Origin of the sequence: Fischerella sp. (assembly GCF_013388695.1) — a bacterium.
Classification (GTDB): Bacteria; Cyanobacteriota; Cyanobacteriia; order Cyanobacteriales; family Nostocaceae; genus PCC9605.
In genome coordinates, this window is record NZ_JACAEU010000031.1 from 1 (window position 1) to 56,266 (window position 56,266).

Here is a 56,266-nt window from a genome sequence, read left to right on the forward strand (position 1 = left end):
AGGGATTCTGTAAATTCAAAATTCAAAAATAGTTTCTTCACTTTTGACTTTTGACTTTTAACTTTTGACTTTCCTACAGGTTTTCCTGGTGTCAATGGCGCGGTGGAACCACTCTGAACACATCCCGAACTCAGTTGTGAAACGCTGCTGCGGCGACGATAGTTGTCGGGTTGCCGACCGCCAAAATAGCTCGATGCCAGGACTTATACTCCACACAAAAGCTTCCTCTTCATAAATAGAGGGGGCTTTTGGTTTTTATTATTTTTTGTATGCTTCAGCAAAGTTTAGAATTCGTTGTTTGCCAAAAATTACTTAAACAGCAAGACTTAATTCGACTTCATCCATCTAATTCATTCTCATCTAGTTACCAAAATAAAGATGTGATAAATGCGATCGCACCTGCCCATAAAATCAAACTAAAAGGTGCGCCAATTAAAATTCCGGCGATCGCCCAGCCTCTTTGATGCTCTTTGAAGTGTTCCACGCTGCGCCAGCGTCTGCTTTTCCAAGCCCATTCATTACCATTGGCACCAAGTAAGATTGTCATTACCCATCCAACAGATGGAAAAAAACATAACAATCCTATCCAGACTTGATTAGTCCACAACCAAAACCAAGGCATAAAAAATGCACCCCAATTCCAGCCAAGAATTTCATCTGGGACTTCTTCTTTTGAGTTATTGATACCGCAGCCTGAATTGTTAATCGCTATCTCAAACCTGCTGACTGTTTACAATTAAGCTTGTTTTTAAGTCAATATCTCTAGCTTAGCTAGCAATTATGAAAGTGGACTAAGAGATGCGATCGCATTTCCATTTGCAATTACAGATTCTCCTGATTGTGTAGGTGAATCAGTCTATAGGTGTATGCAGTATCATAAATGTTACTACTGTAAATGCTAATGTCAGAAGTTTTGCTATCAGTAACCCTGCAAAAATAGCAAATCTTTAAGAAAGCTTTCTTACCTCCTAGACACATCTAAGAATATTCTCAAGCTGAAATTTTTTCTTAAGTTTCATCTAAATTATGTTGTAATTAGTTGCTTGCACCTGGCTCATCGTGTTAGGAATCCCACAGGGAACAGTTGTATCTAAAATATAGGTTCCGGGGTGAGAACGATGAATGCACTTACTTTACAGTGGCACGATGCAGGTCAAGCCAAAACTCAGAAAATTTACGAACAACAGCCAAGCAAAAATCCTGGAACTGTCCGCATCGGTCGCGATCCACTCCGGTGCGATATTGTTTTGAGTCACCCTACCGTGTCAGGTCTACACGTAGAAATCTTTTTTCACACTCAGCAGCAGTGCTTTTTGATTAGGAATTTGCGAGAACAAAATCCCCCTATTGTGGATGGACAGAAACTATCTCAAGATGAGATGCCTCTAAGCGAAGGCAGTATTATCTATTTGGGTCAACAGCAGCTAAAAGTTACAGCAATCTCCGTCCCTGCTGCTAGCAGCGTTCCACCAACAATTTTGACACCACCGCAACCACACGCCATAAACCCCCAACCAGCAGCGCCTGTAGCACGACCACAACCACAAGTAAATTACACACCGCCTGTACAGCCACAACCACAGCAAGCTGGAGGACATCATTACCATTCACCAAGACCCCCTGCACAACTCCAAGGGCAGGAAGTTTATGGCTTACAGTGTCCTAGATGTAAGAAAATTTCCTCTTATAAAAACTTACTTTTGGGCTGTCAACACTGCGGTCATTCTTTACAGGACGCACCTAGTGTTTTAGTACCACCAAATAGTTAAGCTAGTCGCCATCAAATTTGCTCTTTTAGAAAGATGGGTCGATAAATTGACAGCTTAAATTTTAAAAATCTCATTTATAATTTCAATACCTTTTATATTTGACTTTTTTCTTCCATTATCGACTTCCCTTATAAAAATTCTTATGAATTCAAAGAATTATGAATAGTGGTTCTTTAGAAATTCAATTATCTTGGCAAGATCCAGTCACGGGAGAAAGGCGAGAACCAAGGTTACGGGTACCTATTGCCTTTGGTAGAGAATTTGCCCGTATGCCCGCCGAACTCAGGGGACAGCCCGTAGTCCGAATGGTACTTAACCACGATCAAGTTTCCCGCTTCCATGCCTTAATTGAATGGGAACAAAACCAGTTGGTAGTAACCGATCAAGGTAGTGTCAACGGTATCCACGTCAATGGTCAACGTCAAACACGGGCTGTTGTTAATAGTGGCGATCTTTTGCAAATAGGACCTTACGTAATTTCTGTAACCTTTGCTGCTGCACTTACTCCTCCTAGCCCACCTCCACCAGTCCATAGTGGCAATTCTGTCATCAACTTCAACCCTAGTACCAACCTTCCAGACCCCACTTTACCCCCACAACAACCCGTAATACCGACGGGTAGTAATTTCCCACCACCGCTGTTTCGGCAACAACAAATCCCCGTACAAGCGCTTCATGCTACGGGTTTGCCAGTCGATGAAACTGACTACCTCGCAGTTGGAGCAGGATTGGGTAGTTTTATTTGGGTGGATTTACTGAGAATATCGAGTGTGTCTAGTGACAAAATAGTAGCACTGGGTATAGACAAAGAGCCATATGCTCGTTACAAGCTTCTGTGTTTGAATTCGCAAATTCCTTTACATGAAAGACTGCGCTCCAATTCAGACTCTTGCCCTGATAATATTTGGGGCTGGCCTAGTTATGCTTTGCGGGAAGCTTGGCATGACTTCACTAAAGGCAAATTAAATGATGCCGTTAAATATCTATGGAAAGTTTTTGCTGAACCTACTTTTGCTGAAACTTATACCCCTCGTGCAGGAAATGTGTTTGATTCTATTGATCGAGAGGCAAAGCGCATTGGTTGGGACAAAATCTATCGCTTCGGACGAGTCCTGACAATTCGCAAAACCGATGATGGCAGATATTGTGTAGCCTATTCTCGCGGACGCGGAAATCATGCTTTTTTTGTCAGTCGTTATTTACACATAGCTACTGGCTACCCAGCACTTCAGTTTCTCCCTCATTTACAAGCTTATCGAGAAAGATACAAAGACTTTAAGTCGGTTGTGAATGCCTACGAAGACCATAACCATGTCTACCAACAACTAGAACACCAAGGCGGCAGAGTACTGATTCAAGGGCGAGGAATTGTTGCTTCCCGAATTGTGCAACGCATCTATGAAGCACGACAGAAAAATCCAAATATTTCTATTTTGCATTTAATGCGATCGCCCAAACCGCAAGGTAATAAATATGGCAATTCTCAGCGTTCGGTCAAGCACCATATTGAATTGCAACCGTTTAACTGGCCGAAAGCTTGTTGGGGTGGAGAACTGCGAGAAACATTGGAAAAGGCCCCTCCAGACGTGCGTAAAGAATTATTATCAAACAAAGTTTGGGGAGGAACTACCACCGCCGATCGCCTAGACTGGCAGCGCATTACAGATACTGGTATCAGAGAAGGTTGGTATAAAATTCAATTTGCTGTGGTAACGAAAGTAGAACAAGATGCTCAAAACCACATCATTACCTATATCGAAGACAAAGACTTTGGGGAAATTCAACTTCCTGCTGTTGACTTTATTATTGATGCCACTGGACTTGATGCCAAGGTAAAAGAAAGTCCTTTGCTACAAGATTTGGTGGAACATTACAACCTGCCCCTCAATCCCGTAGGGCGCTTGGCTGTTGCTAACGATTTTGAGTTAGTAGAAATGCGTAACGATAAAGGTAAAATATACGCTGCGGGAGCAATTACTTTTGGTGGATCGTATGCCGCTGTAGATAGTTTTCTAGGGTTGCAATATGCGTGCTTGCGCGCTGTTGATGGTCTTGCTGCTGCCCGTGCGCCTGGAGTGCATAGCTTAAACCCTGTCAGTTCTTTTGGGCAATGGTTAAAGTGGGTGTTTAATCAATCTCCTACGTAATCTTATAAGTGAATTGTGAAATTATTGTAAAGACAGTCAACAGCAGGATACTCGCAAGGTCAATATTAGTGTTTCACAACTCAAATTAGGATAGCTATCTACGATGCGCTTGTGTAAAAAGTGTGTAAAAGCCAATCAACAGCCCGAAAATCGGATACTCTGAAATGGTGTAGAAATGTATAGAATCTTGTAAAGATATAAAATATAGTTTTTTCAAATGCAGGTATTTTTAAAACCTTCCTCAATGCAACTGTCTACTCGATCAACCACAACTCAGCCTTTAAAGATTGTCGCACTGGGGGATAGTTTAGTATACGGATTCGGAGATCCAGATGGGGGTGGCTGGGTTGAACGATTGCGACGGCGGTGGATGTCACCCGATAATGTCGGTCACGTTCTTTATAATCTAGGCGTACGTGGCGATCGCGTCCAACAAGTAGCCCAAAGATTAGAAATTGAATTTCGTCACCGGGGTGAACTACGCAATCAAGTTCCCGACTTGATTATTCTCTCGGTAGGAATCAATGATTCAGCACGATTGGGTCGTCCTAATGGACGGAATTATACAGAATTTGCCGTTTTTGAAGCACAAATCGCTTCTCTACTGGAGATGGCGCAGCAACTCTGTCCTGTATTATTTGTGGGTATGACACCAATCGATGAGGCAAAAATGCCGTTTCTCGATTGCTTGTACTACAATCACGCTGACCAGTATCACTACAAAGAAGCGACTCGCCTTGCTTGCCTCAAACGGAGAATTCCTTATCTTGATATCTTTCAAAAATGGATGGAACGCGGTGAAACATGGTGGTCTAAACGCTTGAGCAATGATGGTCTTCACCCCAACACACTAGGCTATCAAGCGTTATTAGATGATGTCATTAATTGGGAAGCGATCGCAACTTATCAAAGCAATCCTATTCCCATTAAGCATTATCACTAGACACTCAGGAAAAAGTCTGACAACAAAAGCATGAAAATTGCTTAGGCTTCTTCCTTCTGCTTTATATTCAAGATCATGACTCCAACTTTATTTGGTCGCTGGCAAACTCGATTACTATTGCTTGCAACTGTAGGTGTATTAGTTACACTACCCTTTGCAATTGGTGCGATTGGTTCTGGCCCCAGTGCAGTATATTTCTGGATACTTGGCTATGTTGCTGTATTTGGTCTGGTTTGGGATGTTGTCTACGATCAAATTCAGAAATACCGCTGGGACAGAGACTGGCCCGCAGCTTATCAATTGTTCGCTGGCATTTGGGAAATGCTGTTTGTGTGGTGTGGGTTGAAAGTCTTTCGCTTTTTACCAACACCGATTCCCAAGGAGGATTTATTGTGGGGTGTGTTTTTACAACACTACAGCTTGGTGTGGCTAGCGGTTTTTATTGCTTCGCAAAGCTTGATGCGGATTATATTTCCCCGATCGCGTTTCCGTGGAGGTCAATGGTTGTGAAGTTGCGATTTTTGTTGGGCGAACTGCACTTAGTACAAAATTTCATAAATTCGTAGCAAATCAAACTCGGAAAAACTCTGCGTACCTTCGCGCCGACTCTGCGCTCCTCTGCGTTAAAAAAAGCTACTATTTTATACAAAGCTGTAGTAAGTACGGGCATACGCCTACGGGAAGTCACTGCACGTCTACGGTGTAGGGTAGTATTTGAACATATATCTTTACAATCGGCTCAAAAAGTTGTCATAAAAATGCTTTGCTCCTAGCAAATAAAATTTTTACATTTCTTTATAAGTACCGTAAATTCTCTTAGTAAAAATATTAAATTAGTAACATATTAATTTTAATTAGATCGGTCAACTTAAAATAAGTCCAATATCCTCCAAACCCACTTTTTCCAAGAAGCCGGGTTTGTTTGTGGATATAGTTTTACTGTTAATTATTTCTCCTTACTTACTGCAACCATGTTGTAATAACAATTAATACCCAACCCAAGCGCAAATGAGGCTTGTGTAGTCTACAAAGGTTGACATATTCAAGCGATTTACAGAATCATCTTAGGAACACCGGATAGTCGCTTGTGAGGAAACTATGCACACAGTTGTTCTCGTTTTAATTGAGGTGCTGATTGTCATTGGACTGTCTCGGCTAGTAGGATTAGCATTCCGGTGGATTAACCAACCATTAGTAATCGGAGAGATTGTTGCTGGGATAATGCTCGGGCCCTCTCTGTTTGGCTTAGTTACTCCAGGGCTAGCAGCTACCTTATTTCCTCCTGAAACAGTTCCTTTCCTGAATGTTCTGTCTCAGGTAGGACTGATATTTTTCATGTTTCTAATTGGTCTGGAGTTAAACCCAAAATACCTGAGCGGTAATTTAGAAATAGCAGTTTTAACTTCACATGTCAGCATTTTAGTACCTTTTTCCTTGGGAACCCTGCTGGCGGTACTACTTTATCCTTTACTTTCTAATGCTAGTGTATCTTTTACTGCCTTTGCCCTGTTTTTAGGGGCGGCGATGTCGATTACTGCTTTCCCTGTACTGGCGCGAATTATTACTGAGAACAACTTGCAGGGGACACGCTTAGGAACATTAGCCCTGACTTGTGCTGCTGTAGATGATGTGACAGCTTGGTGCTTGTTAGCAGTAGCGATCGCTGTAGCACGCACCGGAAGCATTGCTAGTGCTTTTCCAACCATAGTTGAAAGCTTGGTATACATTGGCGTAATGGTAACGCTGGGACGAAATTTTCTCTCTCGTCTTGCTATCTACTATCGCCGTACCAAACGCCTCAACCAATTGGTTATGGCGCTCATTTACATTGGAGTAGTTGCTTCAGCACTGATTACAGAATTCATTGGCATTCACCTGATCTTTGGAGCATTTTTACTTGGGGCAATCATGCCTAAAAATGCTGGTTTAGTAAGGGAGTTAGCTATCAAAACAGAAGACTTCGTCTTGATTTTTCTCTTGCCAGTGTTTTTTGCCTACAGCGGTCTGCGGACGCAAATTGGCTTGCTCAACAGTCCCCAAGTGTGGCTGTTGTGTGCGTTGGTGCTAGCAGTAGCGATCGCAGGCAAGTATGTTGGTACATATGTAGCAGCTAGAGTCAGTGGTATTGAAAAGCGAGAAGCTTCGGCACTCGGTTGGTTAATGAATACTCGCGGTTTAACTGAACTGATAGTACTCAATATCGGCTTAGAGTTGGGAGTAATTTCGCCCTTGCTCTTTACCATGCTGGTAATCATGGCGTTAGTCACCACATTTATGACTTCGCCATTGCTGGAGTGGACTTATCCGAAAAAGCTGATCAGGCTGGATGTGGTTGAGGCTGAACCCGAAGCAGAAACAGGTACAGAGACCGTAGTCGTTAGTGAGATTACCGATCGTCCCTACCGAGTTTTAGTGCCAGTAGCTAATCCAGATACCCAAAAAGGTCTGGTACAACTAGCAGTGGCGATCGCAATTAATTACCAACAACCCGCTATTGTTAATCCCCTCAGCTTAATTGAACTTCAAGAAGATTATGCCTATGAGAGTACCCCTGTTGAAGCAAATCGACTCATCCAAGAGCGTCACCAACAGTTAGAAGAATTAATTCAACGCCTAGAACCATCAGCTGCACGCTCTTACGTGCATCCCATCGTTCGCATCTCCAACAATGTCGCCCGGGAAACTGCACAAATAGCCGCACTCGAACAGGCAGATTTAATTCTCGTTGGCTGGCACCGTCCAGCTTTTAGTAACAATCGCTTAGGCGGACGAGTCGGTCAAATTCTGACCACGGCAACGGTTGATGTAGCAGTGTTCATTGACCGAGGAGAAGGCCGCTTGGAGAGTTTGTTAGTTCCTTACTCTGCCAACATCCATGATGATTTGGCATTAATACTTGCTCTGAGACTACTTGTCAATCGCGATACTTGCCATTTGCAGGTATTACAGGTACTGTCAGAAAATCAAATCAAAAATGAATTGAGTTACGAGCTTCATACTCTCATGGAGCAATTGCCTCGCAGGGTGCGCGATCGCATTGACATTAATATCATGGAAGCCGCAGAGCCGATCCAAGCTGTAGTTGCAGCTTCTCAAGGCGTTGATCTTACAATTGCAGGTGCAAGCCGTGCTTGGGGTATAGAACGCCAAACTTTGGGAAGATACACAGATGAACTAGCTATTCAGTGCCGTTCCTCGTTGTTAATTACTCGTCGTTATAGTCCAGTGACTTCTCACCTCGCTTCAGTGCTTACTGAAGTTAAGTCAGAAGTTGCAAGTTAGGGAATATGAATGGTGAATTATGAATTATGAATTATAAATAATTCCTGCATTCATCATTTATAATTCATCCTTTACCATCCCTATTTTTATGAATCATTTCAAATTTAAATCCTTAACATTTTATAGTGTGGCAATCTGTTCAGTCTTGCTATTGTTTAAAACTGTAACTGCCTATGGAGAAAAGAATCTCAAAGCGCCTCCTCCTATCAATGGCAGTTATCATCTTGTATTTAGAGACAAATTACCTGAATGCAATCAAATAGATGCTGTGACATTAAACATTCAACAATCAGGAATTTACTTGAATGGATTATTATTAACAGCAAATGCCAATGCTGAAAAAACGTTCACAGCTACAGATAACCCAAATCTCGCAGGCACATATAAAAATCAAAAATTAAATTTATCTGGACGAATACCTAGCGTTATCCTTGCTTGTAACATCGCAGATTTGCAAACACAAGTAAGAAACCGTCGTCAAAAGAATTCCGCTCAAAAATTGATCAGCTTGCAAATGCAACTAATAAACAGACAGGAATTCACCGGTCAAATAACTGTGAATGGTATTCCCAAAATCATTGCATTTACCGCTGTACCACAAAAAACTCAGAAACAATCTGAAAATTCCAAAAGCCATTGAATATACATACCCAACTGCTTTACTAACAAGGGATAAAATAATGGAAAAGCAACGAAAAAAAAAGCTATTTTCCCGGTGGCATAGTAAGCAATTATTGAAAGTTAGTTTATTTGGCATATATACAGTATTTGCTCTCGAAATTGGCAGTAGTAATGCTGCACCAGCATCAAGAGAAACTGGTAGTAGTAATGCCGCGCCAGCATCAAGATTAGAAGACTGGCGTTTTTACCCAGAAGGATTACAGCTAGAAATTACTCTCTCTGCACCTTCACAGCCACGCTACTTCTATCTTTCTCAACCTCCTCGCATTGTTATAGATTTACCAGGTACGAAATTGGGTTATGTTTCTACTCAACAGAATTATTCTGGAGCTATAGAAAGTATCCGCGTTTCGCAATTAAATGCAGATGTAACTCGCATTGTGATGGACTTGGTACCAGGGACTTTTGTAGATCCCAACCAAGTGCAATTACAGCCTGTCTCCTGGCAAAATCCTACGCGTTGGGTGATCCGTCCTATTACAGGTGGGAATAATACATCTTTAGGGCCTGTAAATTCTCTACCTTCAGGCAACCAGCCATCAACTCCAGGTTTATATAATCCACCTCCGCCTTCAGGCAACCAGCCACTAAATCCAGGTTTTTATAACCAATCACAACCTCCTAGCAACTTACCTCCAACTCCAGGTTTTTACAACCAACCACAACCCCCTAGCAACCTACCGCCATCTCCAGGTTTTTACAACCAATCGCAACCCCCTAGCAACCTACCCCCAGCTAACTCCAATTCCTCACAGCCACCCTTGGTGACTGTACCACCTCTGTCTCCTAACAATCCTTCTCAACCGCCTAATTCTGTACTTCCACCAGCTACTTTTCCCAACCAGCCTGGTAATCCCAACGGCATTCCTTTTTTTCCAACACCAAATTCACCCAATTACCCTGTCTCGACTCCTAACAATCAAAGCACTTATCCCAATTCAGGAGCAATTGAGTTTGGTCAACCGCTACCCAACCCCACCCGATAAACTTACGGAGTTAGTCATTTGTCCTTTGTCATTCGTCCTTTGTCAAAAGCTAATGACCAATGACTAATGACCAATGACTATTGACTCATATTTAAAATCTATCCGTTTCTATTGGGGGAGCCACTGCACCTGGTTCAGTGATAAAGAAGTTTTTAGCAGCCTCGTTTTGATAAATGCAATCAATATCAGGTTTTTCACCCAAATCACCTGTGTAGCCAAAGGTGTTCAAACGGTTTTTGCAATCTCTAACCTGATCGTTTGTCACCAGCTTGCGTTGCTCTAAAATTGCCCAGTTGTTGGTACGCAGAACGCATCCTGGACGCATACTAGGCTGAGAAACGTATACATTAAAGGGGTTGAGTGTTACAAAAAGTCTAGTGTCCATCACCATAGCGCTGGCTCCATACTGCACGCAAAGTTCAGGGTTTGGTGCTTTGGTATCAATGAATTCACGGGAAGCCACGTTGGATGGTGTAAATGTAGCCGTAGAACTAAAAGCAATACCAATCCCTATGCCCAAAACAAACACCCCTCCCAAAATTGCTATGGTGGTGAAATTGAACATAGGGGATTGGAAAAGAGAGGGTTTAGGAGTAGTAGTCGTTCTACCAACGGATTTTCGTCTCATTTTCGCTTCATTAACTTTAAGTTTTGGACAGCAGGGAGTGGTTTAACTTCCTCTCCTTATATATCAGTATGCCGATTCTTAGCTGTGATTGACTGCAACTTTATGTTTTAGTCATTAGTCATTGGTCATTAGCATTCGCTTGAAGTTTTCTAAAAAGTTTTACTGTGGCTTAGGAATCCAAGATGCATATCCTTCACTTAATTATATCTTGGCTAAAATAGGTTTTAAATTATACAATAAATTTTAAGTAATTTGAGTTGAACTTGCAAACTTGATGAAGTCAAAATCCCTGCTGAATTTGTTTTTTCATTTTTTGATTTTTGATTTGAATTAATCTATTTTCAATGCTTTTTATTACTTGTGGTAATTGAGTGTTAATAGATGTTAATTCATAATTAAGGAAATCTTGATATATAACTGCAAGAAAGTGATTTATCAGCGATCGCTATTTTTAGACAAGAAATTTAAATTTTCACAATTTCAAACCCTTCTAGCGGATATTCTCACTATTTTTTGGGGAGATTGGCTGGAATTACGTGTAAGAATTGCACAAGTGGCTGCATCTGGATTAGTATCTCCACTTATATACATTTTGGCATTTGGCTTGGGTTTAGGTAATTCTATCCGACCAGGTGCGGGAATTAGTGGTAGCTATGATAACTACTTGGAATTTATTTTGCCAGGAATGGTGGCTTTGTCATCAATGACTGTTAGTTTTGGGGGAACAACGTTTTCCATTTGTGGAGATAGACTCTTTACCAAAAACTTTGAGGAATTATTGCTTGTCCCAGTACACCCCCTAGCCTTGCATATCGGTAAAATGCTGGCGGGAGTAGTGCGGGGGTTGATGACTTCCGGGTCTGTAATTTTGGTAGCATTGCTGTTTACCGGCAATTGGAGATTTCTCCATCCCTTGTTTTTACTGTTGTTGGTATTAAATAGTGCTGTTTTTGCTGGACTGGGAGTCATTGTGGGGTTAACAGTGCGATCGCTCGAAGCAGTGGGACTCTACAATAACTTTGTGATTGTTCCCATGTCCTTCTTAGGAGCAACATTTTTCGACCCAAGTACATTACCAGTAGTTCTCAAAGCTGTAGTTTACTTGTTGCCCCTCACCTACGCCAGCATCGGATTGCGTGCAGCGGCATATTTACCATTGTCGCAGTTTCCTTGGTATAGCTTGCCGATTTTGCTAGTAATGGCGATCGCTCTTTCCCTATGGGGTGCTAATCTATTTTCGCAGCAGCAGGATTAATATTTTTTAGATAGTGGATAGTAGATAGTAGTTAGTGGTAAAAAGCCAACTGACTTAAAAAAGGGGTGTAGGGGAGTAAGAGTATAGGGGTGTAAGAAGGGTCATATTTTTATTCACCCTGATGTACGCAGTTCATAGAGGCTACTAACTACTAACTACTAACTACTAACTACTAACCACCACCAAAAACCGCAGACATGACTCAACTTTCTAATATCCGCCAACTATTGACAGATACCAAACTCGGTCTACTACCACACCTAGACGAACGTCTGAAAAGAATCGAAAAATCCTTTCAGGAACGATACAAAAACCTACAATTCCAACCTTATGACCTGCTATTTAGCGATTGTAATACTCTCGCAGCCAACGAACCAAGACCACTCATTACCCAATCAATTGCTCTCAAATTGTTCATGACAGCAAGTGCTGAAGATAAATTTGAACTTTTGCTACTTGCATCTGAATTACAGAACACGGTAGATGCCGCTATTTTTGAATGGAGTAACCGTGAATGGCATCAATTTGAAAAACCTTTGAAGCGACCGATAACACAAATTACAGGTGGTTTAGAGTCTGAATTTTTACAAAATCCCACTGACTCTTGTCGCATCACTATTTATCGAGAATTTGATTTAACTTATGTTTTAACTTTCTAGACAAAATAATAAATATAATTATTCAGTTTGTTTAGTAGTTAGTAAAGGTAGGGTTTAATAAATATTTTGCCATTGAGCCTATGTCATTGCGAGTTTATCTATGCGATCGCGGGAGAAATCCGCGATCAATTCTGATTTACGTCTAATGTGAATTGTCTGAACTTGCATTTAGCCACGCCAAATAGTCATTAGTCATTTGACTAATTACAAAAGACAAAGGACAAATTCAATGCAGATCCGTCCCGCTACACCAGCCGATGTAACTGCTGTTTTACCAATGGTTGCTAAGATTTGTGCATTACACGAATCTTGGGATGCAGCTAAATTTGGTATTCTTCCCGATCCAGAGAAGCGCTATGAAAAATGGTTGCAGCGTCTGGCTACTGATAAGCGCAGTGTATTTCTTGTCGCTGAGAATCAAGGGCGATTGGTAGCGTTCTTGGTAGCGACGGTGGAGCGAGAAATACCAATTTATCGCTTGCAGGAATATGCTGTTGTTCACGATCTCTGGGTTGAGCTGGAATACCGCCAGAATGGAATTGCGCGGCAAATGGTAATGCAAGCGATTGAACGCTTTCAGCAAATGGAAATTCAGCAAATTCGCCTGGATACAGCTGCTATTAATGAGGCGGCGCGGCGTTTGTTTGCATCCTGTGGATTTAAGATCAGCACTGTAGAAATGCTGATGGAAATTAGTGATTAGTCACTAGTCCTTGGTCACTAGTTATTAGCAAATGACAAAGGACTAATGACAAAGGACTAGCTAGCTAACAGAGTTTTTTCTAAAGGCATCCAACGGAAAGTGCGATCGCCACCCCTTTCAATCACAACTTTGACCCGTGTTTCCAATTTCGGCAAATTCGCTAAATACTCAATTTCCTGATCGGAAAGAATATGCCCTTCAATAATCCACAACACCAGTCCTTTTGACTTAGGTGGTAAATGCTCTAGCTGATAGTTAACAATTGGTGGTACATAGTAGACATAACCTACTGCCGCCCCACTACCTGTGCTTTTTTTACCAAGATGGGGAGGTCTAACTCCATGAACTCCTGTGAGATAGGCTGCCAAATCCCCCAGTCCCCTAGCGGTGATATGGAGGGTAGTATAGCCTGCTGCCCGCAGTCGGCGTCTGTACCGACCTTCAAAACCTCCTTCTAGAGGTACGTAAACACCAAGAGCGCCATTTTTTTCTAGATCGCGAATTAAAGTGTTACCAGTGGTAATTAGTGCCATAGATTTTTGTCCTATCCCACTTAGATATCTCTATTATTTACCGTTTACCTTTACATTAAGTTACACGATTAACTTATGGACAAGATTAGCTTCATCAACTCATTAGTCAATAGTCATTAGTCATTTGTTGGTGGTTAGTAGTTAGTGGTTAGTAGTTTACTACTCCTCCTACCTCCCCATCTCCCCATCTCCCCATAAATTTGTAGACAAAAATAAATATTTGATCTACACTATTGGATTGTGACCAATTAGAATGCCCTCTTATCTTCATTCCTAGTTGTTTTAGCATCCAAAGCTGATAGCTAAATTCCAAACGGGATTAGCTAGCTAGAATGGACAAGAGACTGGTAAACTATAAAAGCCTTTAGGTCAACTTGACAGGGTAAAGCTCAAAAATCAAGCCAACCCTGACTAGCAAAGTAAGCTCACTCTTGCAGCGCTAAAACAACAGGCAAACCTTAAACAATAGTTTAAGGTCATTGGAGGGGTAGAAACTGAGCGTTAATGTTGGTTTGTAGCATTGTGTAGCTCTCAGTTAATGGATACTGGGCATTTTGCTGCCTAAGTCCTACTACAAACAGGAAAGTGCCATAGCGATCGCTTAGATAAAAGCATTGCTGCACAAAGTACAAAACTCCAAAGCCTTGTATTTAATACAAAAGTTGTTCCTTCCTAGGTGGAAGGTTATTTTGCCTGTTTTGATCGCAAGTGAGTGAAATTTAAAGTGGATTCACCAAAAATTACAGACGCTTGGTGAAAAACCGGGGAAGTTGGAGCCGCTCTTACCTAAGCCGTTCCTGACTTCAGAGGTGCCGCTAACTAAGCGGAAAGATACTTTTAATAGTATCTGCACCAGTGTCTTGAAGAATCCTATTTCCAAGGAAAAAAATAGAAAGGAGAGCCAGTAACTGTGTCTGTAGGTATTCTCGGCACCAAACTGGGCATGACCCAAATCTTTGACGATGCGGGAGTAGCTATTCCTGTCACCGTCATTCAAGCGGGACCATGCACCGTTACTCAAGTTAAAACAAAACAGACCGACGGTTACTCCGCCATCCAAGTAGGCTATGGCGAAGTCAAGCCAAAGGCGCTGAACAAACCATTGTTAGGCCACCTAGCTAAATCATCTGCCCCAGGATTGCGTCACTTAAAGGAATATCGCATCGACAATTCCGGTGATTATTCCCTAGGTCAAGAGATTAAGGCGGATATTTTTAGTGCGGGTCAAACTGTAGATGTCATAGGTACAAGTATTGGTCGCGGTTTTGCTGGTAACCAGAAACGCAACAACTTCGGTCGCGGGCCTATGTCGCACGGTTCCAAAAACCACAGAGCGCCTGGTTCCATCGGTGCTGGTACCACTCCCGGTCGTGTCTATCCAGGTAAGCGGGCACCGGGTCGTTTGGGAGGTAGCCGCACTACAGTTCGTAAACTGACTGTAGTACGTGTAGACCCAGAACGCAATTTATTGCTCATCAAGGGAGCTGTTCCTGGTAAACCAGGAGCCTTGGTGGATATTGTGCCTGCCAAAGTAGTTGGTTAGTCATTAGTCACATTGGTTAGTTGTTGGTGGTTGATTGTTGGTTGTCTTTACCAGACAACAAACAACAAACAACGAACAACATAAATAATGACAAAGGACACTTAGAGATGTTTGAATGTGTAGTCAAAAATTGGCAAGGAGAGCAAGTCGGGCAAAAAAGCTTCGAGTTGCGGGTTGCCAAGGAACAAACAGCGGCTCATGTTGTGCATAGAGCCTTGGTTAGACAAATGACCAATGCTCGCCAAGGAACAGCCAGCACAAAAACCCGCTCCGAAGTTAGAGGAGGCGGTCGCAAACCTTGGCGGCAAAAAGGTACCGGTCGGGCGCGGGCTGGGTCTATTCGTTCACCGTTGTGGCGTGGTGGTGGTGTGATCTTTGGGCCAAAACCCAAAGAATATCATCTGAAGATGAACCGCAAAGAACGGCGTTTGGCATTGCGGACAGTATTTGCTAGCCGCGTTAACGATTTGATTGTGGTAGAAGAATTTAGCGAACAGCTATCACGTCCCAAAACCAAAGAATTGGTGTCAGCGATCGCTCGCTGGGGTGCCGAACCAGAGCAAAAAACACTGTTAATCTTGTCTGAAAAAAGCGATAACGTCTATTTGTCAGCTCGCAACATTGAGAATTTAAAGCTAATTGCCGCTGACCAGTTAAACGTTTATGATTTGTTGCATGCTGACAAGATAGTGGTGACGGCATCAGCCCTAGAAAAAATTCAGGAGGTCTACAGTGACTAACTTTGACCCTCGCAAACTTCCTGACTTAGTGCGTCGCCCAATTGTTACCGAAAAGGCGACCATGCTGATGGAGCAAAATAAATATACTTTTGAAGTTTCTCCAAAAGCGACCAAGCCAGAAATTAAGGCGGCTATAGAAAGTTTATTTGATGTCAAGGTCGTACAGGTAAATACCGCCAACCCACCACGCAAAAAGCGACGTGTTGGCAGATTCATTGGTTACAAACCTCAATACAAGCGAGCCATTGTCACAGTGGCAACTGGGGATGTAGACAAGATTAGACAAGTTCTATTCCCAGAAGTGTAATTAGTTAGTAGTTAGTAGTTATTAGGCTAACCACTAACCACTAACCACCAACCACTAACAGTTAAAAACTTTAAATTATGGGTACTCGTTCTTATCGCCCTTACACCCCCAGTACTCGCCAGGTCACAATTTCCGACTTCTCGGAAATTACCAAAACCGAGCCTGAAAAATCCTTAACTAAATCTATACATCGCGCCAAAGGTCGAAATAATCAAGGGCGGATAACCAGCCGTTTTCGGGGTGGCGGACACAAGCGGCTTTATCGCATCATCGACTTCAAACGGAATAAGCGTAACATTCCCGCTACAGTCACAGCGATTGAATACGATCCCAACCGCAACGCCCGGATTGCTCTTTTGCAATACCAAGATGGTGAGAAGCGTTACATCCTCCAACCCAATGGGTTGAAAGTCGGCACAACAGTGATTGCTGGCCCAGACGCTCCCATTGAAGATGGCAATGCCCTGCCTCTAGCAAATATTCCTTTGGGTACAAGCGTTCATAACGTAGAGTTGACCCCTGGTAAAGGCGGTCAAATCGTCCGTGCTGCTGGCGCTACAGCTCAAGTAGTGGCAAAAGAAGGTAATTACGTTTCCATCAAATTGCCTTCAGGAGAAGTCCGCATGATTCGGCGAGAGTGCTATGCCACCATCGGACAGGTAGGTAATATTGATGCCAGAAACTTAAGTGCAGGTAAAGCAGGTAGAAATCGCTGGAAAGGTCGTCGTCCTCATGTCAGAGGTAGCGTGATGAACCCAGTTGACCATCCCCACGGCGGTGGTGAAGGTCGCGCACCCATCGGTAGATCGGGACCTGTAACACCTTGGGGTAAACCAGCATTGGGTCTGAAGACACGCAAGCCCAAAAAACCAAGTAGCAAATTGATTGTACGTCGTCGCCGCAAGTCTTCTAAGCGCGGTCGTGGCGGTCGGGAATCGTAAATAGTTAGTGGTTAGTGGTTAGTAGATAGTGGGTAATAACTACTAACTACTAACTACTAACTACTAACAACCAACAACTAACAACAAATACTAGTTATGGGTCGTTCTCTTAAAAAAGGTCCTTTTGTAGCAGATCATTTGCTACGCAAAATTGAAAAGCTCAACGATAGTAACAGAAAAGAAGTCATCAAAACTTGGTCACGAGCTTCGACAATTCTGCCCGAAATGGTCGGTCATACCATAGCTGTTCACAACGGACGGCAACACGTACCTATTTACGTCAGCGATCAAATGGTAGGACACAAGTTGGGCGAATTTGCTCCTACACGTACCTTTAGAGGTCACGCCAAGGATAAAAAAGCAGGGAGATAGTTATTGGTTAGTGGTTAGTAGATAGTGGCTAATAACTACTAACTACTAACTACTAACAAAAATGGAGAAAACTATGGCTATTGATACTACTAATGAAGTAAAAGCGATCGCCCGTTATATACGCATGTCTCCCTACAAAGTGCGGCGGGTACTCGATCAAATTCGCGGGCGGTCTTACCGAGAAGCACTCATTATTCTGGAATTCATGCCCTACCGCGCCTGCGAACCAGTGTTGAAGGTTCTCAGAAGCGCTGCTGCCAATGCTGAGCATAATGCCGGATTTGATCGTGCTGACCTAGTTATTACTAAGGCCTTTGCAGATCAAGGCCCGGTACTAAAAAGGTTTCAACCAAGGGCGCAAGGTCGAGCGTACCAGATTCGCAAACCAACGTGTCATATCACTGTCGCTGTAGCTCCTGGAGCTGCGGCTGAATAAGTGCCTACACACAAATTAGAGCCTACAGAAAGAAATTTTAGAGGAAGCATTCGTGGGACAGAAGATACATCCGGTTGGTTTTCGTCTGGGAATTACCCAAGAGCATCAATCTCGTTGGTTCGCCGACCCTGGTCGCTACCCAGAACTGTTACAAGAAGACCATAAACTCCGTCACTTCATCGAAGAAAAACTGGGCAGATATGCTCAAAACAACGCGGGCATTTCAGAAGTGCGGATTGAACGCAAAGCAGACCAAATCGATCTCGAAGTACGCACAGCTAGACCTGGCGTAGTTGTGGGTCGGGGGGGACAAGGCATCGAAGCCTTGCGTACTGGACTTCAGAATCTCTTAGGTAGCAATCGTCAAATCCGCATTAACGTAGTTGAAGTACAACGTGTTGATGCCGATGCTTACCTGATTTCTGAATACATCGCTCAACAGCTAGAACGCCGCGTTTCCTTCCGGCGGGTAGTACGACAAGCTATTCAACGCGCCCAACGTGCGGGAGTACAAGGTATCAAAATCCAAGTTAGCGGTCGTCTCAACGGCGCGGAAATCGCCCGGACGGAGTGGACTCGTGAAGGTAGAGTACCTTTACATACCTTACGGGCTGACATTGACTACGCTTACTGCACAGCCAAAACTATCTACGGTATTCTCGGTATCAAAGTCTGGGTATTTAAGGGAGAAATTATTCCTGGACAGGAAGAAACACCTCCCCCACCAACAACACGGGAGCGTGAACCGCGTCGCCGTCAACAACGCCGTCGCCAGCAATTTGAAGACCGCTCTAACGAGGGATAGTTAGTGGTTAGTAGTTAGTGGTTAGTGGTAACGACTAACAACCAACCCTCCGGGTACTCTGCGAGAAGCCGCCCTGCGGGCGTCTACGCAGTCGCTCATGGGGGGAACCCCCAAGACCGCGCTGACTCACAACTAACAACCAACAACTAACAACCAACAACTAACACATCATGTTAAGTCCTAGAAGAACGAAATTCCGCAAACAACAGCGCGGACGGATGAAAGGTCTTGCCACCGCTGGCAGCACTTTGAATTTTGGTGATTTTGCCCTCCAAGCCCAAGAACCAGCTTGGATCACTGCTCGTCAAATCGAAGCTTCTCGTCGAGCTATGACTCGTTACATCCGTCGGGGTGGTAAAATCTGGATTCGCATTTTTCCAGATAAGCCTGTGACAATGCGTCCGGCTGAAACCCGGATGGGTTCCGGTAAAGGTTCACCCGAATATTGGGTAGCAGTCGTGAAGCCAGGGCGGATTTTGTTTGAAATAGCTGGTGTACCAGAAGCTACCGCCCGCGAAGCGATGCGTTTGGCTGCCTATAAGCTGCCAATTAAAACTAAGTTCATTTCACGCTCTGAGCAGGAGCCACAGGAGCAGGAGTAGGTTATGCCTCTTCCCAAAATTTCAGAAGCTAGAGAATTAAGTGACGAAAAACTGGCTGAGGAAATTCTTGCTGTCAAAAAGCAGCTATTTCAGTTGCGCTTGCAAAAAGCAACCAGACAACTAGACAAACCTCACCAGTTCCGACACGCCCGACACCGCCTAGCCCAATTGCTAACGGTAGAAGCAGAGCGCAAACGGGCTGCAAGTCAACCCGCGACAGAACAAGAGTAGGAGAGTATGGCAGTCAAAGAACGAGTTGGCTTGGTAGTGAGCGACAAAATGCAAAAAACGGTCGTAGTCGCCGTTGAAAACCGCGCTCCCCATCCCAAGTACGGCAAAATTGTGGTCAAAACCAGGCGCTACAAAGCTCACGACGAAGACAATCGCTGCAAAATTGGCGATCGCGTTCGTATTCAAGAAACTAGACCCCTGAGCAAAACCAAGCGCTGGCAAGTCACAGAAATCCTCAACACTAAAAATAACTAATGGTAATAGGTCATGGCTAATAGGTAATGGGTCACAAAAACAATTACCAATTACCAATTACCAAAAACAAGGAGATTAATTGTGATTCAACCCCAGACTTATCTAAACGTTGCAGACAACAGCGGTGCCCGCAAGCTCATGTGCATCCGCATTCTTGGGGCTGGTAACTGTCGCTACGGTTACGTCGGCGATAGAATTATCGCTGTTGTTAAAGATGCCCAGCCCAACATGGCTATCAAAAAATCTGATGTTGTCGAAGCGGTAATAGTTCGCACCCGCCACAATATTAATCGGGATAGTGGCATGAGTATCCGTTTTGACGACAACGCCGCAGTCATCATTAACAAAGATGGCAATCCCAAAGGAACGCGCGTCTTTGGGCCTGTTGCCCGGGAACTGCGTGACAAAAACTTTACCAAGATAGTTTCTTTGGCTCCGGAGGTGCTGTAATGGCAAGCAAGAAGGAGAAGCCGAAGTTCTACAAAATGCACGTTAAAACAGGGGACACCGTGCAGATAATTGCCGGTAAAGACAAAGGCAAAGTTGGCGAAATCATCAAAGCACTTCCCCAAGAAAGCAAAGTCATTGTCAAAGGCGTCAACATCAAAACCAAGCATGTCAAACCCCAAGCAGAGGGCGAATCTGGGCGCATCGTCACCCAGGAATACCCAATCCACAGTTCCAACGTGATGCTTTATTCCACTAAGCAAAACGTTGCCAGTCGCATCTGCTACACCTTCACTGATGAAGGCAAAAAAGTACGGATGCTCAAGAAAACCGGCGAAATCATCGATAAATAATAAATGATGAATGATGAATGATGAATTATGAAATAAATAATCAAACAATTCATAACTCATAATTCATAATTCATAATTTTTAATTCCCTGACCAAGACCAGGGACAATCAGGACAAAAAACTATGGCAACACGACTCAAAAGTTTATACCAAGAAACAATAATCCCGAACCTGATGAAGCAGTTTGGATATACCAACGTTCATCAAGTACCAAAGTTGGTGAAAGTCACCGTCAACCGGGGCTTGGGGGAAGCGGCTCAAAATGCTAAAGCTCTGGAAGCGTCTTTAACTGAAATTGCCCTGATCGCTGGTCAAAAGCCTGTAGTGACACGGGCGAAAAAAGCGATCGCAGGCTTCAAAATTCGTCAAGGTATGCCCGTTGGCATCATGGTGACTCTAAGAGGCGAACGGATGTATGCCTTCCTCGACCGATTAATCAACCTGGCTCTGCCAAGAATTCGTGACTTTCGCGGTATTAGTCCTAAAAGTTTTGATGGTCGTGGTAACTACACCCTTGGTGTTAGAGAGCAGTTGATTTTTCCAGAAGTCGAGTACGACAGCATTGACCAAATCCGAGGGATGGATATTTCTATCATCACCACAGCCAACACTGACGAAGAGGGCCGCGCCTTACTAAAAGAAATGGGAATGCCCTTTCGCGATCAATAAGTTCATTTAAAGAGGAAACGATGGCAACAAACGACACTATTGCTGATATGTTGACGCGCATCCGCAATGCCACTTTGGCGCGGCATCAAACAACACAAGTGCCATCTACGAAAATGACCCGTAGTATTGCCAAAGTGCTACGAGATGAAGGCTTTATTTCTGACTATGAAGAAGCAGGAGAAGGAATAAAGCGTAACTTGGTAATTTCCTTAAAGTACAAGGGTAAAAATCGCCAACCAATTATCACCGCCCTGAAGCGGATCAGCAAACCGGGTTTGCGTGTTTACTCCAACAAAAAAGAATTACCACGGGTATTAGGTGGCATCGGCATTGCCATTATTTCTACATCCAGTGGCATCATGACGGATCGCGAAGCACGTCGTCAGAACTTGGGTGGAGAAGTGCTTTGCTACGTCTGGTAGTCATGGGTTAGTTGTTAGTGGTTAGTAGTTAGTAGTAACAACCAAAAACTAACAACCAACAACCAACAAACAAACAACGAAGAAAAGTTATGTCTCGAATTGGTAAACGCCCAATTACAGTTCCTCCTAAAGTACAAGTGACCCTTGATAACTCCAAAGTTGTTGTCAAAGGCCCTAAGGGTGAACTTTCCCGCGAGCTTCCTGTTTATGTGACAGTCTCCCAAGATGGAGAAATATTGACTGTTACTCGCCGAGATGATTCGCGTATCTCAAGGCAAATGCATGGTTTGTTCCGCACTTTGGTTGCCAACATGGTTGAGGGAGTTTCCAAAGGATTTGAACGCCGTTTGGAAATTCAAGGGGTTGGTTACAGAGCGCAAGTGCAAGGTCGTAACCTAATCTTAAACATGGGTTATAGCCATCAAGTGCAGATTGCACCGCCAGAGGGAGTTCAGTTTGCAGTTGAAAACAACACCAACGTCATTGTCAGCGGCTACGACAAAGAAATAGTAGGTAACACGGCAGCTAAAATTCGTTCTGTTCGTCCACCTGAGCCTTACAAAGGCAAGGGTATTCGCTACGCTGGCGAAGTAGTAAGACGTAAAGCTGGTAAGACTGGTAAGAGTGGTAAGAAGTAAACATGAAGCTTACTCGTAGAGAATCAAAACAGCGTCGCCATCGACGCATCCGTGGTAAAGTTGACGGTTCTCAAGAACGTCCACGGTTAGCGGTATTTCGTTCGCACCAGCATATTTATGCTCAAGTGATAGATGATACCCAACATCACACCTTAGTCGCAGCCTCTACTGTAGAGCCAGAAGTCAAATCCAAATTAGCAACCGGGAAAAACTGTCAGGCTTCAACTGAAGTTGGCAAGTTGATTGCAGCACGAGCTTTGGAAAAAGGTATCACCAAAGTCGTCTTCGATCGCGGTGGTAATCTTTATCACGGTCGTGTTAAAGCCCTAGCTGATGCAGCACGTGAGGCTGGGTTAGATTTCTAAGTTTGTCATTGGTCAATAGTCATTAGTCAATGGTTAGTAGTTAGTAGTTGGTAGTTAGTGGTTAGTGGTTGCTTGCTTCCAACAACAAACAACAAATAACTTTCAAATGACAAATGACAAACGACAAATGACAAATGACAAATGACAAAGGACATTAAATAATGGCAACAAATCGTCGTAAAACTAACCGCGCTAAGAAAGAAGAAACAAACTGGCAAGAACGGGTCATTCAAATCCGACGGGTGAGCAAGGTAGTTAAAGGTGGTAAAAAACTCAGCTTCCGCGCCATTGTGGTTGTCGGTAACGAGCGGGGTCAAGTTGGCGTAGGAGTAGGTAAAGCTTCGGATGTCATCGGTGCTGTGAAAAAAGGCGTAGCCGATGGTAAAAAGCATCTCATTGATATTCCTATTACTAAATCCAACTCCATTCCTCACCCCGTTGATGGTACAGGTGGCGGAGCAAAAGTGATGATGCGACCAGCGGCTCCTGGTACTGGTGTAATTGCTGGTGGTGCAGTTCGTACTGTGCTGGAGTTAGCAGGTGTGCGTAACGTCTTAGCTAAGCAACTTGGTTCCAACAATCCTCTCAACAACGCTAGAGCCGCAATCAACGCCCTCATCGCTTTGCGTACCTTCTCTGAAGTTGCTGAAGATCGGGGTGTTGCTGTGGAAAATCTTTACATTTAAAAAGTCATTTGTCCTTAGTCCTTTGTCCTTAGTAAATGACAAATGACAAATGACAAATGACAAATGACCAATAACAAATGACCAATTTTGCTTAATTTATCGCTTATGAGACTAAATGATGTTCGCCCGCAAAAAGGCTCTAAAAAACGTCCCCGCCGTTTAGGTCGGGGTGTTTCTGCCGGGCAAGGTGCAAGTGCTGGTAAAGGTATGCGCGGTCAAAAAGCCCGCTCTGGTGGCGGTACTAGACCTGGTTTTGAAGGTGGTCAACAGCCATTGTACCGCCGCATACCAAAGTTAAAAGGCTTCCCCCTAGTTAACCGTAAAAAGTACACTACGATTAATGTAGAGAAGCTAGCCTCCCTCCCAGCAAATACAGAAGTAACTTTGACCTACCTAAAAGAAGCAGGTATCCTCACTGCTGTCAAGGGGCCATTGAAAATTTTGGGGGATGGGGAATTGAGCGTTCCGCTCAACGTGAAAGCAGCAGCTTTCACAGGTACAGCTCGTAGCAAAATTGAGGCAGCTGGTGGGAGTTGTGAAGTTTTAGAGTGAGCCAATACCAGAGCGCACCTAAGCGCACGCGGACTCTAGCCAGCGCCTGGTTCACTATCTAAGGTAGCCCTCTATGATCAGTCGAGATAAACCCCCAACAGCTCAAGAAACTTTTATGCAGATGGCGCAAGCAGCTGGGCTAAGAGGTCGGCTGCTTGTCACCGTCGGTATTCTCTTTTTAATTCGCATGGGTATACATATACCCATACCAGGAATTGACCGACAGCAGTTTGCTGCTGCAATTAATAGCAATAATCAGATATTCAGCTTTTTGGATATCTTTTCTGGAGGCGGACTTTCAGCATTGGGAGTCTTTGCTTTGGGTATTCTGCCTTACATCAACGCTTCAATTATCATCCAATTGCTGACTGCTGCAATTCCAGCTTTAGAAAACTTACAGAAAAATGAAGGTGAAGCTGGAAGGCGAAAAATTTCCCAAATTACACGCTATGTAGCTTTAGGTTGGGCGATTCTGCAAAGTGTTTTCTTGGCGGCATTCTGGCTGAGACCTTTTGCTTTGAACTTTGGGCCTATTTTCGTGATCGAGACAGCTGTCGCTTTGGTGGCTGGTTCGATGTTTGTGATGTGGGCATCAGAAGTGATCACAGAGCGTGGTGTAGGTAATGGTGCATCTTTGTTGATTTTTGTCAACATTGTGGCGACACTGCCAAAATCTCTCAGCGATACTATTGCTTATATCCAAGGCAGCGGTCAGGAAATCGTGCGCGAAAGAGTCGGTCCAGTAATTGTATTAGTCCTGGTTTTCTTGGCAACAATTATCGGTATCGTTTTTGTGCAGGAAGCAATTCGTCGCATTCCCATTATTTCGGCTCGCCGTCAAGTCGGTCGCCGTGTTTTTGCTGAGCAGCGTAGCTATCTCCCCTTGCGTCTAAATCAAGGTGGAGTCATGCCGATTATTTTCGCTGCTGCAATCTTGAGTTTGCCGCTGTTTATTGCCAATTTCACGAAAAATCCAGAATTGGCCAATATTATCAACACCTATTTGAGTCCCGGTGGTTCTCAGTCTTGGGTCTATGCCCTTGTCTATCTAGTTTCAATTGTTTTTTTCAGTTACTTCTATTCTTCTTTGATAGTAAACCCAGTTGATGTAGCGCAGAATCTCAAGAAAATGGGTTCTAGTATTCCTGGTATTCGTCCGGGTAAAGCTACTAGCGAGTATATAGAGCGCGTTTTAAATCGACTAACTTTTTTGGGTGCTATCTTTTTGGGTTTGATTGCAATCATCCCCACAGCAGTAGAAGGAGCTTTAAAAGTGCCAACCTTTAGAGGGCTGGGTGCTACTTCTTTGCTAATTTTGGTTGGTGTGGCGATTGATACGGCAAAACAAGTCCAAACCTACGTCATCTCTCAGCGCTATGAAGGAATGGTGAAACAATAGTGACGCGATTAATCTTCTTGGGACCGCCGGGTGCAGGTAAAGGGACTCAAGCTAAAGCTTTAGCTGATGACTGCAAGATTCCCCATATTTCTACGGGTGATATTTTGCGGCAAGCTTTAAAAGAGCAAACCCCTTTGGGCATTAAGGCTCAAAGTTATATGGATAGGGGTGAGCTTGTTCCCGATCAACTCGTGCAGGAAATGGTGGAGGAACGTCTGGGAAAACCAGATACTAACTCAGGTTGGATTTTGGATGGCTTCCCCCGCACGGTCAAGCAAGCAGCTTTTCTAGAGGAATTGCTGCAAAAGCTAGATCAAGATGGGGAAAGGGTAGTCAACTTGGATGTGCCAGATGATGTTGTAGTGGATCGTTTACTGCAACGTGGACGAGCTGATGATACTGAAGAAGTGATTCGCCGCCGTTTAGAAGTCTACCGCTCTGAAACTGCTCCCTTGATTGAATACTACCGCGATCGCCATCAACTACACACCATCGACGGCAATAAGTCCCTAGAAGAAGTCACAGCCGAACTTAAGAAGCTCATTTATTCCTAGTCTCGAATGGGGAAATTGGGCATTGGGAATTGGGAATTGGGCATTGAGAATTGAAGTACTGATTTCTCCTATGCCCCATGCCCCTTTCCCCATATCTAAGCAGATGCACGTAAATCTTGGCTAAGATATATTAATAAACTGTTGATATATTTATCAAAATATGTTCTTTCGCAGCTAAAACTAGCAGCAAAGAATAGAAAAATGTTGCGTTGAGGAAAAAACAAATTGTCTAAGCAAGATTTGATTGAAATGGAAGGTACGGTTACAGAGTCATTGCCTAACGCTATGTTTCGCGTTGACTTGGACAATGGCTTTAACGTCCTAGCTCACATTTCCGGCAAGATTCGCCGCAACTATATCAAGATTTTACCTGGCGATCGCGTCAAAGTTGAGCTGACACCCTACGACCTAACTAAAGGTCGGATCACTTATCGACTCAGGAAAAAGTAGATATATGTAGGATATTATACCATAAAACCAACGCTGTTGGTTTTATTACAATGATTTAACTGAATAATTTCCTAAAAAATGCTATAATTTAACATTTGGAGTCAATTAGTAAAGGCATGAAAGTCAGAGCCTCAGTCAAAAAAATGTGTGAAAAGTGTAACGTGATCCGCCGTCGGGGTCGCGTCATGGTGATTTGTACCAATCCCAAACATAAACAACGCCAAGGTTAGGGCGAAGTAGAACTACTTTTTAGGACTTGGTGAGTTGGTGGCAGCATCATCACCTTAAACACTAACTTACATCACTAGTGAGCACCATAGGGAGAAAATTGTTGTGGCACGTATTGCCGGAGTAGACCTTCCACGCGATAAGCGCGTCGAGATTGGTCTAACTTATATTTACGGAATCGGTTTATCGAGATCGCAGGAGATTTTAGCCGCTACGGGTGTCAATCCAGACACTCGTGTTAAAGATCTCAGTGATGCTGACATAGCAGCCCTGCGAGGAGAAGTAGAAAGCAACTATCAAGTCGAGGGCGACTTGAGGCGCTGGGAAGCATTGAACATCAAGCGCCTAATTGAGATTGGTACCTATAGAGGCCGTCGTCACCGCATGGGCTTACCAGTTAGAGGACAAAGAACTCGCACCAATGCTCGAACCCGACGTGGGAGACGGCAAACAGTGGCTGGTAAGAAGAAGGCACCAGGGAAATAAATTTTTTGCCATGCTTGCCTTGAGCAAGCTTTACATTCATCCAATTACACCGATATGGCGCGACAACCAAGTAAAAAAACCGGGAGCAAAAAGCAAAAACGCAACGTACCAAATGGTGTTGCTTACATCCAATCTACTTTCAACAATAGCATTGTCACCATTACCGATCAAAACGGAGATGTGATTTCTTGGGCAAGCGCTGGCTCTAGCGGTTTTAAGGGCGCAAAAAAGGGAACTCCCTTTGCAGCGCAAACCGCGGCTGAAAGCGCAGCACGTCGAGCGATCGATCAGGGAATGCGCCAAATTGAGGTAATGGTAAGCGGCCCAGGAGCAGGTCGAGAAACCGCTATCCGGGCTCTCCAAGGGGCAGGACTGGAAATTACACTCATTCGAGATATTACCCCAATTCCTCACAATGGCTGCCGCCCCCCCAAACGCCGTCGAGTTTAAACACGACTTGTTGGGTGGTAAAGGCAAGCAGTGAACAGTGAACAGTGAACAGTGAACAGCAAATGATTACTGATTATTGATAACTGATAACTGTATGAACTTGCCTATTCCCCTCACACGCATAGTGGCCGTCCGAAGTTCATCAGCCCCTTTTGCTACATCGGGCTGCTAAACTTCGGAAAACCTAAAAAATATAGCGCCTGTAAGCTTTTTGAGGTGTCAAGCTCGAACTGTTACTGACAGGCAGTTTGATAGAACTCAAGCCCAAGGCATAAATCCAAATTCGTAGGCAAGAAATTTGCCTGCTAGCAAGACCTTAGAACAAGGGAGGCTACTCCGTGGCGCAGTTTCAAATTGAATGTGTAGAGTCTAGTACAGAGGAAAGTCGGAGCCACTACAGTAAATTTATCCTAGAACCTCTGGAGCGGGGTCAAGGAATTACCGTTGGCAACGCCCTGAGACGGGTATTGCTGTCAAATCTAGAGGGTACGGCAGTTACAGCAGTACGGATTGCGGGGGTGACACACGAGTTTGCCACCGTTCCGGGCGTGAGAGAGGATGTGCTAGAAATCCTGATGAGAATGAAGGAAGTCATCCTCAAAAGCTATTCAACTCAACCCCAGATTGGTCGCCTACTCGTTACAGGCCCATCCACAGTCACATCAGCACACTTTGACTTGCCGAGTGAAGTAGAAGTCGTCGATCCGACCCAATATATAGCAACCCTGGCTGAAGGGGGAAAGCTAGAAATGGAATTTCGGATTGAAAAAGGCAAAGGGTATCGCACTGTAGAACGTGGCCGCGAGGAAGCCACATCATTAGACTTCCTCCAAATCGACTCGGTGTTTATGCCAGTTAGAAAAGTCAACTACAGCGTTGAAGAAACCCGTGGTGATACTGGGATGCCTAGAGACCGACTGCTGTTAGAAGTTTGGACGAATGGCAGTCTTAGCCCCCAAGAAGCCCTCTCCTCGGCAGCAGGAATTTTGGTAGAGTTATTCAACCCTCTGAAAGATATTGATATTAGACAAACAGAAACAGACTCTGTAGATGAGCTAGATCCAACCGCCCAGATTCCCATCGAAGAGTTGCAGCTTTCTGTGCGAGCTTATAACTGTCTGAAGCGGGCACAAGTTAACTCTGTGGCAGACTTATTGGATTATACCCAAGAAGACCTGTTAGAAATTAAAAACTTTGGTCAGAAGTCGGCTGAAGAAGTAGTTGAAGCTTTACAGCGACGCCTAGGGATTACCCTACCAACCGAAAGGTCTTCTAAACATGGTGGTTAATAGTTAATAGTTAATAGCAATTAACAATTAACTATTAGCAGCCATATTAAGTAAGCGTTATCATTCATGGTTGATTAATTATGCGTCATCGTTGTCGAGTCAAAAAACTCAGCAAACCAGCTGACCAGCGTCGCGCTCTTTTGCGATCGCTAACTACCGAGCTGATTCGTCATGGTCGAATTACTACTACTTTACAACGAGCTAAGGTAGTTCGATCTGAAGTGGATAAAATGATTACCCTAGCCAAAGACGGCTCGCTTGCAGCACGCCGTCAAGCCCTTGGCTACATCTATGACAAAGACCTTGTTCAGGCTTTATTTGAACAAGCTCCCACTCGTTATGGCAATCGTCAGGGCGGATATACCCGCATCCTGCACACCGTACCTCGTCGCGGTGACAACGCTGAGATGGCAATCATTGAACTGGTTTAAGTTATCAGTCATTAGTCATTGGTCAAATTTTGTTCTTTGTTGATAGATGGTTGTTGGTTGGAAGAAACACCAAACAACAAACAACAAACAACCAACAACAAGCAAATGACAAATGACAAAGGACAAATAACAAAATTCCTATGTTAGAGAGCCACCAGCCTACACCAAAAGAGCGAGTCGCCCTGGTAATTCAATACCTGGGCACTCATTTTCATGGCTGGCAACGGCAACCGCAACACCGTAGCGTGCAGGAAGAGATAGAAAAAGCTATTGCTCATGTAATGGGTCATCCTGTGACATTACACGGTGCGGGACGTACCGATAGTGGAGTTCACGCTGCCGCTCAAGTAGCCCATTTTGATGCTACTGGTAAGATTCCAGCTCACAAGTGGGCAACAATTCTCAATAGCTACCTGCCAACAGATATATTGATTCGGGCTTCAGCAGGTGTAAGTCCAGATTGGCACGCTCGTTTTAGTGCAGCGTATCGACGGTATCGCTACACCATAGACACTGCAAAACAGCCGAACTTGTTCACCAGAGCCTTCAGTTGGCATTATTATCATGCACCTCTGGATGAATCTTTAATCCAGGCAGCACTGAAACCTCTGATTGGACACCATCATTTAGCGGCATTTCACCGCGCCAACTCAGGGCGCAAGCATTCCTGGGTAGAGATACAAGCAGCAGAGTGTTACCGCAACGGTTCATTTATCCATATTGAAATTCAGGCAAATGGATTTTTATATGGCATGGTACGACTATTAGTAGGAATGTTAGTGCAGGTAGGTACAAAAGAGCGATCGCTCACTGACTTCACCAACCTCTGGAAAGACGAACGCCGGGAAGAGGTGAAATATGCTGCACCTGCCCACGGCTTGTGCTTGTTGCGAGTCGGCTATCCAGATTTTCCTTTTCCTAAAGAGATCTGGTTTGACACTCAGCCACTGTTTGGCATTGGTCAAGAGGAGGCAGCGCGCTCCAACAGGGGGTTCCCCCCATGAGCGACTGCCGTTCATTAGTCAATAGTCAATGGTTGGGTATTGGTGGTCTTCCCAAACAACAAACAACAAACAACTAGCAACGATCAAATAACAAATGACACTCAATAAAACATACCTTCCTCCAATTACTTCCCTAACGCAGGAGTGGTACGTAGTAGATGCCACCGACAAACGTCTCGGTCGCCTAGCTAGCGAAATCGCGATGGTTCTGCGAGGCAAAAATAAACCTGAATATACACCCCACATGGATACAGGCGACTTCGTCATTGTAATCAATGCTGAAAAAGTCGCCGTCACCGGGAAAAAGCGCACCCAAAAGGTTTACCGTCGTCACTCCGGTCGTCCTGGCGGGATGAAGACAGAAACTTTTGCTAAGCTACAAGGGCGTTTACCAGAACGGATTATCGAACATGCCGTTAAAGGTATGCTACCCAAAAATAGCTTGGGACGGCAGTTGTTCACCAAGCTGAAAGTCTATGCTGGCCCCACTCATCCCCATGCAGCCCAAAAACCCAAAGAATTAAAAATTAATACTATTCCAGGAGAACAAGATTAATGCAAGCAACAGATAACACTAGCGGCCGTGCAATGTACTGGGGTACTGGTCGTCGTAAATCCGCAGTGGCACGAGTACGCCTAGTTCCAGGTAGCGGACAGTTGATTGTCAATGGCAAACCCGGAGACTTGTATTTCCAATTCAATCCTAATTACCTGGGTGCACTGAAAGCACCTCTAGAAACATTGGGACTGGAAAACGAATACGATATTTTGGTGAAAGCCGAAGGTGGCGGCTTGACCGGACAATCAAGCGCAATTCGACTAGGAGTAGCTCGCGCTCTTTGCCAACTCGACCCAGATAACCGTTCTCCTCTGAAAACCGAAGGCTATCTTACCCGCGACCCCCGAGCAAAAGAACGGAAAAAATACGGTTTGCACAAAGCTCGCAAAGCACCCCAGTACTCCAAAAGATAAGGGATTGGGGATTGGGTATTGGGCATTGGGCATTGGGCATTGGGAGAAGATTCTTCTCATCTCCTAATACCTAGTCCCTAGTAACCAGTCATCACTTAACCAGTCCCTAGTCCTAAATTAAGCACCAAAGTTATAATTTTTATAGAATCAACGACGAAAAGAACAATGGCTAAACCTGGAATTCATCCCGAGTGGTATCCAGAAGCTAAAGTTTACTGCAATGGTCAAGTTGTCATGACCGTCGGCTCCACAAAGCCAGAATTGCATGTAGATGTTTGGTCTGGAAACCATCCTTTTTACACCGGAACTCAGAAGATTATTGACACTGAAGGTCGTGTTGAACGCTTCCTTCGCAAGTACGGCATGAAAGGCGATCAAGCTGGCGGCAAAAAGAAAAAGTAGCGGGTTGGCTCTGCTGTTAACGACGACCCTGCAACCGCTGGGTCGCTTGTTGTTTTATTTTGCCGAGCCAACTTGTGATTTTAAGGAGCGATCGCACTCTCATGGCTGAACAATATTTACTGGAGAAACTCAAATCTGTTGAACAAACTTTTAATGAATTGACCCGTCGCCTTGCCGATCCTGATACTGCCCAAAATCCGGATGAGTATCAAAAAGTGGCTAAGGCCCGGTCTGGGTTAGAAGAGGTAGTCACTACCTATGAAACTTGGAAAACAGCCCAAGACGAATTAGTAGGGGCACGTCAAATCTTGAAAGAATCTCAGGGCGATCCGGAATTGCAAGAAATGGCAGCCCTGGAAGTTCAGGAATTAGAAGAAAAAATAGAATACCTAGAACATCGCCTGAAAATATTATTACTACCCCGCGACCCCAATGATGATAAAAACATCATGCTAGAAATTCGTGCGGGTACTGGTGGTGATGAAGCTAGTATTTGGGCAGGTGACTTGTTGCGGATGTACTCTCGCTATGCTGACAGTCAGGGTTGGCGAGTGAAGCTAGTCAGTGAATCCTTAGCGGAAATGGGCGGCTTCAAAGAAGCAATTCTGGAAATTCAGGGAGACAACGTCTACAGCAAGTTGAAATTTGAAGCGGGAGTACATCGCGTGCAGCGCGTACCAGTCACAGAAGCTGGAGGAAGAGTTCATACTTCCACTGCAACCGTGGCGGTAATGCCAGAAGTCGATGATGTGGAAATTCACATCGATCCCAAAGATATAGAAATGACCACAGCGCGATCTGGTGGTGCGGGTGGACAAAACGTCAACAAGGTGGAAACTGCGGTAGACTTGTTCCACAAGCCAACGGGAATTCGGATTTTCTGTACTGAAGAACGCAGCCAGTTGCAAAACAAAGAACGGGCAATGCAGATCTTGCGGGCAAAACTGTATGAAATGAAGTTACGCGAACAGCAAGAAGCAGTAACTTCCATGCGGCGATCGCAGGTTGGTACAGGGTCACGTTCTGAGAAAATTCGCACCTATAATTATAAGGACAATCGCGTTACAGACCACCGTCTCGGTCAAAACTACTCCCTTGCCCCAGTTCTAGAAGGTGATTTAGAATCACTGATTCAGTCTTGTATCTCTCAAGACCAGCAAGAACGCTTGGCGGAACTTGCTGCTTCTGGTGCAGCTAATTAATAGAGGCTGTTAAAAATAATATTGTAGAAAACCGCTGTTTGTGCTGTTGCTTTTAACACACGTAAGCGGTTTTTTAATGTGTTATTGCGTGCATTTTCTATTTCTACTGTAGTAAGAAAATTTATGGCTCCAATCAGTATCAAAAATCATAGCTACAGGGTGGAAGTCAACAACAACGAAACGTCCACCAGTTTTGAGAATATTTGAAATTCCCTTAGCCCAAAGGTTTAAATCAGATATCCAACAAACTGCCCCGTAAGAAGAAAATGCAATATCAAATTGTTTGCCTGCTGTTGCTGTTTCCTCGAACCAATCGAAGATATCGGCGCGATCAAAGTTGGCTGAAATTCCTGATTCCTGTGAGAGTTTTTGAGCAAACGCTATAGCCTCATCACTAATATCTACGCCAGTGACAATTGCACCCAGCCGCGCCAGCGATAGAGTATCTTGTCCAGCGTTGCATTGTAGGTGAACTAAGGACAAACCAGTAATATCTCCCAGCAGTTCAATCTCTTCTGGAAAAAGAGTACTTCCTCCTTCCCGGAAAAACTTTGCTTGATCGCCTTTATGGCTATTGTGCGCCTTGGTTGCCTCATTCCAAGACAAACGGTTCTGTTCGTGAAGTTCGTTTCTCGAAGGTGTACCCGCCATCATCCCTGAGAATAAATTTTATTTATATCTATTTCCTCGCAATTACCCAAACGGCGTGAACAATGCCAAGAATGTAGAAACCAAAAATCGTCAAAAGCAGATTAATCCAAAAATCTTTACCGAAACCAACTTGCAAAAACACTCCCAGAGGTGGTAGGAAAATAGCGCAGATAATCCGAACTAAATCCATTGCTTTCTCCTGTGAATCTAAAACTGAGCAGGATTTTTACCTCTCAAAGATAACATTTTATGTCTGAGCGTGGCAGGTAAACTAAGTTCGGTTAACTCGACTAACTAGTACAACTTGGCGTAAATAAACCGACTATCTGAAAACAGATCAAAGGTTTATAACACAAGCTTTTTTGACTTTTAACTTTTGACTTTTGACTTACTCGGCAGCGTTGCTAGCCACCGCTGATTTTAGCTTTGTAACCCAGCTTGGTCACAATTTCGAGAATCTTCTGCTTGTGTTCGCCCTGAATTTCTATTTCATTGTCTTTAACTGTACCACCTGTACCGCATTGGGTTTTTAACTGCTTTAATAAAGCTTGCAGAGTTTCTGGTTTGGCTTGAAATCCGCTAATCACGGTTACAGTTTTACCTTTGCGTCCGGCGCGGGTTGCTTGCACCCGCAAGTTTTGTTTTTCGGGTGGTAGTTCTTGAATTGGTCTTTCTATTGCTGCGGAGTTGTCTTGACCAAATTCACGCCAAGCTGAGCGATCGCTAGATGATTTATCCTTTCCAGAAGCCATATGTTTACTCGTTGTGAGTGCTGAGTTCTCTCTTGATTTAGCTTAAACCTAATATAAGTTTTACGTAGTCTCTTCACGCCAGTCGCTACAACGGGGGAAACCCCCCGTAACGCGCTAGCTCAATTTTTTAACTTTTTGTGTAATTTTTCCAAACCTGGATGATTGCTTGAGCGTCTTTCCCAAAAAAAGCTTCCCTGTCACCGTTACTCCAAGTGATGACGCAGGCGGTTTCCTCGTTAAACATGTTTAGATCAACTTTCCGAAACCGAATTTGTCGAGCGTAAGCTAAATTTATCCAACCTCGTGTGGGTGTTTGACAAAGGATAAGTTGTGGCATTATTAATTAAACCTCATTTTTTATGAAGGGTTGAAAAGGCGGTTTCGTTTCCTAGGCGCTACCGCCTTTTCTATGTTTTAATATTACTATGCTTATAGTCATTATGTAAATATAGTATTATTATAAATATTGTAATAATTTTGGAGTAGTACTATAAAAAAATGCCTATACAAAATCGAGTTAAAAGCTTCTTGGAAGCCAAAGGTCTATCTGTATACCAATTCATCAAAGATACTGGTATAGCTCCTGCTACTGGTTATAAACTTGCCAAAAAGTCTAACTACCTGCCTTCTATTCGTGTGTTAGAAGTTATTTGCGATACCTATAAGGTTCATCCTGGTGAAATCTTAGAATGGGTGGAGGAACAGAAAGATGTTTAACACTCACTCCACTTTGCTCCGTTAAGTCAATGGTCAAGAGGTATTACTTTTGACTTTTGACTTTTGACTCTTGACTCTTGACTCCCCTATGCGAATCTTTTCTATAATTATCTTCGTCCCGTAATTGCAAATCAGTCCGTGACCACTACTCCCATTTCCCCGAATTCCCAAAATACCCAACGCCCCGATCCAGAAGGACGCTTTGGCCGTTTTGGCGGTAAGTATGTTCCAGAAACATTGATGCCAGCCTTGGCAGAACTAGAAACAGCTTACCAGCAATACCGCAATCAACCAGCCTTTCAAGCCGAATTGCAACAATTGCTACGCGACTACGTAGGGCGTGCTACTCCCCTGTATTTTGCCGAACGCCTCACCGCTCACTATGCCAGACCAGATGGTAGTGGAGCGCAAATTTACTTAAAGCGTGAGGATTTAAATCACACAGGCGCTCACAAAATCAATAATGCGATCGCTCAAGTACTGTTGGCAAAGCGCATGGGCAAGCAGCGGATTATCGCCGAAACTGGTGCTGGACAACATGGAGTCGCAACGGCTACAGTCTGCGCTCGGTTTGGCTTGGAATGCGTTATTTATATGGGCGTTCACGACATGGAACGCCAAGCATTGAATGTATTTAGAATGCGGTTGATGGGGGCAGAAGTTCGACCTGTGGCAGCGGGAACGGGTACGCTGAAGGATGCTACTTCTGAGGCAATTCGGGATTGGGTGACGAATGTAGAAACGACTCATTACATCTTGGGTTCGGTGGCAGGGCCCCATCCTTACCCGATGATGGTACGGGATTTTCATGCAGTGATTGGTCAAGAAACCCGCGCCCAAGCGATGGAAAAATGGGGTGGTTTGCCTGATATTCTCATCGCTTGTGTGGGTGGTGGTTCCAATGCCATCGGACTGTTCCACGAGTTTGTGAATGAACCATCTGTGCGGTTAATTGGCGTAGAAGCTGCTGGGGAAGGTGTCAACACAGATAAACACGCCGCTACCTTGACAAAAGGACGTATTGGTGTATTACACGGGGCAATGAGTTACTTGCTGCAAAACGACGATGGGCAAGTAATTGAAGCCCATTCGATTAGTGCTGGGTTAGATTATCCGGGTGTGGGGCCAGAACACAGTTATTTGAAAGAATCTCAACGGGCTGAATATTACAGTGTGACTGATGCAGAAGCTTTGGCAGCATTCCAGAGACTTTCGCGCTTAGAGGGAATTATACCTGCACTGGAAACCGCTCATGCGATCGCCTACCTAGAAACCCTGTGTCCGCAACTTAGCGGTAGTCCTCGCATTGTAATTAACTGTTCCGGACGTGGTGATAAGGATGTGCAAACGGTAGCTAAGTTCTTAGCTCCTCAGTGATATTATGTCTGGTCTTGCATAACATTATCTTCAGCAGAGGCGGCAGTATGACTCAACAAGAAACGAATGTGCCTGTCCGTGACACGGCTGCAACAGAAACTCAAGGTAAAGTTAATTTACAGGACTATAAAGTAATACCCAAACACGTCGGAAACTGGGAAGGAACCGTTAGATTTTTGGATGCGGATCTTCAACTAACCAAGAGCTACGACATCAAGCAAACATTCCAGGATGCGGGTGAGAAGTGGATCATAACAAACACTTACTTGTACCCTGATGGTACGAGTTTCTCCCACAGCTTTGATGTGATTCCCATAGGTAATAGTGAAGTCAACGTTGAGCCACAGGACGGTTCTGCTTTCAGTGATAGCAAACTAACCGCTGTGGAACACGGTGATATTGTTGATTTCAAAGTGTTTAATACTGCAACTGGACTGCTCAGAGAAATCGAAACAATTGTTTTGCAGGGAGAAAATAAGCGCGTTCGCACAACTCAATTTTTCACAGACAATGGTGATTTGAAAAGTTTGTTGGTAGTTGTCGAACATAGAGTTGATTAAAAAGTTTGGTCATGGACAAACAATTACTGGCTTTGCTGATTTCATGTAGAAAATGATTTAAAGTAGTGATTTAAAACGCAGAGAGGCGCAGAGGTAAACGCAAAGGCTCGCAGAGTCTTGGTGAATTTCATGCGCGAACTCATGTATATGAAATATAGGTGTCAGTATTTCACGTAGTTTTCTAAATCATCGATTGGCGGAGGATTAAATTGATTTAAAACTCGCCAGAGAACTGTGTAGCTGCCATCACTACGGCGACGCACTGGTCGAAATGCCAGTATGATATCGCTGCTTTGCATTTGGAGTGATTCTTCTAGATTGAGGCGATCGCTACCGGAAATTGATTTACCGCTTAAAATCATCTCTGGTATTTGGAACTGGAGCGATCGCACTAAATAGGTGTGGTTCAATACTGCTTTGGCATCTGTGAAAATCACTTGGTCTTGGTTCCAATTTTGGTCTTTGCCTGTGATGAAGCGCCGTCGCTCTACTTGCAAATCAGCCAATTTTCTGGGATGCTGGTAATTTAAGAAAAACTGTCGTGTTGACAGCGAAACAGATCGCAGCTTGGCATCCAACTTTTCTAGGGGTATATTACCTAAGTCAATCATGAAGTTGTAATCCAATCCCTGCGGTAAAATTTGGAATTTATCACCCACGAGCTGAAGTGCTAAGCTGGGAGTAAAGCCTCCGTTTGTTTTACCCAAGGACGGAAAAGGATAGCGTTCGCTGACGCTTGGCTGTAAACGATTGCTAAGAGTATTCAGCTGACGATGGTAAGCTGAATCAGGCAAGACGCGGAAAATACCAGTGTTGGGCATCTCCAGAAACTTGGCATAAGTTTGCGGCTCTTGCGGATCGAGGTCATAACTAAAGCGGTCAAGCTGGGCAGTAGTTTCCCAAGAATTTTGAAATTGTGTTCCCTGGGGAAATGCCGATATTGCTTGTGCCAAAGTTTGCTTTGCCATTTGCAAAGTAGCGAGCGTTTCTGGAGGTGGTGCGATCGCCGCTTGTATTGGCGGTACATACTCGGCTAGAAGTCTCTTCGCCGTTCCAGCAATGATTGGTGGTGGGGTTTTTGGGAAATCCGCTTCTTGAACAGCAAAAGGAGTAGCTGGTTTTGCGAGATTGGGATGCTGGATTGGCGCAATTGAAAGCACAGGATCTGACTGGCGTTCGCCACTAACTAGGGGTAACTCTCTCACTAACGCTAACTCACCGCGCCGAGACAAAAGCCGATCTAAAACTGGAGCAAGTTTAGATAACTCTTGACTAGAAGCATACAAAGAGCAGTAAATTTGTGCTTGTGGCTCTGTTAATTGATCGGACAGGAAGGAAATATTCACAGAAAATTTCCCTTCCAGATAGCACAAAGCTTTAGGGTTCGGGTAGTGGCGTTTGAGAAAACTTTCTGTTGCTACCTGGTGGACAGTTAATTGTCCTCTCACAGATCGCAGTTGATTGGCATCCGGTTGAGAAATTGCTTTTTCGATGCGAGCAATCAAATTCACTTGTTCTTGTACCATCCCAGTTGCAGTTGTATAAAAACTTTCATCTGGTCTTGACGAAAGATTTTGATTCAGCGAAGATCGCGACTTAGACTCAGCGCTAAAGCCTTGCCCAGAAACAGAAATGAGACAAAATGGGATGAAAAGACTGAAAAAAATATATCTCATCTAAAAAATCCTGTAGGGATGGGAGTATGAAAAATCTAAAATAGATATTAAATTGATATTAAATTGAAAAAAAAAGAACGACCATCCCATCGACAAGCGCCAGTTTATCTTACTTTTCGTCAAGTGTCGTCGGTTTGTTACCAGTGCTAAAACACGATTACATGCAAGCTTCCCAGGATCAGCCTATTTATTCTGAAGCTCCACTACAATTGTTACTTTTTGTTGATGGACGACCAAAGTCCCGACAGCAAGCGCAGCGAATACGTGCGTACTTAAAAGAATTGGAAGCTGACTACAAGTTTGAACTTCAAATTGTTGATGTTGGGCAACAACCCTATTTGGCAGAATATTTTAAACTGGTAGCAACACCAGCTTTAATCAAAATTCATCCGGAACCTAGACATGTTCTGGCAGGTAGTAATATAATTGCCCAACTAAAAAGTTGGTGGCCTCGCTGGCAAGCCACAGTAGATGCCTACGTAAAATTACAGAGTAACTTGCAAGAAAATATCGAAGATAATGGTCGCTCACCATCATCTCCTAAATCCTCTATTCGTTCGGTTGCTATTTCTGCGGAACTACTGCGACTATCAGATGAAATTTTTCGCTTAAAACAGGAAAAAGAGCAACTCGAAGAACAGCTACAGTTTAAAGACAGGGTGATAGCTATGTTAGCCCATGACCTCCGCAATCCTTTGACTGCGGCCGCCATAGCAATGGACACTCTGCAATCTAACTACAACCCAGAAAAAGCTGGATTCGAGAGGTTGACACCCACGATGACAGCGCACTTATTTAAACAAGCCCGCAACCAAACTCGAATCATTGACCGTATGATTACTGACCTTTTACAACTGGGTCGTAATAACGAGAGAGAATTTCCTATTCAACCGCAAAAAACAAACATAGGACAACTCTGCTTAGATACATTGGAGGAATTACGCGATCGCTACATTGAAAAATCTCTGAAGATACAAAAAGATATCCCCAAGGATTTACCTACTGTTTACGCCGATCCAGAACGTATTCGGCAAGTGTTAATTAACTTATTGGATAATGCGATTAAATATACACCGGAAGGTGGTACGATTAGCGTTGCTGGACTGCACCGTACTACGCAAAAAGTTCAATTCAGTATTGGCGATACAGGGCCTGGTATCCCAGAAGAAAACCGCGATCGCATTTTTGAAAACCACTTCCGCTTGGAACGGGACAAAGGTAAAGAAGGCTACGGTATTGGTCTGTGTTTGTGTCAACGCATCATCCGCGCTCACTATGGTCAAATTTGGGTAGATTCTTCCCCTAGTGGTGGAGCATGGTTTCACTTCACGCTGCCAGTGTATGTGAATTAGATAGTAGTTAGTAGTTAGTAGTTAGTAGTTAGTAGTTAGTACTCCTGGTTCGCTCATTTTTTTTGGAGTTCGAGAAATTACAAAAAAACATAGAATCTTAGTGTAGTAATGGTTTTAGCGACTTTCCTAAATTTACCTTGAACTACCACCTCGTTGTAAAAACTCTATTTTTATGCGATCGCACAAAGTTGGGACAAGAGTACATTTGAATCACAGGTTAGAACCTGGATTAAATCGTTCAGCTTTTTTCTAACTCAATTTAAAATAGGCGAACCGGGAGTTAGTAGATAGTAGATAATAGTTAGTAGTGAATATTACCACTACCCACTAACCACTACCTACTAACCACTACCCACTAACCACTACCCACTACCCACTAACCACTAACCACTACCCACTAACCACTACCCACTAACCATTCCCTTAATGCTGCGATAATTTGAGTGTTGGCTTCAGGGAAAGCAAAATACTCTAGTTCATCCAAACTTACCCAGCGCACTTCCTCGCATTCAATTGGTTGGGGAACTCCTTTAATCAAGTGGCAGTGATGTACTGTTAGAGTTACCCGGAGGTGAGTGTAAGTGTGGTCTATTGTAATTAGATGCTCACAGACTTTGATCGCTATTCCTAATTCTTCCTGAATTTCTCGCTGAATACAGTCTTCAACTGTTTCACCAGGCTCGATTTTACCTCCAGGAAATTCCCATAAACCCCCCATTACTCCTTCCTGGCGACGGCGATCGATTAAAATTTGCCTCTGGTCGTTCCAGATTACCGCAACACCAATAATTTTATGAGGTGGAACAGAAGTAGTTTCGTTCATGGTTAGTGGTTAGTTGTTGTTAGTTGTTAGTTGTTAGTTGTTTGGAATAATAACCAACCAACAATCAACAACCAACTACCAACAACTGAATAAATGACAAAACTCGGCAAATTAATATCTACCGAGTTTGTATTTTATTACAATTTGCAAATTTATTTTATTTTCTTGGTATTCTTTTGTTTGGCGCTGACTGCATCAAGCGTATTTGATGTTCAGAATTTAAGATTAACAATAAGCTAAAGCACATTCAAGTTGCATATTATATTCTCTTGTGGGGTGGGCATCCTGCCCGCCCAAGTTATGCAAATTAGATGTGGAACAGCTTACTTGGTGAGCCAGCTTATTTTCATCTACAGGCTTTGTTGGAGTGCTTGATAAATCTTAACTTTCAGATTTATCAATGTTTTTCAACCAAAGATAAAGTAAGACCGTGAGAATTTCGCAGAGGGTAGTTTCGGATTTGTTTGACTGTGGCTGAGATGAAGCATGGACGTAAACATCTTGAATTTCCAATAGGCAACTTCAATTCCTACTCTGCTTCATTATTGTTGATTTCCATGCCTTGCAATGCCAATTCAAAACTCATTCTCTGCTCGGCGTTACGCAAAAAGTAACCACTAATCATGGCTGAGGCCAATAGACGACCAAGACTTTCCCGACTGGTAGTAATAGTAACACCATAGTGTTCGGAGGGCAAATTACCCAATAATCCTATAATATTGCGCTCCATTACCTGAAATACTTCAGGGGAATTGGGTTGAGATAATTGGCTCACAGTCTCTGGACTTAAGGATTTAACGTACTGCCACAATAAGTTACTAGTTTCTGACTCACTGTTAAAGAATTCTGAGACTCTATTGGATGGGTTACTCATATTTTTCCTCCTGTACTACCACAGCTGCGCTGAAAGTAAGTTAAATAGACTTGAATTAATAGTTGTCTTATAGTCTATTTGACTTGGCTTTAGCTGTTATGTGTTCCTGGAAACTAATCTAACAGGCAGATTCTCTGTTAGCAGTGGGCGTAACCGTACCAAAGAAAGCGGAAAGTCGCACCTCATTGAGTTATTGGTTAGTGGTTAGTGGTTAGTGGTGAAGAACCAACGACTAACTACTATCTACTAACTACTAACTATCAACTAACTTGCTAAATATTCATTAATGCCGACTTTTGATTTGCGGAGTTTGCTTAAGGCTTCCCGTTCAATTTGCCGCACTCGTTCACGGCTGATGTTCAGAATCTCGCCGATCTTAGCAAGAGTTAGTGCTTGTCCGTCATTTAAACCAAACCGCAAGGATATTACTTCCCGCTGCTGTGGTGTAAGTTCTGCCATGAGACGATCTAAGTCACTAGACAGGGAAGATTGGGCGACAAAATCTTCTGGACAAGCTCCTGGATCTTCTAACATTTCTCCAAGTTCGGTATCGTAGTTATCTCCCAGCCGTATATCTAGAGATAAGGGTACACGCGCTTTTTCTAAATACTCTCGTACTTGCTTGGGAGTTAATTCTAACTCTTGTGCTAACTCAGAAACAGAGGGAGCACGTCCTAATCTTTGGGATAAGTAGCGTTGTGCCTTTTTAATTTTATTCAGTTTCTCGGTAATGTGAATTGGTAGCCGAATGGTACGACCTTTCTCCGCGATCGCCCGAGTGATGGCTTGACGTATCCACCAATAGGCATAGGTAGAAAATCTATAGCCTTTAGTAGGGTCAAATTTCTCCACACCCCGTTGCATTCCAATGCTACCTTCTTGAATCAAGTCGAGTAGATCGACGTTGCGTTTGATATACTTTTTAGCAACAGAGACTACTAATCGCAAATTGGCTTCTACCATCTTGCGCTTTGCTATTTCAGCATCTGCGATCGCTTCGTTCAATTCTACTGGTTCTAGCTGCGTCGCTTTTGCCCATTCTTCTAGAGTTGGTTGACGTCCTAACTTGATGGTCAGAGATTCTCTCGCTTCGTGCAAGGCTGTTGCACGTTGTACCTGTTTGCCATAAAAAATCTCTTCCTCGTGTGTTAATAGCGGCACACGGCCGATTTCACGCAGGTAAGTCCGCACGAGGTCTGTAGCTGTCTGAGCGGTCTTCATGGCACTACTCTTTAGTAAATATGGGTTTGACAGTAGGGTAGTTAACTGATAGATGCCTTTTTTGGGTGCCTATATTGGTCAGACTGGGAACCCATGCTGTGATTTGCAACTCATACGCCCGATTTACTCGGCGACTGGTAATGTTCTGATTTAGTTCTTTACTGCTAGAAGATACAGTTACTTTTATATTCTGCACAAGTATCTACAGTTAGATAAAAGGTAGTTTGTAAAACATTTCTTTTTTTTGTGCTTTATTAAAAATTGTAACATTTATGATAAATTTTTGACTACAGGACAAACAAAGATTTTGTATTTTTCCTGTCTACTCCAGCTAGCTGTTTTTTTAAAACTGTATTTATAAGCGTATTCCATAACTCTAGCAAGGGCAAGAAAAATTTCTAATCTTTCTTAACAAAACTCAATGTTAACTATAAGAATTCTCCTATGAGAAGTGGGGAATGGGGCAAAGGGCAATGGGCATGGGGCAATGGGCAAGGGGAAAAGAGGAAAGGTGAAAGGTTAATAAATTCCTTTACCCTTTAACTTTCGCCCAATCCCCAATACCCAATCCCCTATGGAACCATGCAGTAATCTTGGATAACTTTGACATCCAAAGTTGTATTTTGGAGGGTACGGATTGCTGCGACGGTGGCTTTTGCCCCAGCAATGGTGGTAATGATGGGGATTTTGTAAGCCAAGGCTGTACGACGAATTAGTCTGGCGTCACTTTGGGCTTCTTCACCAGAGGGTGAGTTGATAATCAGTTGAATTTTGTGATTTTTAATGGCATCCAAGACGTGGGGGCGACCTTCATGAAGTTTAAGTACTAATTCTACTTCTAAGCCATTTTCTTGAAGGACGCGGCGCGTACCTTCAGTCGCCATCACAGCAAAGCCCATATCGATAAATTCTTTGACTACTGGTACTGCTGCTGCTTTGTCGCGACTATTCATTGACACAAACACTGTGCCACTTAAAGGCAAACGCTCGCCAGCACCTAATTCTGCCTTGGCAAAGGCGCGGCCAAAGTCGCTGTCTATGCCCATGACTTCGCCAGTAGAGCGCATTTCCGGGCCGAGGATTGTATCTGTACCAGGGAATTTATTAAATGGTAATACTGCCTCTTTGACGGCGATATGGGATGGTATAACTTCTTCGGTAAAGCCCAACTCCTCTAAGGTTTTGCCAGACATGATTAAAGATGCTAGTTTCGCCAGAGGTACGCCCGTAGCTTTAGAAACAAAGGGTACGGTGCGAGAGGCGCGGGGGTTGGCTTCTAAAATGTAAACTTGGGGAGAATAACTTTGAGAACCAACCACGGCAAACTGAATATTCATTAGTCCTACTACATTCAATGCCTTGGCCAGTTCCACCGTCCACCTGCGAATTTGATTGAGAACTACTGGTGGTAGGGAAATTGCAGGCAAAGAACAAGCAGAGTCTCCTGAATGTATGCCCGCTTGCTCAATGTGTTCCATGATGCCACCAATCACTACCTTGCCCGTATGGTCGGCGATCGCATCTACATCTACTTCGATCGCATTTTCCAAAAACTTATCTATTAAGATTGGATGCTCGGGTTCTACTTGGACAGCAAAGGTCATGTAGCGTTCTAATTCTGTATCGGAGTAGACGATTTCCATTGCCCTTCCTCCCAACACGTAGCTAGGACGCACCACGACGGGATAACCAATCCGTTGGGCGACTATCAGCGCATCCTCATAAGTACGGGCAATACCATTTGGCGGTTGAGCAATATTTAACTCCTTGAGAATCTTCTCAAATCGCTCCCGGTCTTCGGCAATATCGATAGAGTCTGGAGAGGTTCCCCAAATATTGGTGATCGGGGATTGGGGATTAGGGATTGGGGATTGGGAATTTTCCTCAGTACCCAGTCCCTTTAAATACTTCTGCAATGGAACTGCCAACTTCAGCGGTGTTTGCCCACCAAACTGCACAATTATGCCTATAGGATTTTCCGCTTCAATAATGTTTAATACATCTTCTTTAGTTAACGGCTCAAAGTAGAGGCGATCGCTGGTGTCATAATCTGTTGATACAGTCTCGGGGTTGGAGTTGACCATGATTGTTTCATACCCTGCTGCTTTAAGAGCAAAGGCAGCGTGACAGCAACAATAGTCAAATTCAATTCCCTGACCGATGCGGTTTGGGCCGCCACCCAAAATCATCACTTTGGGTTTATCAGTTGCTAGTATCTCGGTTTCTTCTTCGTAGGCAGAGTAATAATAGGGAGTAAAGGCTTCAAATTCGGCTGCACAGGTATCCACAGTTTTGTAAACAGGGATAACGCCTAATTTTTTGCGGTATGCCCTGACTTCATCTTCAGTGGTTTTGGTGGCATAGGCAATTTGGCGATCGCTAAATCCTTGCCGCTTAACAGCATACATTTGCTCTTTTGTCAACTGCTGCAAGGGCGTCCGCTTCAGAAATTTCTCTACATCCAGCAGTTCCTGCATTTTATCGAGGAACCAAGGGTCAATCCCGGTCAACTCGTAGATTTCCTCAATGCTTAGCCCTAGCTGCATGGCATGACGCACGGCAAAAATACGCTCAGGGTTTGGTGTTCGCAGTTGGGCACGAATTTGTTCACCACTAGGGAGTTTTTCTTTGATGTCGCATCCCCACCCAGCACGCCCAGTTTCTAGAGAACGCAGGGCTTTTTGGAAGGACTCGTTAAATGTCCGTCCCATTGCCATTGCTTCCCCTACCGATTTCATTTGGGTGGTTAGGACTGGTTCAGAACCAGGGAACTTTTCAAAGGCAAATCGAGGAACTTTGGTAACGACATAATCTATGGTCGGCTCAAAAGAGGCAGGAGTTTTCTTGGTGATGTCATTTTTAATTTCATCCAAGCTGTAGCCGACGGCTAGCTTAGCCGCCATTTTGGCGATCGGAAAACCCGTAGCTTTACTGGCTAAAGCCGAACTCCGAGAAACGCGGGGGTTCATTTCAATGACAATTACATCCCCATCCACGGGATTGACGGCAAACTGGATATTAGAACCACCAGTTTCTACGCCAATCTCGCGGATAATTTTTATTGCCATATCCCGCAGCCGCTGATATTCTTTGTCGGTGAGGGTTTGGGCAGGAGCAACGGTAATAGAGTCGCCAGTGTGAATACCCATTGGGTCAATGTTTTCAATTGAACAGATAATCACAACGTTATCTGCCAAGTCGCGCATTACTTCTAGTTCGTATTCTTTCCAACCCAAAAGGGACTGGTCGATCAGAATTTGCGATACGGGAGAAGCATCTATACCTGCTTGTGCCATTTCCGCAAATTCTTCTTCGTTGTAAGCAATACCGCCGCCAGTACCACCTAAAGTAAAAGCTGGACGAATAATTAAAGGATAAGTACCAATGCGATGGGCGATCGCTTTTGCTTCTTCTAATGAAGAAGCTGTACCACTAGGACACACCTTCACCCCAATCTTTGCCATCGCCTCGTTAAACAGTTTCCTGTCTTCGGCTTTTTCAATGGCTGGTAACTTAGCGCCTATTAACTCGACGCTGTACTTTTCTAACACTCCGCTTTTTGCCAAAGCGACGGCGATGTTAAGGGCGGTTTGTCCTCCCATTGTTGGTAGTAGGGCGTCAGGTCGTTCTTTGATGATGACTTTTTCAACTAATTCCGGTGTTAGCGGTTCGATGTATGTGCGATCGGCTGTTTCTGGATCGGTCATGATTGTAGCAGGGTTGGAATTGACCAGTACCACTTCATAGCCTTCTTCTCGCAGCGCTTTACAGGCTTGGGTTCCAGAATAGTCAAACTCACAAGCTTGTCCAATCACTATTGGGCCAGACCCTAGTAGCAGAATCTTTTTAATATCGTCACGGCGGGGCATAGTCGTTGCTTTGGAGTATGAGAATACAAATCCTGATTATTTTAAGGGTCTTTACCCACTACTAATGCTGTTTGTTATCAACTTTTCTACATTTCATGACACAGACCTAGTCAGGAAAAGGCACTCTTGTTGATTTTTCTAGTGTTCCAAGCATTTTATTCTGTAGTCTTCTCTAGCTTAGGCGATCGCACAAAGATAGGAAAATTTCATGGCTAAAAGCGTAATTAATTTACTGTTTCACTTTATTTTTTAGATTTTGAGTTCATTTTCTACTGCTTTTTATGTCTAAATTGTGTGTGGTAATCATGCTGTAATTTATTAGTTGTTTGAGATTAATTTGAGATTATTAGTTATTGTTCTCAATAAAACAGCAATTGATTTATATATATATAAATTAAGTTTTATAATTATAGGCTCTTTTAGATATGAGTATTTACTCGTAGTAAAGCAATAATAAAATTTTTGATTTTAATAGTGTGTATTTTTAGATACATAAATAAAAAAGGCAGAGAGATAAATGTGCCTATCTCTGCCTTTTTTTATAATTTATTCAGAACTAACACTTGCAACTTTTCCTTCAGTCTAGGAAAGACGGCTTCAGATAATTAGAATGTTAGTTTTGAACACGTTGAACAAATCCTAAGGTTAAGCTGTCTTTGGCAAGGAAGTGAGCCAAATGGTAAGCTCTTTCTTCAGTTTCCAGAAGGATTTTTTCGTAGAGATAGCGTGTAGCGCGATCGCCTAAGCTTTCTGCTTGAGCAGCTTGGCTGCGAATCAACTTAATCATCGCTTGCTCTGCCTTGAGGTCATTTTCTACCATGTTACGGCAGGAAAAGACACCATCTACTTCTTGCTCAAAGCAGCATAATTGCGCTAATTTGGCGAAGGTTGCAACTGGCACGCCTCCCAATCCATTTAGGCGCTCGCCAATATCATGGATGTGTTCTTGTATTTCTTTATAACTTTCGTTAAAAAACTCGTGCAGAGAGTAATATTCTGCGCCTTCAACTACAAAATGATGCTTTTGGTATTGTAAAGCCAGACCTTGAAAGCTAGCTAAGACAACGTTAAATCCTTCACAAACTGGAGCAGTGATACTGCGATCTAGCAGTACAGGATTGTCATAAACCTGACCAAAATCTTGTAACAAAGTTTGCGTTTCAGACATTGTTCTCCTCGCTTTTGAGCAGTTATGCATTCTAACCGCTTAGTCTTTACATATTAGCATTTCAAAAATGAAAACAAGCTCTAAAAATATTATAAAACTTTGATTTTTTGTAACTGTATAAAACTTCTGCTTTTATTTCTTATCGCAAATACATATCATCAAACAGCTTGATATTTTTGAGGAGGTAGAAAAGCTAGAACAAAGGAACCAGAAGCCAGAGTCAGTAGAAAAGGTAAAAATTTTCATTAATCTCATGTGATATGGCTGAAGGTTGGGGGTCGAGAAATTACTTATCCCTTATCCCCTATCCCCAGTCCCCTTTAAGCTTCCACTGCTGGATTGTTCGGGAATGAGTACTAATATTTTGAACTTTGAGTTTTTAATTGTGGATTTATTTATTTAGCCTTCCCATCTCTCTTTATTTCTTTTCCTAGCTCCACCCTTCTCCTGTTATTAGGTATGATTGAGATTTTTTTGCCAAAACTACTGAGAAAAGTTTGCACTTAGGTTATGCTGTTCTAAGGAGTCCAACTCCCAAAAATATCCTTATCAAGGAATCAAAGCGCAGTAGTTACTGCAAGTTTATTGCACTTTAAGGGCGGCAATCTTGAAGTCTTTCAGTTCAGAACTAAAAGTAAAGCACGTTGTAGAAGTGAATTGGGCAGACCGCTGGCAGGTCTATCAACGCTTGCGGGAACTAGATATTCCCTGTTGGTGCGAGACTAACCAGCCATTAACAGTTCAAATTGACGATGCTTACACAGCTATTCAACTTTGGAGTGTGATGCGGCAATTCACAGCCCCTCGGCAAGCATTGATTTGGGCGTTGGAACTGTGTTGGTAGCATTCATTCACCACCAACAATTCCCAGTGATATCTCGCTAGATTGCTTGTGTTTGTAAAAAATAGGTCAAGGCAATGAGTAATTCCCATGAAACTGAAACAACCGCATTTTGTCTTGAGGGGAGGTTCCTCGATTTTGTTATCAAAGATGGTTATAAACTCAAAGGTTTAATGCTGGCGACTTCTGAGGGAGAGTGTTACATCAAGCTAGCTAAACATTTACGGATAGCTTTTGATTGGCGTTTATCACCAGGTACTTGGCTGCAAGTTGTAGGTGAAAAAAAATACGATCGCAAAACAGGTACGCTTAAGTTAAAAGCTGAGCGAGTCATGGCGGCGTCTTCGGAGAGGGGAAGAGGAGCCAGTGCGGTGGTGAGGCAGCGCGGTCTTGGGGGTTCCCCCCATGAGCGACTGCCGAAAGGGTTCTCCGGCATAAAGCACCTGGCGTTGGGAGAGTGGGAAAGTGAAAGAAATTCTTCCTCCCCACCACCCCATCTCCCTATCACCACATCAATTACTGACGCCAAACCACAACCAACTAAAGTCGCTACCATTTTGGTATGTCAAAAGTCTGATTGCATGAAGCGTGGTGGTAAGGCTATGTGTCAAGCTTTACAATCAGCGTTGAGCGATCGCGGTTTAGAAGATCAGGTGACTATCAAAGCGACTGGTTGCATGAAAAACTGCAAGGCAGGGCCTAATTTAGTTATGCCTGATAAAACCCGCTACAGTCACATTCAAGCTACACAAGTTCCTGCACTTATTGATAAGCATTTTGCTACCAACCAAGTGAAGCAAAGGCAAGATCGCGCTAGCGAAGTAGCAATGTCAACGGCAAATATAGGCAGTATTTAAGTAATATTATATTTTTTAAACGCAGAGGTTCGCAGAGGGTTCCGCAGAGGTTCGCAGAGTTTTTTGCGATGGGATACGCAGGCATTGAAAAAGACTTGGAGGATGCAAACTCCAAGTCTTAAAATTGGTTATTAAAGTAGTATTTTCACTTACATGGTTAAAGATTGAGGATTGGTCTCAATCAATTTCGCTAAATCTTGCAAGAATGCGGCTGCGGGAGCACCATAAATAATGCGGTGGTCACAGGTAATGTTTACCTGCATTTGTTGCTTAACACCAAACATGCCATCGGCTGTTGCTACTACTTGCGGTCGAGATGCCCCGATCGCTATTATTGAACCTTGTCCGGGGGGTAGAATCGCATCAAATCTGTCTACGCCAAACATGCCTAAATTCGATATTGTAAATGTACCAGTGCTGTACTCTTCTGGTTGTAGTTTTTTGGCTCTGGCGCGATCTACTAAAGACTTCCAAGTGCGAGATAGAGAATAGATATCCAATTGATCGGCATTTTGTAAAACAGGAGTAATCAATCCTCCGTCATCCATTGCTACTGCTACAGCAATATTGATGCTAGAAGGATAGACAATTCCTTGGTCTGAATAGTTGGCATTGATCAGGGGGTGTTTTTGCAATGTCACCGCTACGGCTTTTGCTAGTAGCGCGGTCATTGTCACACCCTTGGATTTAATCTGTTTATAAAGCTGGTCTAATGCATCAGTGGTAATGGTGTAACCCACATGGATTACAGGCACGGATAAGCTGGCAACCATATTCCGCGCCACGGCATTTTGCAAGGTAGTAAGAGGCACTACTTGACCTGGAACAGCCGCAACTGCTGGCATGGCAGCGGGTGTTGGTTGGGCAGCTGGTGCGACTGGGGCAGCGGCTGGTGGCGGTGTTACTGGGGTTGCTGTAGTCGGTTGTGGGCTAGCTTTGCCAACTGCTGCTTCTATGTCTTCAGCGACGATGCGGCCGTAGGGGCCACTGCCAGAAATGTTACTCAAATCAACTTTCAGTTCCTTGGCTAATTTGCGGGCGCGGGGTGAAGCCACGATTCGCCCGGAACGATGATTAGAGCCGTTTTGAGTCGCCAAGACAGGTGTTGCGACTGCGGCTGTATCTGCCGTTTGTCTGGGAGCAGCAGCAGTTTCAGCTTTAGCAGCACCAGCGCCTTGGGCTTGAGACTTCGCTGTTTCAATTTCGGCTTCGGTTTCTGCCAACAGAGCGATCGCTGCTCCCACGGGCGCGGTTTCACCAGCTTGTACAATGATGTGGGCTAAATATCCTTCATAAAAGGATTCCACATCCATATCTGCCTTATCTGACTCGACAACCACCACTGTTTCGCCTTTTTCCACTTTGTCCCCGGTCGATTTCACCCAAGAGACAATTTTACCTTCGGTCATGGTGGAACTAAGTGCGGGCATGAATATTTCGTGAATGCTCATAGGGAGGGCGAATCGATAATCTTGTAAAATTTAACAGCTTGTGTCAGATCGAATTGTATCTTGACCAGAGACGCGAGGAACTATTCTATTGCCTGATGGTCTATTAATTTGTATTTCTTATCACGGCTAGTTACATCAGAACAATTACTCAAAAGAAGGAGGAACTAGAGTCATACTTCAATTTAAAATTCAAATTTGATTAACTAAACTGCTTGAAAGTGCTTGTTAATTTTTTATGCCGGCAAAGTTGAAGATTTTGGTAATTTTGATACTGAGTATCTTTGCCACCGCTGCCGCTGGAGTTTATATTGCTAATCGCCAGCAATCTGCGCCAATTGCCAATAACAATCTACCACAGCGGCACTCCGCTGCTGTGGCTTCAGCTCAAGAAGTGATGGCAAATCCGGAGCGGGCTAGGTATAAAGCTATACCACTTGGTAGTATTAAGTCAGTTCTCCAAGGTAGCGATCCGGCTGCCCTCGCCCTTGATGCCTTTGACGATAGTGTACCAGAGCGAGGAACGCGCAAGGTAGAGGTATTTTATCCGCAACCAAATCAAGCGTTTGTAACGATCGTGCAAACAAAGGAGAGAAAAAATGCTACAAGGGCTGTTAAGTATCGAGTTGAGTTGACATCATTTGGGCGATCGCTGCTTGCTAGTTCACCCCCTTTGTGGCAAATTGTTTGGGCTGGTTCCCAGGAACAATGTCTGTTGAGAAACGGCAGGAAAGATTTGGCAATGATTACCTGTCAATAGATGTTCAAAGCAGCTATCAGCACAAAGAAGCAGTGAGGAGTAACCACGTGTGGTGTGAGGAGCTTTTTAGCATACCCCTCACCGATAAAAGCCGATAGTAGATATGACAAGTATTGTAGGTGAGGGCAGTTAGAGCGCCCCATCAAGCTATAATTAAGCCTAGATATCGCCGCGAATTTCTTCTACAACACCATCGCGTAGCACAACCTCGACCTGCATTTTACTAATTAAGTTATCCCCCGGTTCTACTCGGAAAAAGCCTTCCATCTGAAATTGGTTGACTTCTTGGTCTAACTCAAGCATCTGTACTTGCTGGAGGTTTTGCAGACTTTGATTTTTCTGCTCTAGCAGTTCGCTTTTCTTTTGATTGACCTGGAATTGAATATTCTCAATTTGTTGGAGGGCTTGAGGACCGGGCGGTTGCAGATTTTGCTTTTGAATTTCTGCGATCGCCCGCTGTCCTTGGATGTCCAACTGTTGCAATTGCTGGTCGGTTTGATTGATCTGCGCTTGTAATTGCTGCTGTACTTCCTCTTTCCAAAGAGGAGTGACAATGGCTTTGATATTGACAATGCGTTTTAAAAGCAGTTGAGGCTTGGAGACATCCATAAAGGGTTTACGTTAACTTTCTGGTTTGCAGTGGACTTATTGGGCAAACATCCCGTTAATAATATCGCGATAGCGTTCCATCACGACATGTCGTTTAATGCTTAGCTTTTGCGTCATCATGCCATTTTCAATGGAAAACGGCTCTAGAATCAGCTTGAACCGACCGATGCGATCATCTGGTCGATAGCCAGGACGGTTTTGCACTTCCCGATTCAATTCTTGCCGAAACAAATCCTGGATTATTTTACTCTCCAGGTTTATTTTTTGACTGGTTGCCGAGGCCACTTTGTCGTCCTCTATACACAGTTGCAGATTCTGACTTGCTGCCCATTTTTCTAAGGCTTCCAGATTGGGGACAATTAAAGCACCCAGACTTTTTTGGTCTTGCCCAACAAGCATGATTTGATCTATGTAGGGCGATCGCAAACAAGCATCCTCTATCGGTTGCGGTTCGATATTTTCCCCATTCGTTAATACAATCGTATCCTTGGCTCGTCCGGTCAGAACCAAGTCATTTTGCGGTGTTACCCAACCCAAGTCACCACTGTCAAACCAGCCTTCAGAATCAATTGCTTTGGCTGTTGCTTCTGGATTTTGGTAATAACCTTGCATAATTTGCGGCCCTCGCAGCAACACCAAACCCTTTTCCCCAGGTGGTAACTCCTTGCGAGTCTCAGAATCGACTATTTTAGTTTCTGTACCTGGTATTGGTTGCCCAGCCGAACCGCGCAAATTCCGCCAATAACGCCGTGCATGGGTGACAGGGGAAGTTTCGGTCAAGCCATAGCCAACTAAAATCTCTACACCAATAATTTCAAAAAAGTCATCTACGTGCTTGGGAAGCGCACCACCACCGCTAATCATTTGCTTAACTCTTCCTCCTGTTGCTTCCCTAACTTTGTTGTAGACTAATTTTTCTCCTAAAGCGTGTAGGGGTGACAAAGCCGCAGCTTGTGTACTAGCTGTCAAGCGCTCAACTATGGAAGGATTCAGGTTCTGTAAATCTAAACCTTCGACTGTCCGCCGTGCTTGAATGTATTTCTCGCTGATACCGAGAAAGAATTTAATTAGGCGTTGGCGAGAAGCAGGTTGTTCGCGAAACTGCTTTTGCACTCCTTCGTAAATAGATTCTAAAAGACGCGGTACAGCTACCATGTAATGCGGTCTAAATTCTTTTAAATCCTGCTTGATCGAACGCAAGTTAGTATAAATTTGCGTGCAACCTAGAGAAAGCAAGAAATACTCGCAACTCCGCTCATAGCTGTGCCAGGTAGGGAGAATACTCAGGACAATATCTCCTCCCTGTGGTTGCACTACTGCTGGTATGGCGACGATTTGGTGCATCAAGTTGCGATGGCTGAGCATCACGCCCTTGGGTTTACCCGTAGTACCAGAAGTATAAATGAGGGTGGCAAGATCGTCGCGGCTGCGCTTGACTGGTTGTAAAGTGTGTTTAGCCGCAATTTCCATTAACTGAGCAAAGGAATACACCTTCAAGGTATCTGCTTCTGGTGGTGCTTCATCAGAAAGCAAGATGACTAATTTAATCGGCAAATCGTCAAGGCGATCGCGCAGTTTCTTGAATGTCTTTAAATCTTCCACTACTAGCGCCGTGCTGCCACTGTTAGCCACAATATAGAGGAGTTCTTCCCGTTCTGCTTGGGAACTACGCACCGCATCCACAGCCCCAGCCGTCATAATACCCTGATCGGCAATCAACCAGCGGGGAGAATTATCGGAAATCAGAGAAATGCGATCGCCCGCTTGTACTCCCAAAGCCTGCAATCCAGTTGCAAATAGTTGAATTTGTTGGCACAGCTGAGTATAAGTCAGAACTATTTCTGGTTGAGCATGGGGATTGTGCAGAGCAACAATATTACCAAATCGTTGTGCTACCAAAGGCCATATTTCTGGTAGTGACTCCACGCTTGAGTAATCAGGCAAATGCTTTATTGCTTGTAGCTCTCGTTCAGTTATGTTGGCAAGAAAAGAATTTTTCACAGGAGTTTTTGACATAACACCACAGCCTCAGTAATTCAGTGAGTGATGTTTCCAGCTTATGCTGCGATCCGGCTAAAAGACCAAACCTGAATGGACAAAATTCTTTTTGTCTCAAGAAACTTTGAGGATTTTATGTACATATATAAAAAAATCTATATTATGATTAAGTAGTATAGACAAAAAGCAATGCTAAGTTTGTTTTTAGTTGGTTTAAACTTGCATCTTGCATCATTCTCAACAAGAGCTAGAGCCTTCTGAAGTTGCAACTAGTGCGAACTTTGTTTTTAGTTGGTTTAAATAAGTTTTTCTGCCAACTAAAAACAGCAGACGCCTATTATCTAAAATTAATGAAAAGGGAACAGGTGATTACCTATGGGTCGTATAGATGCTACATTGCTGACATTATTTAGCACAGTTGCCTGCCTAATCTTTCCCAGACTTTTAGGTATCATTACCAATCCAAAAACTAAACGTAATCGACCATTACAGACTGCTTCTACTTCGCGAAAAGCTAAATACGAAATTACAACTTTCCCTTATTGTACATCTTACGCATTGACAGGCTACCCCTCGTGTAAATTCAGCCCTAACTTTTGCGGTAGATGTTCTCCAAATTGATGGAATAACTATTTTCAATTAACATATTCAGGGGTATTAAATCTCATCAAATAAAAGTAGGGGCTTACAGTAGTTGGTGTTTGCTAATAGTCACTACTCAAAAATAAATTTATTATGTGTAGATTTTAGTATTAATGAAAATCTATACGTTTGATTAGAATTTATCTATGTTTAGCAATGCTCATTTAGAGCTTACAGTTTAATAATATTGCGTGTTTTGCTGTATTATGGCATTATACGGGAAAAGTAGGAGATATAGTTATACGTCCTGCCAACGAGCAAGAAGTATTAAAAGTTGCAGCCAGCTGCGCTAAGTACCGAGTCCCCGTAACAGTACGAGGTGCGGGAACGGGAAATTATGGGCAATGCGTACCGCTACACGGTGGCGTAATTCTTGATATGACACGGATGCAGGAGATCCGTTGGATCAAGCCAGGCGTAGCACGAGTTGAAGCGGGAGTGAAGTTGGCAGCACTAGATAAAAAAGCACGGGAAATTGGCTGGGAAATGCGGATGGCACCTTCTACTTACCGCACAGCAACAATTGCCGGATTTGTAGCTGGTGGGAGTGGGGGAATTGGGTCTATACAATATGGATTGTTAGGCGATCGCGGTAATCTTTTAGCACTGCGAGTCGTGACGTTGGAAGATGAACCACGCTTGATTGAATTGCGCGGCGACGATGTGCAAAAGGTAAACCATGCTTGGGGTATTAACGGCATTATCACCGAAGTAGAAATTCCCCTCGGGCCAGCTTATCCTTGGGCAGAGGTAATTGTTACTTTCGATGAGTTTATGGCAGCGGCAAGATTTGGGCAAGCTTTAGCCAATGCCGATGGCATGATTAAAAAAGAGATTGGTATCTTTGCATCTCCCATACCTCAATATTTTACTCCCCTACGGCAGTACATCCCCGATGGCACTCACGCTGCTTTATTATTAATTGCTGAACCGAGTTTAGAATTATTGCCTGGATTAGTACAACAACACGGTGGCAAGATTACATATCAACAACCTGCACAAGCAGCTGGAAAAAGTGCGAATCTATTAGAATTCACTTGGAACCATACCACCTTACACGCCCGCACTGTCGATACCTCCATCACCTACTTGCAAAGTATCTTCCCTGCTAATGTAGAGACGTTGCATGCAACGTCTCTACAATTGGTAGAGCATATGTATCATCACTATGGAGATGAAGTGATGATGCATTTGGAATTTATTCGGGTGAACGGTACAGCAATTCCCGCTGCTTTGCAACTCGTACGTTACACCA

Annotated in this window: 64 protein-coding genes, 1 rRNA gene and 2 pseudogenes (1 of these 67 cut by a window edge); 50 read left to right on the forward strand and 17 right to left on the reverse strand. The window is 43.7% G+C overall.

The features are described 5' to 3' along the window. Positions 1–84 precede the first annotated feature (84 nt). Positions 85–202, forward strand: a 5S ribosomal RNA gene (gene rrf, locus HXY43_RS05255). 162 nt (positions 203–364) lie between these two features. Here the strand turns inward: rrf and HXY43_RS05260 are convergent. Further along, positions 365–706: pseudogene (locus HXY43_RS05260) on the reverse strand (serine/threonine protein kinase); the annotation flags it as partial. A 412-nt stretch (positions 707–1,118) separates the two neighbouring features. Here HXY43_RS05260 and HXY43_RS05265 point away from each other — a divergent pair. From HXY43_RS05265 to HXY43_RS05295, 7 genes are all read left to right on the forward strand, one after another. Continuing rightward, a complete protein-coding gene (locus tag HXY43_RS05265; protein WP_290880824.1) occupies positions 1,119–1,769 on the forward strand; it encodes an FHA domain-containing protein in 651 nt (216 codons plus the stop codon). A 158-nt stretch (positions 1,770–1,927) separates the two neighbouring features. Continuing rightward, a complete protein-coding gene (locus tag HXY43_RS05270) occupies positions 1,928–3,916 on the forward strand; it encodes an FHA domain-containing protein (RefSeq protein WP_290880827.1) in 1,989 nt (662 codons plus the stop codon). 244 nt (positions 3,917–4,160) lie between these two features. After that, positions 4,161–4,859, forward strand: coding sequence for a GDSL-type esterase/lipase family protein (locus HXY43_RS05275; protein ID WP_290880830.1), 699 nt, complete (start codon positions 4,161–4,163; stop codon positions 4,857–4,859). Between the two features lie 75 nt (positions 4,860–4,934). Further along, on the forward strand, positions 4,935–5,369 hold the full coding sequence (locus tag HXY43_RS05280) for a hypothetical protein (protein ID WP_290880833.1): 435 nt from the start codon (positions 4,935–4,937) through the stop codon (positions 5,367–5,369). A 588-nt stretch (positions 5,370–5,957) separates the two neighbouring features. Then, complete coding sequence (locus HXY43_RS05285) at positions 5,958–8,141, forward strand: cation:proton antiporter (protein ID WP_290880837.1); 2,184 nt, start codon at positions 5,958–5,960, stop codon at positions 8,139–8,141. A 151-nt stretch (positions 8,142–8,292) separates the two neighbouring features. Then, positions 8,293–8,781: a hypothetical protein gene (locus tag HXY43_RS05290; protein ID WP_367161463.1), complete on the forward strand. Its 489-nt coding sequence runs from the start codon at positions 8,293–8,295 to the stop codon at positions 8,779–8,781. Between the two features lie 40 nt (positions 8,782–8,821). Further along, the gene (locus HXY43_RS05295) at positions 8,822–9,808 is read left to right on the forward strand and encodes an AMIN domain-containing protein (protein WP_290880843.1); all 987 of its coding nucleotides are present in this window, start codon (positions 8,822–8,824) and stop codon (positions 9,806–9,808) included. Positions 9,809–9,899: 91 nt separating this feature from the next. On the opposite strand, the gene HXY43_RS05300 is transcribed toward HXY43_RS05295, so the two are convergent. Continuing rightward, positions 9,900–10,436 (reverse strand): DUF3172 domain-containing protein, encoded by a 537-nt coding sequence (locus tag HXY43_RS05300; protein WP_026732549.1) that lies wholly within the window; start codon positions 10,434–10,436, stop codon positions 9,900–9,902. Between the two features lie 427 nt (positions 10,437–10,863). Here HXY43_RS05300 and HXY43_RS05305 point away from each other — a divergent pair, with 427 nt between their 5' ends. From HXY43_RS05305 to HXY43_RS05315, 3 genes are all read left to right on the forward strand, one after another. Continuing rightward, positions 10,864–11,691 carry an ABC transporter permease gene (locus HXY43_RS05305; RefSeq protein ID WP_026732548.1) on the forward strand — a complete coding sequence of 276 codons (828 nt, stop codon included), beginning with the start codon at positions 10,864–10,866 and terminating at the stop codon, positions 11,689–11,691. Between the two features lie 197 nt (positions 11,692–11,888). Further along, on the forward strand, positions 11,889–12,350 hold the full coding sequence (locus tag HXY43_RS05310; protein WP_026732547.1) for a hypothetical protein: 462 nt from the start codon (positions 11,889–11,891) through the stop codon (positions 12,348–12,350). Positions 12,351–12,579: 229 nt separating this feature from the next. Next, positions 12,580–13,053 (forward strand): GNAT family N-acetyltransferase, encoded by a 474-nt coding sequence (locus HXY43_RS05315; RefSeq protein WP_290880848.1) that lies wholly within the window; start codon positions 12,580–12,582, stop codon positions 13,051–13,053. Between the two features lie 56 nt (positions 13,054–13,109). Here HXY43_RS05315 and HXY43_RS05320 read toward each other — a convergent pair whose 3' ends face one another. Both HXY43_RS05320 and HXY43_RS05325 read right to left on the reverse strand, forming a co-directional pair. Beyond that, positions 13,110–13,586 (reverse strand): NAD(P)H-quinone oxidoreductase subunit N, encoded by a 477-nt coding sequence (locus HXY43_RS05320; RefSeq protein ID WP_290880851.1) that lies wholly within the window; start codon positions 13,584–13,586, stop codon positions 13,110–13,112. A gap of 476 nt (positions 13,587–14,062) precedes the next feature. Then, entirely contained in the window at positions 14,063–14,209 is a 147-nt protein-coding gene (locus HXY43_RS05325; RefSeq protein ID WP_290880855.1) for a hypothetical protein, read from the reverse strand. A gap of 287 nt (positions 14,210–14,496) precedes the next feature. Here HXY43_RS05325 and rplC point away from each other — a divergent pair, with 287 nt between their 5' ends. The 31 genes from rplC to prfA all read left to right on the forward strand — a co-directional run bounded on the left by rplC (position 14,497) and on the right by prfA (position 32,816). Further along, positions 14,497–15,129 carry a 50S ribosomal protein L3 gene (gene rplC, locus HXY43_RS05330; protein WP_026732544.1) on the forward strand — a complete coding sequence of 211 codons (633 nt, stop codon included), beginning with the start codon at positions 14,497–14,499 and terminating at the stop codon, positions 15,127–15,129. Positions 15,130–15,236: 107 nt separating this feature from the next. Then, positions 15,237–15,869, forward strand: coding sequence for a 50S ribosomal protein L4 (gene rplD, locus HXY43_RS05335; protein WP_026732543.1), 633 nt, complete (start codon positions 15,237–15,239; stop codon positions 15,867–15,869). Further along, a complete protein-coding gene (locus HXY43_RS05340) occupies positions 15,862–16,176 on the forward strand; it encodes a 50S ribosomal protein L23 (protein ID WP_026732542.1) in 315 nt (104 codons plus the stop codon). Before rplD ends, HXY43_RS05340 begins: the two co-directional genes overlap by 8 nt. Before the next feature lie 77 nt (positions 16,177–16,253). Continuing rightward, positions 16,254–17,117 carry a 50S ribosomal protein L2 gene (rplB, locus tag HXY43_RS05345; RefSeq protein WP_026732541.1) on the forward strand — a complete coding sequence of 288 codons (864 nt, stop codon included), beginning with the start codon at positions 16,254–16,256 and terminating at the stop codon, positions 17,115–17,117. Positions 17,118–17,213: 96 nt separating this feature from the next. After that, positions 17,214–17,489 (forward strand): 30S ribosomal protein S19, encoded by a 276-nt coding sequence (rpsS, locus tag HXY43_RS05350; protein WP_026732540.1) that lies wholly within the window; start codon positions 17,214–17,216, stop codon positions 17,487–17,489. A 73-nt stretch (positions 17,490–17,562) separates the two neighbouring features. Beyond that, positions 17,563–17,925, forward strand: coding sequence for a 50S ribosomal protein L22 (gene rplV, locus HXY43_RS05355; RefSeq protein ID WP_026732539.1), 363 nt, complete (start codon positions 17,563–17,565; stop codon positions 17,923–17,925). Between the two features lie 52 nt (positions 17,926–17,977). Then, entirely contained in the window at positions 17,978–18,730 is a 753-nt protein-coding gene (gene rpsC, locus HXY43_RS05360) for a 30S ribosomal protein S3 (protein WP_026732538.1), read from the forward strand. 170 nt (positions 18,731–18,900) lie between these two features. Next, positions 18,901–19,332, forward strand: a complete 432-nt coding sequence (gene rplP / locus HXY43_RS05365) for a 50S ribosomal protein L16 (protein WP_026732537.1) — start codon at positions 18,901–18,903, stop codon at positions 19,330–19,332. A 3-nt stretch (positions 19,333–19,335) separates the two neighbouring features. Beyond that, the gene (gene rpmC / locus HXY43_RS05370) at positions 19,336–19,563 is read left to right on the forward strand and encodes a 50S ribosomal protein L29 (RefSeq protein ID WP_026732536.1); all 228 of its coding nucleotides are present in this window, start codon (positions 19,336–19,338) and stop codon (positions 19,561–19,563) included. A gap of 6 nt (positions 19,564–19,569) precedes the next feature. Beyond that, entirely contained in the window at positions 19,570–19,818 is a 249-nt protein-coding gene (rpsQ, locus tag HXY43_RS05375; RefSeq protein WP_290880873.1) for a 30S ribosomal protein S17, read from the forward strand. Between the two features lie 81 nt (positions 19,819–19,899). Beyond that, positions 19,900–20,268, forward strand: coding sequence for a 50S ribosomal protein L14 (gene rplN / locus HXY43_RS05380; protein ID WP_026732534.1), 369 nt, complete (start codon positions 19,900–19,902; stop codon positions 20,266–20,268). Beyond that, the gene (gene rplX / locus HXY43_RS05385; protein WP_026732533.1) at positions 20,268–20,618 is read left to right on the forward strand and encodes a 50S ribosomal protein L24; all 351 of its coding nucleotides are present in this window, start codon (positions 20,268–20,270) and stop codon (positions 20,616–20,618) included. The genes rplN and rplX overlap by 1 nt, the downstream gene beginning before the upstream one ends. A 122-nt stretch (positions 20,619–20,740) precedes the next feature. Beyond that, positions 20,741–21,286 carry a 50S ribosomal protein L5 gene (rplE, locus tag HXY43_RS05390; protein ID WP_290880877.1) on the forward strand — a complete coding sequence of 182 codons (546 nt, stop codon included), beginning with the start codon at positions 20,741–20,743 and terminating at the stop codon, positions 21,284–21,286. A gap of 20 nt (positions 21,287–21,306) precedes the next feature. Then, a complete protein-coding gene (rpsH, locus tag HXY43_RS05395) occupies positions 21,307–21,708 on the forward strand; it encodes a 30S ribosomal protein S8 (RefSeq protein WP_026732531.1) in 402 nt (133 codons plus the stop codon). Positions 21,709–21,797: 89 nt separating this feature from the next. Continuing rightward, a complete protein-coding gene (gene rplF / locus HXY43_RS05400; RefSeq protein WP_290880880.1) occupies positions 21,798–22,346 on the forward strand; it encodes a 50S ribosomal protein L6 in 549 nt (182 codons plus the stop codon). Between the two features lie 2 nt (positions 22,347–22,348). Beyond that, a complete protein-coding gene (gene rplR, locus HXY43_RS05405) occupies positions 22,349–22,711 on the forward strand; it encodes a 50S ribosomal protein L18 (RefSeq protein ID WP_026732529.1) in 363 nt (120 codons plus the stop codon). 161 nt (positions 22,712–22,872) lie between these two features. Further along, positions 22,873–23,397 carry a 30S ribosomal protein S5 gene (rpsE, locus tag HXY43_RS05410; protein ID WP_026732528.1) on the forward strand — a complete coding sequence of 175 codons (525 nt, stop codon included), beginning with the start codon at positions 22,873–22,875 and terminating at the stop codon, positions 23,395–23,397. Between the two features lie 105 nt (positions 23,398–23,502). Further along, positions 23,503–23,949, forward strand: a complete 447-nt coding sequence (gene rplO / locus HXY43_RS05415) for a 50S ribosomal protein L15 (protein ID WP_026732527.1) — start codon at positions 23,503–23,505, stop codon at positions 23,947–23,949. A 73-nt stretch (positions 23,950–24,022) separates the two neighbouring features. Continuing rightward, positions 24,023–25,348 carry a preprotein translocase subunit SecY gene (gene secY, locus HXY43_RS05420; RefSeq protein ID WP_026732526.1) on the forward strand — a complete coding sequence of 442 codons (1,326 nt, stop codon included), beginning with the start codon at positions 24,023–24,025 and terminating at the stop codon, positions 25,346–25,348. Then, a complete protein-coding gene (locus tag HXY43_RS05425; RefSeq protein ID WP_290880887.1) occupies positions 25,348–25,902 on the forward strand; it encodes an adenylate kinase in 555 nt (184 codons plus the stop codon). Before secY ends, HXY43_RS05425 begins: the two co-directional genes overlap by 1 nt. A gap of 225 nt (positions 25,903–26,127) precedes the next feature. Next, entirely contained in the window at positions 26,128–26,352 is a 225-nt protein-coding gene (gene infA / locus HXY43_RS05430; RefSeq protein WP_006276978.1) for a translation initiation factor IF-1, read from the forward strand. Between the two features lie 116 nt (positions 26,353–26,468). Further along, positions 26,469–26,582, forward strand: a complete 114-nt coding sequence (gene rpmJ, locus HXY43_RS05435; protein WP_290880891.1) for a 50S ribosomal protein L36 — start codon at positions 26,469–26,471, stop codon at positions 26,580–26,582. 103 nt (positions 26,583–26,685) lie between these two features. Then, positions 26,686–27,066, forward strand: a complete 381-nt coding sequence (rpsM, locus tag HXY43_RS05440) for a 30S ribosomal protein S13 (protein WP_026732524.1) — start codon at positions 26,686–26,688, stop codon at positions 27,064–27,066. 54 nt (positions 27,067–27,120) lie between these two features. Next, a complete protein-coding gene (gene rpsK / locus HXY43_RS05445; protein WP_009455552.1) occupies positions 27,121–27,516 on the forward strand; it encodes a 30S ribosomal protein S11 in 396 nt (131 codons plus the stop codon). Between the two features lie 338 nt (positions 27,517–27,854). Next, positions 27,855–28,805 carry a DNA-directed RNA polymerase subunit alpha gene (locus tag HXY43_RS05450; RefSeq protein WP_290880914.1) on the forward strand — a complete coding sequence of 317 codons (951 nt, stop codon included), beginning with the start codon at positions 27,855–27,857 and terminating at the stop codon, positions 28,803–28,805. Between the two features lie 80 nt (positions 28,806–28,885). Beyond that, positions 28,886–29,236, forward strand: a complete 351-nt coding sequence (gene rplQ / locus HXY43_RS05455; protein ID WP_290880917.1) for a 50S ribosomal protein L17 — start codon at positions 28,886–28,888, stop codon at positions 29,234–29,236. A gap of 140 nt (positions 29,237–29,376) precedes the next feature. After that, the gene (gene truA, locus HXY43_RS05460) at positions 29,377–30,240 is read left to right on the forward strand and encodes a tRNA pseudouridine(38-40) synthase TruA (RefSeq protein WP_290880920.1); all 864 of its coding nucleotides are present in this window, start codon (positions 29,377–29,379) and stop codon (positions 30,238–30,240) included. A gap of 94 nt (positions 30,241–30,334) precedes the next feature. Then, a complete protein-coding gene (rplM, locus tag HXY43_RS05465) occupies positions 30,335–30,796 on the forward strand; it encodes a 50S ribosomal protein L13 (protein ID WP_026732520.1) in 462 nt (153 codons plus the stop codon). Beyond that, positions 30,796–31,212: a 30S ribosomal protein S9 gene (gene rpsI / locus HXY43_RS05470; protein ID WP_026732519.1), complete on the forward strand. Its 417-nt coding sequence runs from the start codon at positions 30,796–30,798 to the stop codon at positions 31,210–31,212. The genes rplM and rpsI overlap by 1 nt, the downstream gene beginning before the upstream one ends. 165 nt (positions 31,213–31,377) lie before the next feature. Next, a complete protein-coding gene (gene rpmE / locus HXY43_RS05475) occupies positions 31,378–31,614 on the forward strand; it encodes a 50S ribosomal protein L31 (RefSeq protein WP_026732518.1) in 237 nt (78 codons plus the stop codon). A gap of 101 nt (positions 31,615–31,715) precedes the next feature. Beyond that, positions 31,716–32,816, forward strand: a complete 1,101-nt coding sequence (prfA, locus tag HXY43_RS05480; RefSeq protein WP_290881014.1) for a peptide chain release factor 1 — start codon at positions 31,716–31,718, stop codon at positions 32,814–32,816. Between the two features lie 81 nt (positions 32,817–32,897). Here prfA and HXY43_RS05485 read toward each other — a convergent pair whose 3' ends face one another. The 4 genes from HXY43_RS05485 to HXY43_RS05500 form a co-directional block, all read right to left on the reverse strand. Then, positions 32,898–33,470, reverse strand: coding sequence for a class I SAM-dependent methyltransferase (locus HXY43_RS05485; protein WP_290880926.1), 573 nt, complete (start codon positions 33,468–33,470; stop codon positions 32,898–32,900). Between the two features lie 25 nt (positions 33,471–33,495). Continuing rightward, complete coding sequence (locus HXY43_RS05490; RefSeq protein ID WP_290880928.1) at positions 33,496–33,657, reverse strand: YqaE/Pmp3 family membrane protein; 162 nt, start codon at positions 33,655–33,657, stop codon at positions 33,496–33,498. Positions 33,658–33,871: 214 nt separating this feature from the next. After that, positions 33,872–34,219 carry a translation initiation factor gene (locus tag HXY43_RS05495; protein WP_026732515.1) on the reverse strand — a complete coding sequence of 116 codons (348 nt, stop codon included), beginning with the start codon at positions 34,217–34,219 and terminating at the stop codon, positions 33,872–33,874. A gap of 127 nt (positions 34,220–34,346) precedes the next feature. Then, a complete protein-coding gene (locus HXY43_RS05500) occupies positions 34,347–34,556 on the reverse strand; it encodes a hypothetical protein (RefSeq protein ID WP_290880932.1) in 210 nt (69 codons plus the stop codon). 161 nt (positions 34,557–34,717) lie between these two features. On the opposite strand from HXY43_RS05500, the gene HXY43_RS05505 reads away from it, so the two are divergent. The 3 genes from HXY43_RS05505 to HXY43_RS05515 all read left to right on the forward strand — a co-directional run bounded on the left by HXY43_RS05505 (position 34,718) and on the right by HXY43_RS05515 (position 36,873). After that, positions 34,718–34,936 carry a helix-turn-helix transcriptional regulator gene (locus HXY43_RS05505; RefSeq protein ID WP_026732513.1) on the forward strand — a complete coding sequence of 73 codons (219 nt, stop codon included), beginning with the start codon at positions 34,718–34,720 and terminating at the stop codon, positions 34,934–34,936. A 138-nt stretch (positions 34,937–35,074) separates the two neighbouring features. Beyond that, positions 35,075–36,313, forward strand: a complete 1,239-nt coding sequence (gene trpB / locus HXY43_RS05510) for a tryptophan synthase subunit beta (RefSeq protein WP_290880936.1) — start codon at positions 35,075–35,077, stop codon at positions 36,311–36,313. 47 nt (positions 36,314–36,360) lie between these two features. After that, positions 36,361–36,873, forward strand: coding sequence for a DUF3598 family protein (locus HXY43_RS05515; RefSeq protein WP_290880938.1), 513 nt, complete (start codon positions 36,361–36,363; stop codon positions 36,871–36,873). Positions 36,874–37,034: 161 nt separating this feature from the next. On the opposite strand, the gene HXY43_RS05520 is transcribed toward HXY43_RS05515, so the two are convergent. Continuing rightward, a complete protein-coding gene (locus HXY43_RS05520) occupies positions 37,035–38,549 on the reverse strand; it encodes a hypothetical protein (protein WP_290880940.1) in 1,515 nt (504 codons plus the stop codon). A gap of 161 nt (positions 38,550–38,710) precedes the next feature. Here HXY43_RS05520 and HXY43_RS05525 point away from each other — a divergent pair, with 161 nt between their 5' ends. Beyond that, positions 38,711–39,901, forward strand: a complete 1,191-nt coding sequence (locus tag HXY43_RS05525) for a histidine kinase (protein ID WP_290880942.1) — start codon at positions 38,711–38,713, stop codon at positions 39,899–39,901. A 397-nt stretch (positions 39,902–40,298) separates the two neighbouring features. Here the strand turns inward: HXY43_RS05525 and mutT are convergent, their stop codons facing one another. The 5 genes from mutT to HXY43_RS05550 all read right to left on the reverse strand — a co-directional run bounded on the left by mutT (position 40,299) and on the right by HXY43_RS05550 (position 47,856). Continuing rightward, positions 40,299–40,724 (reverse strand): 8-oxo-dGTP diphosphatase MutT, encoded by a 426-nt coding sequence (mutT, locus tag HXY43_RS05530; protein WP_290880945.1) that lies wholly within the window; start codon positions 40,722–40,724, stop codon positions 40,299–40,301. A 529-nt stretch (positions 40,725–41,253) separates the two neighbouring features. Next, positions 41,254–41,598 carry a DUF760 domain-containing protein gene (locus HXY43_RS05535; RefSeq protein ID WP_026732506.1) on the reverse strand — a complete coding sequence of 115 codons (345 nt, stop codon included), beginning with the start codon at positions 41,596–41,598 and terminating at the stop codon, positions 41,254–41,256. A 264-nt stretch (positions 41,599–41,862) separates the two neighbouring features. Beyond that, the gene (locus tag HXY43_RS05540; RefSeq protein ID WP_026732505.1) at positions 41,863–42,819 is read right to left on the reverse strand and encodes an RNA polymerase sigma factor, RpoD/SigA family; all 957 of its coding nucleotides are present in this window, start codon (positions 42,817–42,819) and stop codon (positions 41,863–41,865) included. 572 nt (positions 42,820–43,391) lie between these two features. Then, complete coding sequence (carB, locus tag HXY43_RS05545) at positions 43,392–46,688, reverse strand: carbamoyl-phosphate synthase large subunit (RefSeq protein ID WP_290880951.1); 3,297 nt, start codon at positions 46,686–46,688, stop codon at positions 43,392–43,394. A 613-nt stretch (positions 46,689–47,301) separates the two neighbouring features. Continuing rightward, complete coding sequence (locus HXY43_RS05550; RefSeq protein WP_290880954.1) at positions 47,302–47,856, reverse strand: Dps family protein; 555 nt, start codon at positions 47,854–47,856, stop codon at positions 47,302–47,304. 607 nt (positions 47,857–48,463) lie between these two features. Between HXY43_RS05550 and HXY43_RS05555 the strand changes: the two genes are divergently transcribed. After that, the gene (locus HXY43_RS05555; RefSeq protein ID WP_290880956.1) at positions 48,464–48,700 is read left to right on the forward strand and encodes an Asr1405/Asl0597 family protein; all 237 of its coding nucleotides are present in this window, start codon (positions 48,464–48,466) and stop codon (positions 48,698–48,700) included. 74 nt (positions 48,701–48,774) lie between these two features. Continuing rightward, positions 48,775–49,554, forward strand: a complete 780-nt coding sequence (locus tag HXY43_RS05560) for a (2Fe-2S) ferredoxin domain-containing protein (protein WP_290880958.1) — start codon at positions 48,775–48,777, stop codon at positions 49,552–49,554. 149 nt (positions 49,555–49,703) lie between these two features. On the opposite strand, the gene HXY43_RS05565 is transcribed toward HXY43_RS05560, so the two are convergent. Continuing rightward, positions 49,704–51,005 carry a dihydrolipoamide acetyltransferase family protein gene (locus HXY43_RS05565; protein ID WP_290880960.1) on the reverse strand — a complete coding sequence of 434 codons (1,302 nt, stop codon included), beginning with the start codon at positions 51,003–51,005 and terminating at the stop codon, positions 49,704–49,706. A gap of 235 nt (positions 51,006–51,240) precedes the next feature. Here HXY43_RS05565 and HXY43_RS05570 point away from each other — a divergent pair, with 235 nt between their 5' ends. Next, entirely contained in the window at positions 51,241–51,762 is a 522-nt protein-coding gene (locus tag HXY43_RS05570) for a hypothetical protein (RefSeq protein WP_290880963.1), read from the forward strand. A 159-nt stretch (positions 51,763–51,921) separates the two neighbouring features. Here HXY43_RS05570 and HXY43_RS05575 read toward each other — a convergent pair whose 3' ends face one another. Together HXY43_RS05575 and HXY43_RS05580 are read right to left on the reverse strand one after the other, a co-directional pair. After that, on the reverse strand, positions 51,922–52,371 hold the full coding sequence (locus HXY43_RS05575; RefSeq protein WP_026732498.1) for a YlqD family protein: 450 nt from the start codon (positions 52,369–52,371) through the stop codon (positions 51,922–51,924). Between the two features lie 36 nt (positions 52,372–52,407). Next, positions 52,408–54,387, reverse strand: a complete 1,980-nt coding sequence (locus HXY43_RS05580) for a long-chain fatty acid--CoA ligase (protein WP_290880965.1) — start codon at positions 54,385–54,387, stop codon at positions 52,408–52,410. A gap of 843 nt (positions 54,388–55,230) precedes the next feature. On the opposite strand from HXY43_RS05580, the pseudogene HXY43_RS05585 reads away from it, so the two are divergent. Next, positions 55,231–56,266: pseudogene (locus HXY43_RS05585) on the forward strand (FAD-binding oxidoreductase) (its annotated part continues 203 nt past the right edge of the window); the annotation flags it as partial.

Excerpts from the sequence above, each read along its gene's own strand:
- prfA (WP_290881014.1), top strand. The coding sequence starts at position 31,716 with ATGGCTGAACAATATTTACTGGAGAAACTCAAATCTGTTGAACAAACT.
- HXY43_RS05270 (WP_290880827.1), top strand. The coding sequence starts at position 1,928 with ATGAATAGTGGTTCTTTAGAAATTCAATTATCTTGGCAAGATCCAGTC.
- HXY43_RS05535 (WP_026732506.1), bottom strand. The coding sequence starts at position 41,598 with ATGAGTAACCCATCCAATAGAGTCTCAGAATTCTTTAACAGTGAGTCA.
- HXY43_RS05515 (WP_290880938.1), top strand. The coding sequence starts at position 36,361 with ATGACTCAACAAGAAACGAATGTGCCTGTCCGTGACACGGCTGCAACA.
- HXY43_RS05320 (WP_290880851.1), bottom strand. The coding sequence starts at position 13,586 with ATGGCACTAATTACCACTGGTAACACTTTAATTCGCGATCTAGAAAAA.
- HXY43_RS05300 (WP_026732549.1), bottom strand. The coding sequence starts at position 10,436 with ATGAGACGAAAATCCGTTGGTAGAACGACTACTACTCCTAAACCCTCT.
- secY (WP_026732526.1), top strand. The coding sequence starts at position 24,023 with ATGATCAGTCGAGATAAACCCCCAACAGCTCAAGAAACTTTTATGCAG.
- rplB (WP_026732541.1), top strand. The coding sequence starts at position 16,254 with ATGGGTACTCGTTCTTATCGCCCTTACACCCCCAGTACTCGCCAGGTC.
- carB (WP_290880951.1), bottom strand. The coding sequence starts at position 46,688 with ATGCCCCGCCGTGACGATATTAAAAAGATTCTGCTACTAGGGTCTGGC.
- rpsE (WP_026732528.1), top strand. The coding sequence starts at position 22,873 with ATGGCAACAAATCGTCGTAAAACTAACCGCGCTAAGAAAGAAGAAACA.
- HXY43_RS05310 (WP_026732547.1), top strand. The coding sequence starts at position 11,889 with ATGACTCAACTTTCTAATATCCGCCAACTATTGACAGATACCAAACTC.
- rplE (WP_290880877.1), top strand. The coding sequence starts at position 20,741 with ATGGCAACACGACTCAAAAGTTTATACCAAGAAACAATAATCCCGAAC.
- rplF (WP_290880880.1), top strand. The coding sequence starts at position 21,798 with ATGTCTCGAATTGGTAAACGCCCAATTACAGTTCCTCCTAAAGTACAA.
- HXY43_RS05495 (WP_026732515.1), bottom strand. The coding sequence starts at position 34,219 with ATGGCTTCTGGAAAGGATAAATCATCTAGCGATCGCTCAGCTTGGCGT.
- HXY43_RS05565 (WP_290880960.1), bottom strand. The coding sequence starts at position 51,005 with ATGAGCATTCACGAAATATTCATGCCCGCACTTAGTTCCACCATGACC.
- rplO (WP_026732527.1), top strand. The coding sequence starts at position 23,503 with ATGAGACTAAATGATGTTCGCCCGCAAAAAGGCTCTAAAAAACGTCCC.
- rplX (WP_026732533.1), top strand. The coding sequence starts at position 20,268 with ATGGCAAGCAAGAAGGAGAAGCCGAAGTTCTACAAAATGCACGTTAAA.
- HXY43_RS05500 (WP_290880932.1), bottom strand. The coding sequence starts at position 34,556 with ATGCCACAACTTATCCTTTGTCAAACACCCACACGAGGTTGGATAAAT.
- HXY43_RS05540 (WP_026732505.1), bottom strand. The coding sequence starts at position 42,819 with ATGAAGACCGCTCAGACAGCTACAGACCTCGTGCGGACTTACCTGCGT.
- rplD (WP_026732543.1), top strand. The coding sequence starts at position 15,237 with ATGTTTGAATGTGTAGTCAAAAATTGGCAAGGAGAGCAAGTCGGGCAA.
- HXY43_RS05280 (WP_290880833.1), top strand. The coding sequence starts at position 4,935 with ATGACTCCAACTTTATTTGGTCGCTGGCAAACTCGATTACTATTGCTT.
- HXY43_RS05570 (WP_290880963.1), top strand. The coding sequence starts at position 51,241 with ATGCCGGCAAAGTTGAAGATTTTGGTAATTTTGATACTGAGTATCTTT.
- rpsH (WP_026732531.1), top strand. The coding sequence starts at position 21,307 with ATGGCAACAAACGACACTATTGCTGATATGTTGACGCGCATCCGCAAT.
- rpsS (WP_026732540.1), top strand. The coding sequence starts at position 17,214 with ATGGGTCGTTCTCTTAAAAAAGGTCCTTTTGTAGCAGATCATTTGCTA.
- HXY43_RS05550 (WP_290880954.1), bottom strand. The coding sequence starts at position 47,856 with ATGTCTGAAACGCAAACTTTGTTACAAGATTTTGGTCAGGTTTATGAC.
- HXY43_RS05485 (WP_290880926.1), bottom strand. The coding sequence starts at position 33,470 with ATGATGGCGGGTACACCTTCGAGAAACGAACTTCACGAACAGAACCGT.
- HXY43_RS05295 (WP_290880843.1), top strand. The coding sequence starts at position 8,822 with ATGGAAAAGCAACGAAAAAAAAAGCTATTTTCCCGGTGGCATAGTAAG.
- rpmC (WP_026732536.1), top strand. The coding sequence starts at position 19,336 with ATGCCTCTTCCCAAAATTTCAGAAGCTAGAGAATTAAGTGACGAAAAA.
- HXY43_RS05520 (WP_290880940.1), bottom strand. The coding sequence starts at position 38,549 with ATGAGATATATTTTTTTCAGTCTTTTCATCCCATTTTGTCTCATTTCT.
- rplR (WP_026732529.1), top strand. The coding sequence starts at position 22,349 with ATGAAGCTTACTCGTAGAGAATCAAAACAGCGTCGCCATCGACGCATC.
- HXY43_RS05285 (WP_290880837.1), top strand. The coding sequence starts at position 5,958 with ATGCACACAGTTGTTCTCGTTTTAATTGAGGTGCTGATTGTCATTGGA.
- truA (WP_290880920.1), top strand. The coding sequence starts at position 29,377 with ATGTTAGAGAGCCACCAGCCTACACCAAAAGAGCGAGTCGCCCTGGTA.
- rpsK (WP_009455552.1), top strand. The coding sequence starts at position 27,121 with ATGGCGCGACAACCAAGTAAAAAAACCGGGAGCAAAAAGCAAAAACGC.
- HXY43_RS05525 (WP_290880942.1), top strand. The coding sequence starts at position 38,711 with ATGCAAGCTTCCCAGGATCAGCCTATTTATTCTGAAGCTCCACTACAA.
- rpsI (WP_026732519.1), top strand. The coding sequence starts at position 30,796 with ATGCAAGCAACAGATAACACTAGCGGCCGTGCAATGTACTGGGGTACT.
- HXY43_RS05315 (WP_290880848.1), top strand. The coding sequence starts at position 12,580 with ATGCAGATCCGTCCCGCTACACCAGCCGATGTAACTGCTGTTTTACCA.
- HXY43_RS05575 (WP_026732498.1), bottom strand. The coding sequence starts at position 52,371 with ATGGATGTCTCCAAGCCTCAACTGCTTTTAAAACGCATTGTCAATATC.
- rpmJ (WP_290880891.1), top strand. The coding sequence starts at position 26,469 with ATGAAAGTCAGAGCCTCAGTCAAAAAAATGTGTGAAAAGTGTAACGTG.
- HXY43_RS05490 (WP_290880928.1), bottom strand. The coding sequence starts at position 33,657 with ATGGATTTAGTTCGGATTATCTGCGCTATTTTCCTACCACCTCTGGGA.
- HXY43_RS05275 (WP_290880830.1), top strand. The coding sequence starts at position 4,161 with ATGCAACTGTCTACTCGATCAACCACAACTCAGCCTTTAAAGATTGTC.
- HXY43_RS05560 (WP_290880958.1), top strand. The coding sequence starts at position 48,775 with ATGAGTAATTCCCATGAAACTGAAACAACCGCATTTTGTCTTGAGGGG.
- HXY43_RS05580 (WP_290880965.1), bottom strand. The coding sequence starts at position 54,387 with ATGTCAAAAACTCCTGTGAAAAATTCTTTTCTTGCCAACATAACTGAA.
- rplV (WP_026732539.1), top strand. The coding sequence starts at position 17,563 with ATGGCTATTGATACTACTAATGAAGTAAAAGCGATCGCCCGTTATATA.
- rplM (WP_026732520.1), top strand. The coding sequence starts at position 30,335 with ATGACACTCAATAAAACATACCTTCCTCCAATTACTTCCCTAACGCAG.
- rpmE (WP_026732518.1), top strand. The coding sequence starts at position 31,378 with ATGGCTAAACCTGGAATTCATCCCGAGTGGTATCCAGAAGCTAAAGTT.
- rplQ (WP_290880917.1), top strand. The coding sequence starts at position 28,886 with ATGCGTCATCGTTGTCGAGTCAAAAAACTCAGCAAACCAGCTGACCAG.
- HXY43_RS05505 (WP_026732513.1), top strand. The coding sequence starts at position 34,718 with ATGCCTATACAAAATCGAGTTAAAAGCTTCTTGGAAGCCAAAGGTCTA.
- rplP (WP_026732537.1), top strand. The coding sequence starts at position 18,901 with ATGTTAAGTCCTAGAAGAACGAAATTCCGCAAACAACAGCGCGGACGG.
- HXY43_RS05265 (WP_290880824.1), top strand. The coding sequence starts at position 1,119 with ATGAATGCACTTACTTTACAGTGGCACGATGCAGGTCAAGCCAAAACT.
- mutT (WP_290880945.1), bottom strand. The coding sequence starts at position 40,724 with ATGAACGAAACTACTTCTGTTCCACCTCATAAAATTATTGGTGTTGCG.
- rpsQ (WP_290880873.1), top strand. The coding sequence starts at position 19,570 with ATGGCAGTCAAAGAACGAGTTGGCTTGGTAGTGAGCGACAAAATGCAA.